The sequence below is a fragment of the Streptomyces sp. WG7 genome, from assembly GCF_049975785.1.
Classification (GTDB): Bacteria; Actinomycetota; Actinomycetes; order Streptomycetales; family Streptomycetaceae; genus Streptomyces.
The window spans coordinates 1-57,671 of record NZ_JBNGGE010000004.1; the positions used below are offsets into that span (position 1 = coordinate 1).

Genomic DNA, 57,671 nt, shown 5'->3' on the forward strand with positions numbered 1-57,671 from the left:
CTGGGCCGTGCCGCGGGCCGCGGGGGCTCCCCGCTTGCTGCACCCGGGTAACCTGGTCCGTTTCCGAAACACCGGGGTGCCCCCGCTGCGCGGCCCGCCGGGGGGGGGGGGGGCCCCCGCCCCCCCCCCCCCACGTCGCGTTCCGCACACCGGTCGGCCAGAATCCGCCGGACGCCTCTGGGTAGGGTGGGTGAGAAGTCCCCTGTGGATCGAACCAGGATCGAACTAGGAGCGGAATTGAGCGAGCCGGCGTCCACCACCCTGCAACTGGAGATCGCCCGGGAACTGGAGGTCGCGGAGACCTTCGACGCCGAGCGGGAGATCGAACGCCGGGTGGCCTTCCTGGCCGAGCGGCTGACCTCCACCGGTCTGCGCTCCCTCGTACTCGGTATCAGCGGCGGTGTCGACTCCACCACCGCGGGCCGGCTGTGCCAGCTCGCCGTCGAGCGGGCGCGGGCCGAGGGGCACGAGGTGGCCTTCTACGCGATGCGGCTGCCGCACGGTGTCCAGGCCGACGAGCACGACGCTCAGCTCGCGCTCTCCTTCATCAAGGCCGACCACGTGCTGACCGTGGACATCAAGCCCGCGAGCGACGCCGCCCTCGATGCGCTGATCGCCGCCGGTGTGACCTTCCGCGACGCCCGCCACCAGGACTTCGTGCAGGGCAACGTCAAGGCCAGGCAGCGCATGATCGCCCAGTACGCCGTGGCCGGTGCACACGACGGCCTGGTCGTCGGCACCGACCACGCGGCGGAGGCGGTCTCCGGCTTCTTCACCAAGTTCGGCGACGGTGCCGCCGACCTGGTCCCGTTGACCGGTCTCACCAAGCGCCGCGTGCGCGCCGTCGCCGACGCGCTGGGCGCGCCCGCCGAGCTGGTGCGGAAGGTTCCGACGGCCGACCTGGAGACCCTCGATCCCGGCAAGGCCGACGAGGACGCCCTCGGGGTCACGTACGACGAGATCGACGACTTCCTGGAGGGCAAGCCGGTGAAGGACCAGGCCTTCGAGAAGATCGTCACCCGTTACCGGCTGACCGACCACAAGCGCCGGCTGCCCATCGGTCCGTGAGGTGCGGCCCCGGGTCGTCGTCCCTGATGGGCGAACCCGGGGTGCCGGACGTTGCGGCCGGCGCCCGCGCTGCGGACCACGCCGCCGGCGCGGGCCTGGTCGGCTGGTGGGGATCAGGGGCTTGCCCGAGCCGGCGAGCTCGGTGGCGCATGCTGCCTCGGCGCCGTGGTGGTCACCGCCTGCCGCGGCGGCCACGGCGTCCGCGCGCCGTGGCCGGGTCGGTGAGGATCCGGGCATCGTCCAGGAAGCCCACCACCGGCTGGACGCCGCAGTCGGCGCGGTCCGCAGCGGCAGCGGCCGTTCGGCCGAACCGGACGACGTGGTCAGTTGGGCCGGGGCCGGAGCGGGAAGCGCACATCAGTCAGCTGCTCCGACACCTCCCACAGGCGGCGACCGGTCTCGGCGTCCGCCGCCGCGGGTGACAGCTGCACCCGTGCCGGTCCGCCGCGCAGCTCCGCCAGGCCGTCCGGCCCGATGAACTCACCGCCCTCCGCGTCCGGGGCGGTCGCCGCGTACAGCTGCGGCAGCGCACCCCGGTCCGGGGACTGGGCAAGCGGTATGAGGACGCGGCCGAACAGCATCTTCACCATGCCGGTCGGCACACTCGTCTGCAGGTTGGTGGCGGTGTAGCCGGGATGGGCGAGCAGGCTGCGCACCGGGCTGCCTGCCTCGGTCAGCCGCCGGTGCAGTTCCCGTCCGAAGACGGCGTTGGCGAACTTCGACTGGTTGTAGAAGACCATGGGTGAGTAGTCGCGCTCGCCGGTGAGGTCGTCGAAGAAGAGCCGTCCCTGCCGGTGGTTGGTCGAAGTCGTCGTGACGACGCGAGGATCGTCACCGTGCGCCAGCAGGTCGAGCAGCAGTCCGGTCAGCGCGAAGTGGCCGAGGTGGTTGCAAGCGAACTGCAGCTCGTGACCCTGCGCGCTCAGGCGTCGTGGCGGAGCCATGATGCCGGCGTTGTTGAAGAGCACGTCGAGCCGCCGATGATCGGTGCGCACCTGGCGGGCGAAGGCCCGGACCGAGTCGAGATCCGCCAGGTCGAGCCGCCGCACCTCGAGACCGGCATCCGGATGCCCGGAGGTGATCTCCGCGACCGCCCCTTCTCCTCGTCCCGGACCGCGAGGATCACGTGTCCGCCCCGCCGGACGAGCGCCCGGGTGGTCGCCAGGCCGAGGCCGCTGTTGGCTCCGGTGACGACGAACACCCGCTCGGTCTGGTCCGGAATGCGCTCGGCAGTCCAACGCTGCTGCTGTGTCATGCGGCATACGCTGCCGTGAGTGTCACTCGGTGTCAAGGCGTTCTCTTGGTGTCACGCGAGGCATGGAGTTACCATGGTGCGGTGACTCCTCCTCCCGAAGCCAGCCTGGCCCAGCGCAAGCGTCAACTCGTCTCGGACGAACTGACCGAAGCGGCCCTGCAGTTGCTGGCGACGAAGGGGTTCGACGCGGTCACCATCGACGAGATCGCCACCGCCGCCGGGGTGTCCAAGCGGACGTTCTTCCGGTATTTCGCGTCCAAGGAGGACGTGGTCGTCCAGTTCCTGACCGGCATGGGCACCGGCATACGCACGGAGCTGGCGGCCCGCCCCGGCGGGGAACCGCCCTCGGAGGCGTTGCGGAACGCCGTCTCGGCCCCCATCGCCGCCTGCGCCGGCCACTCCGACAGGGCACTGCGAGTGGTTCAGCTCATTCTGCGCACCCCTGCCCTGCACGCCCGCTTCCTGGAGCGTCAGGGGCAGTGGCGCGACGATCTGACGGCGGAGATCGCGCACCGCACGGCGCTCTCCCCCGACGTCGACCTGTATCCGCAGCTGGCCGCCGGAATGGCACTGACCGCCTTCAACACCGTCCTCCAGCGCTGGAGCGACAGCGACAGTGCCGAGGACCCCCTTGAACTGACCGACCGGGCCTTCGCCCTGATCGCCCCCGCCCTGGACGGCACCGGCTGACGGCGAGCAACCGGGCGGACGGACGGGCGCACATTGTGTGCGACTTGTCGCTTATCACCTTAATCTGACGGCTGAGGGGCCCGGACAGTCGACGGCCGGTTCAGCCGGCGGAAGGTGAGCTTCCATGGCTGAGCGGCTCAAGAGGTCCGGCTCGGTCGGTGAACTGTCGGCCGAGTTCGCCGGCACGATGGTCCTCATCCTCTTCGGCTGCGGCGTGGTGGCCCAGGTGGCCGCGGGCGGGGCCCTCACCGATCCGGAGGGCGGCCTCGGGGACCACGACAGCATCTCCTGGGCGTGGGGGCTCGGTGTCACGCTGGGCGCCTACGTGGCGGGACGGCTGAGCGGTGCCCACCTCAATCCGGCGGTGACCGTCGCCCTCGCCGCGTTCAAGGGGTTTCCGTGGCGCAAAGTGGTTCCCTACGCGCTGGCCCAGACAGCGGGTGCCTTCGTGGCGGCTCTCCTGGTCCGCTGGAACTACACCGAAGCGCTGGCGAAGGCCGACCCCGGCCACACCATCAAGACGCAGTTCGTGTTCTCCACGCTCCCCGCCAACGGGAACACCGCCCTCCCGGTCCATGAGTGGGGGGCCTTCCGCGACCAGGTCATCGGCACCGCCATCCTCCTGCTGCTGATCCTGGCCCTCACGGACATGCTGAACTCGCCGCCGGGCGCGAACCTGGCCCCCTTCGTCATCGGCCTGGTCGTGGTCGCGATCGGCATGGCCTTCGGCACCAACGCGGGCTACGCCATCAACCCGGCCCGTGACTTCGGCCCCCGGCTGGCCAGTTTCCTCACCGGGTACGGCGGAGCATGGCGGGATCAGTACGGGAACCTTTACTTCTGGGTGCCGATCCTCGGCCCGCTGATCGGTGGCGTGCTCGGCGCGGGTCTGTACAAGGTTTTCATCGGCCGGTTCCTGCCCGCGGCGGAACCGGAGCCCACGGGGCGCGTACCGGCGCCCGAGGACTGACACCGGCCGGAGAGGCGGCACAGCATGGCGGACTTCATCGGCGCGGTGGACCAGGGAACCACCAGCACCCGATTCATGATCTTCGACCACGGCGGCAACGAGGTGGCGAAACACCAGCTGGAACACGCCCAGATCCTCCCCCGCTCCGGGTGGGTGGAGCACGACCCGGTGGAGATCTGGGAGCGCGCCAACTCGGTGATGCAGAACGCCCTGCGTTTCAGCGGGCTGTCGGCGACCGACCTGGCGGCGATCGGCATCACCAACCAGCGGGAGACCACCGTGGTCTGGGACCCGCGCAACGGCCGCCCCTACTACAACGCCATCGTGTGGCAGGACACCCGCACCGACGCCATCGCGGCGAACCTCGCACGTTCGGGCCGGGGCGACGTCATCCGCCGCAGGACCGGGCTGCCGCCGGCGACCTACTTCTCCGCCGGCAAGATCCAGTGGATCCTGGAGAACGTCGACGGCGTCCGCGAAGCGGCGGAAGGCGGGCACGCCCTCTTCGGCAACACGGACGCCTGGATCCTGTGGAACCTGACCGGCGGTCCCGACGGCGGCATCCACGCCACCGACGTGACCAACGCGAGCCGCACGATGCTGATGGACCTGGAGACGCTCGACTGGGACGACGAACTGCTGGGCTTCTTCGGCATCCCCCGGGCGATGCTCCCCACCATCAACCCCTCGTCGCACGCGGAGGCGTACGGTGTGGCCCGGACCTCCCGGCCGCTGCGCGCCGCCATCCCCATCGGCGGGGTGCTCGGCGACCAGCAGGCGGCCACCGTCGGACAGGTCTGCTTCGCGCCCGGCGAGGCCAAGAACACCTACGGCACCGGCAACTTCCTGCTGCTCAACACCGGCACGGAACCGGTCCGCTCGCAGCACGGCCTTCTCACCACCGTGGCCTACCGGTTCGGCGACAGCCCGGCGGTCTACGCACTGGAGGGCTCCATCGCGGTGACGGGGTCCGCCGTGCAGTGGCTGCGCGACCAGATGAAAATCATCAAGTCCGCTGCCGAGAGCGAGGACCTCGCCCGTACCGTCGAGGACAGCGGCGGCGTGTACTTCGTCCCCGCCTTCTCGGGCCTGTTCGCCCCCTACTGGCGCTCGGACGCCCGGGGAGCGATCGTCGGCCTCGCCCGGTACAACGACAACGCTCATCTGGCACGGGCGACCCTGGAGGCCATCTGCTACCAGAGCCGCGACGTCGTCGAAGCCATGGAACAGGACTCCGGGGTGCACCTCGACGAGCTCAAGGTCGACGGGGGCGTGACCGCCAACGACCTCTGCATGCAGATCCAGGCCGATGTCCTCGGCGTACCGGTCAGCCGTCCCCTCGTCGCGGAGACCACCGCGCTCGGCGCGGCCTACGCGGCGGGACTGGCCACGGGGTTCTGGCGGGACACCGAAGAACTGCGCGCTCACTGGCACGAGTCCAGGCGCTGGGAACCCCAGTGGACGGAGGACCGGCGCGCACAGGGGTACGCCGGGTGGAAGGCGGCGGTGGAGCGCACGCTCGGCTGGATCGAGGTGCCGTGAACCGGCACCCGCCCGTGCCGGAAGGAGCCGGACGAGGAGGGCAACCGGCGTCGCCATAAGGTGATCCCCATGTCTGCCAGATTGAGTTCCGCGAGGACCCGCGCCGCGCTCCGCACCTCCGCGCGTACCTCTGCCGAGTTGTTGCTGATCCTTGTCATGCTTGCAGTGGCCCTGTGGGTCCTCGGACGCATGTGGTCGGTCGTGTGGCCGCTGATAGTCGGTCTGCTCCTGACCACGCTGACCTGGCCCGCCGCCCGTTTCCTGCGGCGGCACGGGTGGCGTCCCGCCCTGGCCGCGGCGGTGGTGACCGTGGGGTTCCTCCTGGCCGTCACGGGCATCGTGGCGCTGATCGCGGTGCCGATGTCCTCCGAGACCGACGAGTTGACGGCCGGCGTGGTCGAAGGCATCGACCGGCTGCGCGACTGGGCCGCGGGGCCGCCGCTGAACATCGACGACGGCCAGATCACCGGTGCGCTCGACTCCGCGATGGCGCGCGTCCAGGACAGCATCGGCAGCGTGGTCAACACGGTGGCCACCGGCCTGAGTACCGTGGTCAACGGTCTGATCACCGCGGTGCTGGGCGTCTTCCTGATGTTCTTCTTCCTCAAGGACGGGCCGCGGTTCCTGCCGTGGCTGGCCCGCCAGCTGCCCGGCCGGCTCGCCGCCGACGTCCCGGCCGTCGCCCTGCGCAGCTGGGAGACCCTGGGCTCGTTCGTCCGCTCGCAGGCACTCGTGGGTCTGCTCGACGCCGTCTTCATCGGCCTCGGACTGTGGATCCTGGACGTGCCGCTCGTACTGCCTCTGGCGGTGCTGACGTTCGTCTCCGCGTTCGTGCCCATCGTGGGTGCCCTGTTCGCGGGCTTCGTCGCGGTGCTCATCGCTCTGGTGTCGAACGGCCTGACGGACGCGCTGATCGTGCTGGCGATCATCGTCGTGGTGCAGCAGTTGGAGGGCAACGTGTTCCAGCCCATCATCCAGAGCCGCGGGCTCGGTCTGCACGCGGCGGTGATCCTGCTGGCGGTGACCCTGGGCGGCAGCCTGGCCGGAATCGTGGGCAGTCTGCTCGCCGTACCGGTCGCCGCGATCATCGCGGTGATCTGGAACTACGTACGCGAGCAGCTCGTCGAGCCTCTGGAGGAGCCCGCCGCGGCCGACGCCTGAGCGGCGGGCCGGTCCGCGCCACCGGACGGCGCCGTCCTCGTGCCGCGTGCTTTCCGGTAGGCGGTCGGGGTGAGCCCCACGTCTCTGCGGAAGATGGCCCGGAAGTTGGCGGACGTGCCGAACCCGGTCTCCGTGGCGATCCTCTCGACCGACCAGTCGGAGGTCTCGAGGAGCCGGCGCGCACGGAGGGTTCTCTGCAGGACGACCCACTGCATGGGAGGTAGCCCGGTCTCACCCACGAAACGCCGGACGAAGGTCCTCCGGGACAGCAGGCTGTGGTCCGCCATCCGTTGGACGGTGATCGGCGACCCCAGGTTCTCGACCGCCCATTCCCGGGTCGCGCGCAGACTGTCGCGGCCGGGGGCGGGCAGGTCCGTGTACTGCGGCTCGTCCGCACCGCGGACGGAGGAGAAGACGACGTCCTTCGCCACGCCGTCCGCGGCGGTAGTCCCGAAATCCGCTTGTACGACATGGAGGCACGCGTCGATTCCCGCGCCCGCGCCCGCGGACGTGAGAATCGACCCGTCCTCGACGAACAGCCGATTCTCCACGACCTCGACTTCTGGATACGCCACTCGGAGTTCGTCCGTGTGCCGCCAATGTGTCGTAGCGGCCTTTCCGTTGAGTATTCCGCCGGCCGCGAGCGCGAACACGCCGGTGCAGACGGCGACGACACGGGCCCCCCGCTCCACTGCCGCCCGCAGCACCGCGAGGAATTCCTCCGGGACCGGGCGGAGGGGGCTCTCGTAGCCCGGGACAACGACGATACCGGCGCCCTCGGCCTCGGTCAGCGAGTGAGTCGGCCGGACCTCCGCGGTCGCCTCGCGGTCTCCGCACACGAGTACTCGATAACCCGGGTGCCGGCCGAACACGTGCGCCGCGATGCTGACGTCCAGCGCATACGCTCGCGGTACCGCGAGGATGGCGACGACTGTCCGCTCACCGGTGGATCGCACTGACGACTCCTCGCTCCCGTGCTTCCCGTCCAGCTTACGAGCACGGCCCTCCGACCCGTTACCGGGTCCTGGCACGATCCTTGCCGTGCGTGGCACAACCGACTCTGTTTCGCCCGGCCTGTTCCTCATACGGTTTCGGCAGTATCAATTTCTGCCCCGTATTCGGTGATAGGAGTGCCATGAGCGACGCACGTCAGGTCGAGAGTTTCGGAGTCCCCTGGGAAAGGGATTACGGATACGTTCAGGCGGTCCGACACGGCGACACGATTTACCTCTCCGGTCAGGTGGCACACGACGGGACGGATCTCGTCGCCCCCGCTCCGGTCGACGACGCCGGGCTGGTCACCGACTTCTCCCGCACGGGCGAACAGTTGCGCCAGTGCTACGCCAACGCCGCGGTGCTGCTGGGGCGTTTCGGCGCGTCGATGAACGACGTCGTCGAAGAGGTCATCTACGCGGTCGATGTCGACGCGGCCGACGCCGCGGCAGGGCCGGTGCGCAAGGAGGCCTACGGCAGACCTGACCCTCAGGTGGCCAGCACGATGATCGGCACCCCACGGCTGGCCTTCCGTGAGCTGCTCGTCGAGGTCAGGTTCGTGGCCCGGGTCTGAGTACCGCTCCGCGGCTGTCGGGGGAAATCGGTCGTAGCCGGGCGGCCGCCGCTGCTAGCTTGCGGCCGTGGATCTCTTCTCCGGCTCCTGGACGGCGTTGCGCGCCGCGGTCGCCGAAGTCCCCGACGAGGACTTCGCGCGGCCGTCCGGCTGCACCGGCTGGCTCGTACGCGACCTGGTGTGCCACCTGATCATCGACGCCCAGGACGTCCTGATCACCCTCGCCACCCCCGCCGCCGCGGAACCGACCCGGGACGCGGTGACCTACTGGAACGTCGTCGAAGCCCCGACCGGCGACGACCCGCTCGACGCGCTGACCGTCCGTCTGGCCGCCGCGTACGAGGAGCCGTGGCTGCTGAGGTTCCATCTCGACGACGTGGGTTCCGCCGCAGGTCGCGCCGCCGGACTCGCGGACCCCGTGGGCCGGGTCGGCACCCGCGGCGAGGTGCTCACCGCGGGCGACTACCTCTCCGCCTACGTCCTGGAATGGACGCTGCACCACCTCGACCTCATCGCCCACCTGCCGGACATGGCGCAGCCGCCCGCCGAAGGGCTCGCCCGGTCGCGCGAGCTGCTGGAGAAGATCGTCGGGGCGACGTTCCCCCCGTCGTTCACCGACGAGGACGCGCTGCTGATCGGCACCGGCCGGCGTGCGCCGACCGAGGCGGAGAAGGCCGCGCTGGGTGAGCCGGCCACGAGGGTCCCGGTCACACTCGGCTGACCGGGCACACCGCTTCCCGGGGCGCCGGCGCCCCGGAGTCGGCCCATCGGATGACAGGTGCCCCGTACGATCCGGGAGCCGGACGGACCCCTGGACGCCCCGTCGCCCGCAGCAGTCCGCGGGAGGGGCCGAACGGCCCACGGCCGGGCCCGGGCGGCCTCTGGTGCCCTGCCTCGCACGGCGGCACGCTCGTACCGACCCGACAGCCCCCGTGTGCAGCCGAGGGGAACGGCGAGAGGCGGATCCCGCGGCCGAGGCAGCGGTGTTCCCGTACCGTGCGGTTCGTCAGCCGGCTGCTCGCGGTGCGAGAACGAAAGGAGCCGGAGCGATGACCTCTTCCACCACCCTGGCCGCGGCCCTCCCCACCGACCACCGTGAACGACTCATGAGGATCGCCCGCGAGGTCTGCGTCGCGGAAGGCACCCGTCTCTTCGAGGAGGGGCGGCGCGCCGACCGGTTCTGGATCGTGCGGACCGGCACCGTCCACCTCGATCTGCACGTCCCCGGCCGCCGGGCCGCCGTGATCGAGGCACTGGGCCACGGCGAACCGGTCGGCTGCTCCTGGCACTTCCCGCCCTACCTGTGGCAGCTGGGCGCCGAGGCCGTGACCCCGGTGCGGGCCTGGGAGTTCGACGCGGACACCATGCGGGAGATGTGCGTGCGCGACCCCGAGTTCGGCCGGGCGGTCGCCGTCTGGGTCGGCAGGGTGGTGGCCCACCGGCTGCGAGCGGCCCGGGTCCGGCTGCTCGACCTGTACGCGCCCTACGGCAGCGGCAGCCGGGTCTGAAGCTGAGGACGGCGACGCTCCGCGGTGGCGGGTGGACCCGGGAACGGCCGGCCCTCGGTGTCACCCGTCGTGAGGCACCGGCGCCCGCCACACCAGCGTGGTGCCGCCGTCCGCGGGGCGGGTGAGCCGCAGTTCGCCGCCCAGTTGACCGGCCCGTTCCGCCATGTTGCGCAGCCCGCTGCGGCGGCCCTCCGGCGGGATGCCGACACCGTTGTCGCTCACGGTCAGCCGTACTTCACCACCGTCCGTTTCGAGGGCCACGGCGACCCGGTCGGCACGCGCGTGCCGGGCGACGTTGGTCAGCGCCTCGGACAGCACGGCCACCACGTGCTCGGCGATCCGGCCGGGCACCTCGGTGTCCAGCAGGCCCTCCATCCGGAGGCTGGGCGCGAAGCCCAGCACCGGGGCCGCCTCACCGACGACCCGCACGGCACGGCTCCGCAGTCCGGCACCGGCGGTGCCGGCGCGTGCACGCAGACCGAAGATCGTGGATCTGATGATCTTGATGGTCTCGTCCAGGTCGTCCACCGCCCGCAGCACCCGCTCCGACGCGGCGCGGTGCTCGATCAGGCGGCCGGCGCTCTGCAGCGTCATACCGGTGGCGAACAGCCGCTGGATCGCGAGGTCGTGCAGATCCCGGGCTATCCGGTCCCGGTCCTGGAGCACGGCGATCTGCTCGGCGTCTCGGCGGCGCTCCGCGAGTTCCATCGCGAGCGCCGCCTGTGCGGCGAAGCCCTGCAGGGGCCCGGTCTCCTTCTCGGAGAACACCGCGCGGCCCGCCCGCCGCACCAGCAGCACCACACCGCGCACGCCTTCACCGGCGCCGAAGGGCACGGCCACCGCGGGTCCGAGTCCGGTGAACCTCGGCGCGTCGGCCGACACCCGGTCGTCCCGGGTCACGTCCGGGCTGCGCACGGGCGCGGCGGTGGAGAAGGCCAGACCGGTGAGGCTGTCGTCGATGGGCAGCACGAGCCCGCGGTGTTCCTCCGCTCCCTGCCCGGTGGCCAGCTCCACCACCAGCGAGCCGGTGCCCTCCATGGGCATGGCCAGTACGGCCAGGGCCGCGCCGGTGATCTCCCTGGCCCGTTCCGCGATCAGGCCGAGGGCTTCACCGCGCTCGCTGCCGGACATCAGGCTGTGGGTGATCTCCGCGTTGGCCTGCAACCAGCGCTCCCGCAGCCGCGACTGCTCGTACAGGCGGGCGTTGTCGATCGCGACACCGGCGGCGACCGCCAGGGTCGACAGGACCGACTCGTCCTCCTCGTCGAACTGCGCCCCGCCCCGCTTCTCGGTCAGGTACAGATTTCCGAAGACCTGGTCCCGGACCCGGATGGGAACGCCGAGGAAGGTGTTCATCGGCGGGTGGTGCGGCGGGAAACCGTACGACGACGTGTGCTCGGAGAGGTCGGCCAGCCGCAACGGCTCGGGGCGGCGGATGAGTTCGCCGAGGATGCCGTGCCCTTCCGGGAAGGGGCCGATGCGGGCGATCTGCTCCTCGTCGACACCCACCGTGTGGAAGGCCGACAGCCGCTTGCCGTCCGGGCCGATCACGCCGAGGGCGGCGTAGCGCGCGTCGACGAGGGCCGCCGCGGCCTCCACGATGCTGTGCAGCACGTGCTCGAGGTCCAGCTCCCTGCCCACCGAGAGCACCGCCTCCAGGAGGCTGTGCACCCGGTCGCGCGTGCCCCTGGCCGCGTCCAGCCGGGCCTGGAGTTCCTCCAGCAGCTCGTCCAGTCTCAGCTGCGGCAGCCGTACCCGGGCTTCCGCCTGGTCAGGGCTCTCCACCGGTGATCCTCCAGGTCGTTGCGACGTGCCGGCAGCCGGCCGTCCCGGTCGCGCACCACGGTAACGGCCCCTGCTCGGGCAGGGCGCGGGAGGGCGCTGCCCGGAGGTTCAGTGTCCCCTCCGCCGGAGCCGGTCCTGCGCCTGGGTGGCGATCACCGCGGCCTGGACGCGTCGTTCCACTCCGAGTTTGGCCAGCAGCCGGGAGATGTGGTTCTTGACCGTCTTCTCGGCGAGGTAGAGCCGCGAGCCTATCTGACGGTTGGTCAGCCCCTCGCCGATCAGGGCGAGGATCTCCCGCTCGCGGTCGGTCAGTCCCGGCAGGGCGTCCGGCGCCTCCTCCCCGGCCTGCTCGCCGCGCAGCCGGGCCATCAGCCTGGCCGCGGCGCTCGGGTCGAGCAGGGACTGGCCGGCGGCGACCGTGCGCACGGCGGTCACGAGGTCCGAGCCCTGGATCTGCTTGAGCACGTAACCGGCCGCACCGGCCATGACCGAGTCGAGCAGGGCCTCCTCGTCGTCGAACGAGGTCAGCATCAGACAGGCCAGTTCCGGCATGCGCGACCGCAGTTCCCGGCACACGCCCACTCCGTCGCCGTCGGGCAGCCGCACGTCGAGCACCGCCACCCGGGGGCGCAGGGCGGGAACGCGGACGAGGGCCTGCTCGACCGTGCCGGCCTCGCCCACCACCGTGATGTCCGGTTCGTCGTCGAGCAGGTCGCGCACCCCTCGCCGCACCACCTCGTGGTCGTCCAGCAGGAAGACCCGGATCGGGTCCCCGGAGCCGGGCCGCTCGGTGTCCGCCATCGAATACTCCTCGTCCGCGTCGGCGCTGTCCTCGGCGAGCCGCTTCCCCCTCGGGACGGCGGCTCCTCCTGTGGAGATCCTTCTGTGTCCTGGGCCGAAGGGCCAGGGCCGGTCGGCCCTGTCTGCCCGCGCCGGGACGGTTCCGGGCCGGGCGAAGGCGGAGTTCTGGGGCCGAACGGCCCTAGCACACGGCTCGCCGCCGACGCTCCAATGAGCTGACCGACCTGCGACCGCCCGACCGCTCCCGAGCCTAGAAGTCCTCGAAGTCCTCGAAACCCGGGGCCCGGGATCCCGAGCGGAGACAAGACCATGAGTGATGATCCCGCACGAAAGCATGCCATGACGTTCGACGACGTCCGCTCCAGCCCGGTGGGACCTCGCCGGAGCACCGAACTCGGCGGCGAGGAGGCCCTGGCGCTGCTCGGCAGCGTTTCCCTGGGACGGATCGTCTTCACCCGGCACGCCCTGCCGACGATCCGCCCGGTCAACCATGTTCTGGACGACGGCGACATCATCATCCGCACCCACGAGGGCGCGGCCCTGACCTCCCGTACGCAGAAGGCCGGCGCTCCCGGTGTCGTGGTCGCCTACGAAGCGGACGTGATCGACCCGGACACACACCTCGGGTGGAGTGTGGTGGTGACCGGCTATGCCCGACTGGTGACCGACCCGGTGGACCTGACGCGATATCAGTCCATGCTGCGTCCGTGGGTGGAGCAGGCGATGGACTACGCGGTCCGTGTCGTTCCCGATCTGATCACCGGGGTCCGGCTCACCGAGGCGCAGCCGTCCGCCGGGGTGTGACCCCGCACGGCGCATCCGTCGGTGTCCGGGGCATGCCTCTCCCCGGGGCGGCAGGGCCGAGGGGAGACACCCCGGGGGGACCTTGAGCCCCGGGCCGGCGCGGTCCCATGGGGACCAACGGCCCTGTTCGCCCGGCCGTTGGTCCCCGCTGCGCCGTGGACGGCGGATCCACGCCGAAACGCGGGCCACCTGCTGGTACACAGAGATCCGCCGCCGCATCCAGTGCCGCGGTCCCCGACTCCTCCACCCCTTCCGGGAGGTTCCATGCTGTCCGCAGAGTCCGCGTCCGTGGTGCGTGCCACGCTGCCCGCCGTCACCGGAGCGCTCGACGAGATCACCGCGCGTTTCTACGGCACGATGTTCCACGACCGGCCGGAACTGCTCGACGGGCTGTTCAACCGGGGCAATCAGGCGAACGGTGCCCAACGACGGGCGCTGGCCGGCTCGATCGCCGCGTTCGCCGGCGCGCTGCTCGACGCCCCGGACACGCGTCCGGACGCCCTGCTGGAACGCATCGCCCACAAGCACGTGTCCGTCGGTGTCACCGACGACCAGTACACGATCGTGCACAAGTACCTGTTCGGCGCGATAGCCGACGTCCTGGGCGACGCCGTCACCCCGGCGGTGGCCGCCGCCTGGGACGAGGTGTACTGGCTGATGGCCGGTGCGCTGATCGGCCAGGAGGCTCGTCTCTACCACGAGGCGGGGCTGTCGGCCGGCCGGATCTGGCGGCAGTGGAAGGTCGTCGAGCGCCGGACCGAGACCCCGGACGCGGTGTCCTTCGTGATCCGCCCGGCCGACGGCGCACCCGCGCCCCGCGCCCGGGCCGGTCAGTACGTGAGCGTGCGCGTGCTGATGGCCGACGGTGTGCACCAGGTACGCCAGTACAGCCTGTCCTCGGACCCCGGCGGCGAGTTGCGCCGGATCACCGTGAAACGGGTCGCCGGCGCGGGCGGCGCCCCGGGCGGTGAGGTCTCCAACCTGCTGTACGACGACGTCTGCCGGGGCGACGAGCTGACCCTGTCGGCGCCGGCCGGCGACATCGTCCTCGACGGCGCCGACGGGGCCGACCCGGTCGTGCTGGTCTCGGCGGGCATCGGCTGCACTCCCCTGACCGGGATGGCGGCCCACCTCGCGGCCCTCGGATCGACCCGCCCCGTGCTGGTCCTGCACGCCGACCGGTCCCCCGCCGACCACGCCCTGCGCGCCGAGACGCGCGAGCTCGTGGAGCGTCTGCCGGACGCCAGGGCCGTGTTCTGGTACGAACGCCCCGGTCCGCAGGAGCCGGAGGCCCGCAGTGGTCCGATGGACCTCTCCGGCATCGAACTGCCGGACGGCGCCGCGGTGTTCCTGTGCGGACCACTGCCCTTCATGCGGGCGGTACGCGGTCAGCTGCTCGCCGCCGGCGTCCCGGCACGCCGCATCCGGTACGAGGTCTTCGGCCCCGACCTGTGGCTGGCGGACACGGCAGGCTGAGGGGGTCGTCCCGCCCTGCGGGCAGCGGGCCCGCAGGGCGGGACGACCGGGCCGGGACGACCAGGCCGGTCACCGGCCGGGGGTGGTCACCGAACGGGGCTGGTCACCAGGCACCCACCGTCCCGGCCACCGGGTTCCTCACGCGGCCGACCCCGGGCAAGGGCGCCGCACGCCCGTGCCCGTGCGGTCGGGAGCATCGGGCGGCTCAGTCGGCGGGGGCGGCCGGGGCCCCGCCCGTGACGGTCCGGCGCAGGCCGGTGGCGGTGTAGGCCAGCGCCGCCGCCGCGACCACGCCGAGGAGTACGAGGCCGAGCGCGTACGAGCCGTAGGTGCCGTAGAGGGAGCCCATGACGAGCGGCGGCACGAAGCCCCCGAGGCCGCCCGCGGCGCCCACGACACCGGTGACCGAGCCGACCTTGTTCGCCGGGGTCAGCAGGGCCACCAGGGCGAACACGGCGCCGCTGCCCGCGCCCAGGGCGGCGGCCAACGACAGGAACGCGATGGTGCCGGTCGGTGTCAGCGCCGGTGTCGACGACTGGACGAGCGCCGCGGCCAGCACCACGGCCAGCGTGCCGGCCACCACCCGCACCGGCCCGACCCGGTCGGAGAGCCAGCCGCCGAACGGCCGCATCGCCACCGCGAGCAGGACGAACCCGGCCATGCGGTTCGCCGCGTCGGCCTGGGCGAGCCCGTAACCGGTCTTCAGGTAGGTGGGCAGGTAGACGGAGAAGGCGACGTAACCGCCGAAGGCCACCGCGTACAGCGCACAGGCCTGCCAGGTCGTGCCGAGGCGCATGGTGGCGGCCGTCCGGCGGGCCGGCGGCCCGGCCGGCGGGGTGCGTCCGGGGGCGTCCCTCAGCAGCAGCGCGGCCACGAACGCGTAGACCGCCAGTACGGCCGCGGTGATCAGGAAGGGGTTCGCCATGCCGTGCGCGTCCACCAGTTTCACCGTGGTCAGGGCGCTGATCGCGGTGCCGCCCATGCCCATGCCGAAGATTCCGACGGCGAGGCCGCGCCGCTCGGGCGGGAACCACGCGTTGACGAAGGGCACACCGACGGCGAAGGAGGTGCCGCCGACGCCGAGGAAGAACCCTCCGACCAGCAGCGCGGCCAGTGAGGAGTGGCCCGCCAGGCCCAGGTGGAGCACCGGCACGACGGTGGCGACCGACACGAGCGGGAACATGACCCGCCCGCCGAACCGGTCCGTGAGCGCGCCGACGGGGATCCGGCCCAGCGAGCCGACCACGACGGGCACCGCCACCAGCAGGGACTGCTCGAACGACGTCAGGCCGAGGCTTTCCTCGAAGCGGGGGCCGAGCGGGCTCAGCAGCGCCCACGCCCAGAAGTTCACGGCGAAGCCGACCGTGGCCAGGCCCAGCATCAGCCATGCCCGGCCGGGTACCGCAGCGCCCGCCGGCGCCGGGGGTGAACTGTCCCTGTGCTCGCTCAACTGCTGGACCATGCTTCCGTCCTCTTCCCTTCACGGTGTCCTGCGCACCGGAACGCACGGCGACCACGGAGCCTGTCGTCCGTGTGCCGGATCCTCGTGATCACTGTTCCGCCGTCCGGTGTCCCGGCGGCATGGGCCGGGGGTCCCCGCCCCCGGCCGGAGGGCCCCGGGGGACGGGGCCGGGGGTCCCTCCCCCCCGGGATCCGCTCACGAAGCCGGCCGGTGCCGGCCGTTCGTGGGACGGACCGACGGGTGGCGGGCCGCGGCGCGGGGTGTGCGCCCGCCCTCCGGCCCGTATCCGAACCGGATGAGCAACTGCGGGCAGTGGCGCCCGCGTTCTCCGCTCATCGCCGCTCGCAGGTCCGGCCACTCCATCGCCTGGTGCAGCATCGAGGTGCGCACCCCGTGCGCGGTCGCGGTCAGCAGCATCCGCTGGAGGGCCTGTCCCGCCCGCAGCCAGTCCCGCCGCCGGTCGTGCGAGGTCCACAACAGGCCCACCTGGACATGGCGTTCGAACCGCATGGCCGGCCGGCCCAGCGCGGGCAGAGGCGCCGCGAAGTCCCGCACCGGCACGTGCCCGGAGCTGTCACGGGGCCCCAGGGCGGTCACCGGGATGCCGTAGGGGGCGTCCGCCCCCGGTGCGGTGAGCCAGGCACGGGACTCGGCCGTACGCCCGGAGTCGGCGGCGTTGCGGGCCTCGGCGGCCTCGGTCAGACGCAGCAGCCTTCGGGTCGCGACGATGTCGGGGACGTCCAGGTGCGCCCCCTCGGCCCGGACCGCGCCGACCATGTCCGCCACGACGGGATCCGGCACCGGGCGGCCGGTGAAGGGCATCCTGCTGGTGTGCCGGCGTTCGACGGCTTCGTACAGGCCGTCCAGCCGGTCCGGGGCGCCGCCGGGCGGCTGCTCGGACAGCCGTACGGTGGCCAGCAGGCTCGGATCGTCCCCCGGCGGCAGCAGGCTGACGACGGGGGTCCAGCCCATGTGGGCGGCGGCCACCCGGAGGTTGAGGACGGCAGCGCCCACCGACAGGTGCTGCGCGCGCCCCTGCGGGTCGGCCGCCGTCAGCCACCGTTCACGATCGGCGCGTACTTCGACGGACCGGCTGTCCGTATCCAGGCCGAACCGCCAGGGCTGTGTGTTGTGCATGGACGGTGCCGCCACGGCCGCGGCGAGCAGGGCCTGCACGGCTGTGGCGTCGACTTCCCGGGTCTGCATGGGGGCTCCTTCGCGAAACGCTCCGCACTCGCCTCGACCCTCCGCCGCCCGGAGGCCCGGGGGGAGGGTTGAACGGCCCCCGGCGGCAGGCCGTGCGGCCCCGGCCCCCGTGGGTCCCGGGGCCACGCGTCGTGTGCCGCCGCCCGGCCGGAACACGCGTGCGGCCCGGCGCGCCCCGGTCGCCGCCGGACGGCGGACCGCGGACGGCGGACGGGGGATGCGGCGGCCGGCAGCCGTGGGACGCGTCGCGCCGATGGGCGTCACTCGGCCGATCACCGTCGGCCTGCGTCCCGGGGCCGGCCCGGGCCCGCGCCGGCCGGCCCCCGCTCGCAGGGCCGTTGGTCCCTGTTCCAGCCGTGTGAACGGGGTCGAACGCCCACCTGCCGGGGGCCGCCGGACCCCGGTGTGCGAGACCCGCCGCGGCATAGCGTTCCGAGCCATGGAGAACGATCGCGACGGGCGACGCCGGCAGCCGGGCGTCGTGGAGAGCTGGCCACTGGCCGCCCGCAGGCTGCTGACGCGCCGGGAGGTGTCGGCCGACGGCCGCGCCGTGTTCGGCGAGGGCGACGGACGGTGGGAGGGTTTCTACCGCGACCGCTGGTCGCACGACAGGGTGGTGCGCTCCACGCACGGCGTGAACTGCACCGGGTCCTGTTCGTGGATGGTGTACGTCAAGGACGGCATCATCACCTGGGAGCACCAGGCTACGGACTACCCGTCGATCGGCGCCGACTGTCCCGAGTACGAGCCTCGCGGATGCCCGCGCGGGGCGTCGTTCTCCTGGTACACCTACTCCCCCAGCCGGGTCCGCCACCCGTACGTCCGGGGCGCGCTGCTGACGATGTGGCGCGAGGCACGGCGCCGTCTGGGCGATCCGGTGGCGGCCTGGGCGGAGATCACCGGTGATCCGGCGAAGGCCCGGGCGTACAAGCGGGCCCGCGGCAAGGGCGGTCTGGTGCGCGCGGACTGGGACGAGGTGAACGAGCTGGTGGCCGCCGCGCACGTGCACACCGTCAAGGTCTACGGTCCCGACCGGGTGGCGGGATTCTCGCCCATCCCGGCGATGTCGATGGCGTCCTTCGCGGCCGGCTCCCGCTTCCTGTCGTTGATCGGCGGCACGCTGCTGTCGTTCTACGACTGGTACGCGGATCTTCCGGTCGCCTCCCCGCAGGTCTTCGGCGACCAGACGGACGTGCCGGAGGCGGCGGACTGGTGGAACGCGGGCTATCTGGTGATGTGGGGCTCCAACATCCCGGTGACCCGCACACCGGACGCGCACTTCCTCACCGAGACCCGTTACAACGGCACCAAGGTCGTCGCGGTCTCCCCCGACTACGCGGACAACGTCAAGTTCGCCGACGAGTGGCTGTCACCGCACCCGGGCACCGACGGGGCGCTGGCGATGGCCATGGGGCACGTGATCCTGCGGGAGTTCCTCGTCGACCGCGAGGTGCCGTACTTCCGGGACTACCTGCGCACCTACACGGACGCACCGTTCCTGGTGACCCTGCGCGAGAGCGGGCACGGGCTCGTCCCGGGCGGTTTCCTGACCGCGGCCGACCTGGGCGGCGAGGAGGAGGGCGAGGAGCACGCGCGGTTCAAGACGGTGCTGCTGGACCGGGCCACCGGTGAGGCGGTGGTCCCCGGCGGCTCGCTCGGCTTCCGGTGGTCGGAGTCCGGGCGGGGCCGCTGGAACCTGGACCTCGGGGACGTGGAACCCGAGTTGACCCTGCTCGACACGGCCGAGGACACGGTGGAGGTGGCACTGCCCCGCTTCGACGAGGGCGCCACCGAGGGCGGCTCGGTCATGGTGCGCGGGGTCCCGGTGCGACGGATCGGCGGGCGCGTCGTCACCACGGTCTTCGATCTCATGCTGGCGCAGTACGGGGTGCACAGGCCGGGTCTGCCGGGCAGCTGGCCCGCCTCGTACGAGGACGCGGGCCAGCCGTACACCCCGGCCTGGCAGGAGACCGTCACCTCCGTGCCCGCCGGGCAGGCGGCCCGTATCGCCCGCGAGTTCGCCCGCAACGCCGAGCGCACCGGCGGTCGTTCGATGATCGCGATGGGCGCGGGCACCAACCACTGGTTCCACTCGGACACCATCTACCGGGCCTTCCTGGCGCTGACCACGATGACCGGTTGCCAGGGTGTCAACGGCGGTGGCTGGGCGCACTACGTCGGCCAGGAGAAGGTCCGCCCGCTGACCGGCTTCCAGCACCTGGCGTTCGCGTTCGACTGGCAGCGGCCCACCCGTCACATGGCGGGCACCTCGTACTGGTATCTCAACACCGACCAGTGGCGTTACGAGGCCTTCGGGCCCGAGGAGCTGGCCTCCCCGCTCGGTGAGGGCCGGTTCAGGGGCAAGGCGTTCGCGGACTGCCTGGCACAGGCCGTGCGGCTCGGCTGGACGCCGGGCCACCCCGGCTTCGGCCGCAACCCGCTGGACCTGGCCGACGAGGCCGCCGCCGCGGGCCGCCCGGTCGCCGAGCACGTCGTGGACGAGCTGAGGTCCGGGCGGCTGCGCTTCGCCGTGGAGGACCCGGACGATCCCGCCAACTTCCCCCGGGTGCTGACCGTGTGGCGGGCGAACCTGCTGGGCTCCTCCGGCAAGGGCAACGAGTACTTCCTGCGTCATCTCCTGGGCACGGACGCGGCCGTCCGCTCGGACGAGACCCCGCCGGGGGAACGCCCCGAGGAGGTGGTGTGGCACGAGGAGGCTCCGGAGGGCAAGCTCGATCTGCTGGTCACCATGGACTTCCGGATGACCTCCACCGGTCTGCTGGCCGACGTGGTCCTGCCGGCGGCGACCTGGTACGAGAAGGACGACCTGTCCAGTACGGACATGCACCCCTTCGTACACGCCTTCACCCCGGCCATCGCCCCGCCCTGGCAGTCGCGCACCGACTACGACACCTTCCTGGGCATCGCCGACCGGTTCAGCGAGCTGGCGGCGGAGCACCTGGGCACCCGCACCGACGTGCTGGCGGTGCCGTTGCAGCACGACACGCCGGACGAACTCGCCCAGCCGGGCGGTGTGGTACGGGACTGGAGGGCCGGCGAGTGCGAGCCGGTGCCGGGCCGGACCATGCCGAAACTGGTCGTCGTCGAGCGGGACTTCGCGGCCGTCGCACAGAAGATGCGCGCCGTCGGCCCCCTCCTGGACACCCTCGGCACGACCACCAAGGGCGTGACCGTCCACCCGGACCGGGAGATCGAGGACCTGCGGCACCGCTGCGGCACCGTCCGCGACGGAGTCGGCGCCGGCCGCCCTTCGCTGGCCACCGCCACCCACATGTGCGAGGCGATCCTCGCACTGTCCGGCACCACCAACGGACGCCTGGCCACCGAGGGCTTCCGGGAGCTGGAGCGGCGGACCGGCAGCGGGGGCCTGGTGGAGCTGGCCGCCGAACGAGAGGCGGAGCGGATCACCTTCGCCGACACCCGGACCCAGCCGCGCGCCGTGATGACGTCGTACGAGTGGTCGGGCTCGGAGACCGGTGGCCGACGCTACTCGCCGTTCGTCATCAACGTCGAGCACAAGAAGCCCTGGCACACCCTCACCGGCCGCCAGCACTTCTTCGTCGAGCACGACTGGCTGGCCGAGCTGGGCGAGCAACTGCCCGTCTATCGGCCACCGTTGAACGCCATACGGCACTACGGCGACGAGCACCTCCACGAGCCGGGCCGCGCCGAGGTCACGGTGCGCTACCTGACCCCGCACTCCAAGTGGTCCGTCCACTCCGAGTACCAGGACAACGCGTACATGCTGGCGCTGTCCCGCGGCGGACCGGTGATCTGGATGTCCACCGCGGACGCCGGGAGGATCGGCGTCACGGACAACGAGTGGATCGAGGCGTACAACCGCAACGGCGTCGTGGCCGCCCGGGCCGTCGTCACCCACCGGATGCCCGAGGGCACGGTGTACATGTACCACGCCAAGGACCGCACGGTGAACGTGCCGAAGACCGAGGTCAGCGGCGCACGCGGGGGCGTGCACAACGCACTGACCCGCCTGCTGGTCAAGCCCACGCACCTGGCGGGCGGGCACGCCCAGCTCACCTACGCCTTCAACTACTACGGGCCCACCGGCAACCAGCGTGACGAGGTCACCGTGATCCGCCGCCGAAGCCAGCAAGTGGAGTACTGACATGCGCGTCATGGCCCAGATCGCCATGGTGATGAACCTCGACAAGTGCATCGGGTGTCACACCTGTTCGGTGACCTGCAAGCAGACCTGGACCAACCGCACCGGCGTCGAGTACGCCTGGTTCAACAACGTCGAGACCAAACCGGGCATCGGCTACCCGCGCCGGTACGAGGACCAGGACCGGTGGAAGGGCGGCTGGACACTGGACCGCAGGGGCCGGCTGGTACTGCGTTCCGGTGGCCGGGTCCGGCGGCTGCTGTCGTTGTTCTCCAACCCGGACCTGCCGGTCATCGAGGACTACTACGAGCCGGTGACCTACGACTACGACAACCTGGTGAGCGCGCCCGCCGGACCGGACCTGCCGGTCGCCCGCCCACGGTCGGTCCTCACCGGCAGGCCGGCCGCCGTCACGTGGGGTGCCAACTGGGAGGACGGTCTGGGCGGTGCGCCCGAGCACGCGGGCGGTGACCCCAACCTGAGCGGCGCGTGGGCGCAGAAGGTCCGGTTCGAGTTCGAGCAGACCTTCCTGTTCCACCTCCCCAGGCTCTGCGAGCACTGCCTCAATCCGGCCTGCGTGTCGGCCTGTCCGTCCGGCGCGATGTACAAGAGGGTCGAGGACGGCATCGTCCTGGTCGACCAGGACCGCTGCCGCGGCTGGCGGATGTGCGTGACGGCGTGCCCGTACAAGAAGGTGTACGTCAACCACGCCACCGGCAAGGCGGAGAAGTGCACGTTCTGCTTCCCGCGCGTCGAGGCGGGACAGCCCACGGTCTGCTCGGAGACGTGCGTCGGCCGGCTGCGCTACCTGGGACTGCTGCTGTACGACGCCGACCGGGTGGGGGACGCGGCGGCGACCCCGGACGAGCAGGACCTGCTGGACGCCCAGCGCGGTGTCTTCCTCGACCCGCGCGATCCGGAGGTGATCGCGGCGGCGCGGGAGTCCGGCGTTCCCGAGGACTGGCTGGAGGCGGCCCGGCACTCGCCGGTGTACGACCTGGTCGCGCGCTACAAGGTGGCGCTGCCGCTGCATCCGGAGTACCGCACCCTCCCGATGGTCTGGTACGTCCCGCCGCTCTCCCCGGTCCTCGACGCCGTCACCGTCGCCGGCGGCGACCAGGACGACCCGGACCACGTGTTCGCGGCCGTCACCCGGCTGCGCATTCCTCTCGAATACCTGGCGAGCCTGTTCACCGCCGGGGACACGGACGTGGTGGGCGGGGTGCTGATGAAGCTCACGGCGCTGCGCTCGTACATGCGTGCGGTGACGCTCGGCGACGAGGGCGGCGTCGCGGCCCTGAGTGCGGTCCGGCTGACCGTCTCCGAGGCCGAGGACCTGCACCGGCTGCTCGCCGTGGCGAAGTACGACGACCGCTACGTCGTGCCGGCCGCCCACAAGGAGGACGCGGCCGCGCTGAGCGCCCTGGAGAGCCGCTGCCCCGTGGAGTCCGCCGGCGGACCGGCCGACGGCAGGGTCGCGCTCGGCATGCCCGCCCTGCGCCGTACGTCGTCGGAAGGACGCGCATGAGCCCGCTGCCCGCCACCGTTCCCGCCATCGTCCGCACCCGCGTCCGCGCGGCGGTGCGGCGCCGCGCGCCGATGTCCCCCGAGGAGGCGGAGCGGCGTGCTCTCCTGCTCCGTCTGCTCTCGCTGTTGACCCAGTACCCGGACGGCGAACTGACGGCGGAGTGGCCGCGGCTGACGTCCGTCGTCGCCGCCCTGCCTGCGTCGCACGCCGCTTCCGAACTGGGCGCCTTCATGGGCTGGTTCGGCGCCCAGGAGCCCGAGGCGCTGGCCCGCCACTACGTCGAGGTGTTCGACCTGCGCCGCAGGAGCAGCCTCTACCTCACCTACTACCTGCACGGCGACACCCGGCGTCGCGGCATGGCCCTGCTCACCCTGGCCCGGCGCTTCCGGGCGGCCGGCTGGGACGCCGACGGCGGGGAACTCCCCGACCACCTCCCGGTCGTCCTGGAGTTCGCCGCGCTCGCCGGACCCGGAGCGGGCGAGGCACCCCTGCGCCGGCACCGGCGTGGTCTGGCACTGATCCACCACGCACTCACCGAGGCGGACTCACCGTACCGGCACCTGCTGTCGGCGCTGCTGAGCCTGCTGCCGCCGGCTTCCGCGGCGGACCGGGCGGCCGTCGCCGAACTGGCGGCGCAGGGGCCTCCGGACGAGGAGGTGGGGCTCGATCCCTACGGCGCTCCCGCCAGCCACGGGGCTCACGAAGCTCATGAGGCGTACGGCAAGGGCGAGTTCGCTCCGCCCGCCACCTTCGTGCCGCCGACGCCCGCCGCACCGACCCGGCTCCCGCCCGCCGCGGCCGGACCGCACCAGGAAGGCCGTCCATGAACGCCGCAACCTCTTCCTCGGCCGCCTCGTCCGCGGGCGGCACCGGCCTCCTCCTCTGGGTCGCCGTCCCGTACATCTGTCTCGCCGTGTTCGTGGTCGGCCACGTGTGGCGCTACCGGCAGGACCAGTTCGGCTGGACGTCACGCACCAGTCAACTGCTGGAGCACCGCCTGCTGCGCTGGGGCGGCCCGCTGTTCCACCTGGGCGCGTTCATGGTGATCGCGGGGCACGTGGTGGGGCTGGCCGTACCCGCCTCCTGGACCGCGGCCGTGGGCATCGACGAGCACGTCTACCACACGACGGCTGTGTGGGCCGGTTCGGTGGCGGGTGTCGCCATGGTCGCGGGGCTCGGCATGCTGTGTGCCCGGCGGCTGCTGGCCCGGCGGATCCGGCTGGGCACCGACCGCAGCGACAAGGTGCTGTTCCCGCTGCTGTCCCTGACCGTGCTGCTGGGCATCTCCGTCACCGCCGCGCACAACGTCTTCGGCGGCGGTTACGACTACCGCGGCTCCGTCTCGGTCTGGTTCCGGGGCCTGTTCGCGCTCCGCCCGCGGCCGGAGGCGATCGCCGACGCCCCGCTGCTGTTCCAGCTGCACGCCCTGAGCGCCTGTCTGCTCTTCGCCGCCTGGCCCTTCACCCGGCTGGTGCACGTCTGGAGCGCACCGATCGGTTACCTGGTCCGGCCCTACCTGGTCTACCGGCGGCGGAGCTCCGCCCCGACGCCGGCACCGGTTCGGCGGCCCCGTGCCTCAGGCGCGTCCCGGCACTCCGAGTGAGTGCCCTGGCCGGCCGGGTCAGCCCGGCCGGCCCGGCATCCGGCGTCGGAGAGGGCGGGCAGCCGCTCGGGGAGACGCGACGGCGGGAGCGAGCGGCTCGTCACACCCGCGCTCGTGGCTTCGGACAGCGCCCGGCCCGCTTCCGCGACCCCGCGACCCGGCCCGCTTCCGCGACCCGGGCCCACCGGTCCCGGGCCGCCGGCCAAGACCGTCCTCGGGGTGAGACCGCCGGCATCGCGAGGCCGTCGCGACCGTGCTCAGCGGGACGGGTGCAGCGGGGGCGCCGGCCACTCCCTTCTCCCGGCCGCTCAGCACGGCGTCCAGGGTCTCGGGCCCACGCGCATCGACTCCGCCTACTCCGGCTCCGCCAGGCGCTGCCAGGCCAGGTCCGGGGTGACCTGCTCGACCCGGCTCACCACCCACCAGATGTTGCCGAACGGGTCCCGGATCCTGCCGCCGCGGTCTCCCCACGCGCTGTCGGCGACCTCGGTGATCACCTCTGCCCCGTGTTGGACCGCGGACGCCATGGCCTCGTCCGCGTCCGGGACGTAGATCCGTAGCAGCGAGGGCATCGCCGGCCAGTCGGGCCGTCGGTCGAAGGCCGGCACCACCGTGTCGCCGACCCGGATCCCCCCGAGGCCCTCTGACGCGTCCTCTCGACGGTTCCCCGTGTTGCGGTGCCCCCTGCGGCCTAGGTTCCGAGCAGGCCGGAGCCTGTCCCGGAAGGGCGGTGCGTCGCGCGAGGGCGTGGGGACGTCCTCCCCACCCGCCGTACGGCACCGACCGGTCGCGCGCACGGACGATCGATCTCCGTCCCTGGTTGTACGGCAAACAACGCATTGTCCAGGGACGGGAGTTGGGCTTGGATCGGGCACGTGCCCGGTGGGGGCCGGGACGGATGAATCAGGGGGGATTCATGCGCGGAAAGTTCAGATCCATGCTGTTCGCGGTCACCGCCGCGGCGTGCGCCACGGCGCTCCTGGCACCCACGGGCGCTCTGGCGTCACCGAACGGGCAGGACGTGGCGGGGGGCCCGTCCCTTCAGCGTGTCACCGAGGGAGCCAACGGCCCCTCCGGGGACGCCTCCGTCAGCGCGAACGGCCGGTACGTCGTCTTCGGCTCGTCCGCGGACAACCTGGTGCCGGACGACACCAACGCTCTTCCGGACGTCTTCCTGTACGACCTGCGAACCCGCCGCACCACGCGGGTCAGCCTCACCGCGGACGGTGCCCAGGCGGCGTACGGCGGCAGTGCGCCGGTGATCAGCGCCACCGGCCGGTACGTCGTCTTCCGGTCCCGCGGCCTCGTCCAGGGACAGGACCAGGAACAGTACGGGTACTTCCGTCGCGACCTGAGGACCGGGGCGACCGACTGGGTCGGCGGTCCCGACGACCTCTACCCGGGGGACAGCAGCACGCTGACGGGTGCCTCCGTCAGCGCGGACGGACGCCACGTCTCGTTCACCGCGCGGCAGGCCCGGACCGGTCGTCCGGGCCACCGTACCGCCGTGCGGGACCTCCGCACCGGCGAGTCGACGGTACTGGAGTCCCCCTGGGCGAGCGAAGCACACCTCAGTGACGACGGCCGCCGGCTCGTCTACTGGGAGAGCGTCCCCGCTCCCGTCCAGCATCCGCCGAGCCGGGTCTTCCTGCTCGACCTGCGAAGCGGCGAGTCCCGGCGGCTGGACGTGGCGGTGGACGGCTCCACCACCACGGCGCGTTCGGGGTACCCGGCGATCAGCGGCAACGGACGGGTCGCCGCGTTCTCCTCGTGGGCGACCGACCTGGTGCCCGGACAGGACCCCAACGGCGCGAACCACGACGTGTTCGTCACCGACCTGCGCACGGGGGCGATCCGGCGGCTCGACGCGCCCTCCCCGCAGGGCTGGAGCACCGCCCCGTCCGTGAGCCGCGACGGCCGGTACGTCGTCTTCGGCTTCACACCGTCCGGCACCACCTGGGGCACGACCCACCTGTACCGGACCGACCTGCGCACGGGGCGCACCACCGCGGTCGGTCACACCCCGGACGGGACGCCCGCGGCCGCGACCACGGGTGAGCGGCCGCTCGACGCCCACGGCCGCACCGTCGTCTTCTCGTCCGCCGACAGCGGCCTGGCGCCCGGTACTCCCAGCCCGGGTGGCGACGTGTACGTCCGGACGATGCGCTGATCCTCGCGGCGTCACCGCGCCGATGCTCTGGTCCGGGCCGCCTCAGGACGGCGGTCCGGGCCCGTCCGTCCACGATTCGAAGGGGAACCGCATCCATGCGAACCGGACTGCGATCTGCGGCCGTGGCCGCCGCGGCCGCCTGTGTCGCCGTACTGCTGTCGCCCGCGGCAGCACAGGCGGCACCGCACGACGCGCACCACGAACGGCCGGGGAAGAAGCCGAAGGCCCCGCACAGCCTCCGCCTCACCCAGGGCGCCGACGGGGAGTCGGAAGCACCGTCGCTCAGCGCCGACGGCCGCTACGCGCTCTTCACGTCGTCGGCGTCCAACCTGGTCCCCGGCGACACCAACGGCGCACCGGACGTCTTCGTACGGGATCTGAGAACCAACCGCACGCAGCGTGTCAGCACCGACGCCGCCGGAGGCCAGTCCGCGCGCGGCGCGACCGCGGGGGCGATCAGTGCGAGCGGCAGGTACGCGGTCTTCGTCTCCGCCTCGACGGACCTGATACCGGGCGAGGTCCACGACATGCCGTCGGTCTACTGGCGGGACCTGCGCAGCGGGGAGGTGAGGTACGTCGGCAACGACCTGGGGGGTTCCCTGCGCTGGGCCCTGCACGCGTCCGTCAGTGCCGACGGCCGGTACGTCGCGTTCGCCGTGAGCGAGATGGTTCCCCGGCCGGGCGCGGGGGTGGCCGTACGGGACATGCGCACCGGGGAGCTGACGAAGGAGCCGCTCTGCCTGCACCGGGACCACACCCCGCTGCTGAGCGACGACGGCGGCGTCCTGGTGTACACATGCGGCAGCTACTGGCCGTACGGCAACCCGGCTTCCGACGTCATGGTGGCGGACCCGCTGACCGGCACCCGCCGGTCGCTGCACACGACGCCCGAAGGGACGCGCGGCAACGGCAGGGCGACCCAGGCCGGTGTCAGCGGCGACGGCCGCTACGCGTCCTTCACCTCGACGGCCACCGACCTCGGCCCCGAGGACACCAACGGTGCCGGTTCCAACGTGTACGTCCGCGACCTGCGCACCGACGCCCTGCGCATCGTCGAGGCACCCGACCCCACCCTCTCGACCGCCGACGGGGCGCTCAGCCGCGACGGCCGGCACCTGCTCTTCCGGGCGTTCACGACCGCGTCGGATCCGGGCACCTGGTACCTGCGCGACCTGCGCAACGGCCGCACCAAGGTGGCGATCACGGACGCCGACGGTGCGCCGGCCAAGGTGGACACCGGGGACCGGCCGCTCGACGCCCGGGCTCGGACGGTGGCCTTCTCCTCGGCGGCGGACAACCTGGCCCCCGGACCGCGCAGCCCCGAGGCGGACGCCTATGTACGCCGTCTGCGCTGACCGGGCGGACACAGGCCGCCACCGCCGCCCGGCAGGGCGCGCGGGACGTGGAGGCCGCCCGGGCGGTGCACGCTAGCCGTGGTGACGGGGCTCCGCCCCAGGTTGCCTGCCGCGTAGGCCCGCCTCCCCGGCGGGCCCACGGCCACGCCGGTGGGACGCGCGGACGGCTTTGCGGGTTCGGCAACGGACATGGCGGGCTCGGCGAGGAACGACGCAGGGTGTACCCATGACTGAACCGAGGAGTTCCGAGGAGCCGTACGCCGGTGCACGGGAAGGAGACGTCGCGGCTACCCCTGTGGCCCGCGGCAGCGCGGGGCCTTCGGGGGGCGTCTTCGGTCCGGCGGGTGAGGCCGAGGTCTGCGCGCGGGTCCTGGGCGAACGCCGTCACGGCCTCGACCCGCGGCATACCCGCTGAGGTGTCCCGGCCGCTGTTGCCGCGCCAACCGGCGTCCAGCGGCCGTTCGGAGGCGATCCGTAACAGACATGTTACGTTGCATCACGTTCTGATCACTCTCGCTGGGAGGGCATCATGTCCGCCGTCGTCGGCCCGTACGAGATCCTGGACGACCGCTTCCGCACCGGACGCTGTGTGAACGGTGACAGCAGGCTGGAGGTCCTGCACGACGGCTGCCGCTGGACCGAGGGCCCGCTCTACCTCCCCGCCTGGCGCCAGGTGATCTGGAGCGACATCCCCAATGACCGCATCATGCGCTGGGACGAGGCCACCGGCGCGGTCGGCGTCTTCCGGACCCCGGCCGGCAACAGCAACGGCAACACCCTCGACCGGCAGGGCCGCCTGGTCACCTGCGAACAGGGCAACCGCCGCGTCACCCGCACCGAACCCGACGGGACCGTGACCGTCCTCGCCGACCGCTACGACGGCAAGCGGCTCAACAGTCCGAACGACTCCGTCGTACATTCCGACGGCACCATCTGGTTCTCCGACCCGGACTTCGGCATCCTCAGCGACTACGAGGGGCATCGCGCCCAGTCCGAGATCGGCGCGTGCAACGTGTACCGGATCGACCCGGCCTCGGGGGACGTCCGGCTCGCCGCCGACGGCTTCGACGGACCCAACGGCGTCGTCCTGTCCCCCGACGAGAAGCGGCTGTACGTTTCCGACTCCCGGGCCGCCCGGATCCACGCCTTCGACATCCGCGAGGACGGCACGCTGTCCGACGGGAAGGTCTTCGCCGAGGGCCGGGGGGACGTGCACTTCGACAACATCCGCTTCGACGACGAGGGCCGCCTGTGGGCCGCCGCGCTGGACGACGGTGTCCACTGCTACGACCCCGACGGCACCCTCATCGGCCGGCTGCGCGTGCCCGAGCCCGTCTCCAACATCGCTTTCGGGGGCCCGAAGAACAACCGCCTGTTCATCACGGCGACCACCTCCCTGTACTCACTGGTGATGTCGGTGACGGGCGCGCCGCGTCTTTAGGCAGTCTTTAGGCCAAGACCGGGAAGTTAGGGTCTGTCGGCGCTGGTCAGGGTGATGGTGGTGGTTACGGTCGTCTTGTGTCCGACGCTGCCTTTGGTTTTGTTGTAGGCGTAGGGCGACAGGGTGCGTTTGACGCACCGTGGGCTGGTGCGAGAATGGCGCTGTGCGGGCGCGAGGTTGCGTGCTTTCAGCAGGACTTCCGTCAGGAGGGTCGGCCCTGTGGTGTTGGCGGTGATCAGCGTGAGCCGGATGGTGTGCAGGGCTGTGGTCAAGGACAGCCGGTCGGGGTCGATCCCGGCGGTGGTGGCCGCCTGGGTCATGGCGGTGCGGGCAGCCTGGTAGACGGTCAGCAGAGCGAGCAGTTCCTGTTCAACCCCCTCGACGGTGCGTGAGCGCAGGACGCGGTCGGCTCCGCGCAGGGTGACCTTCAGCCCGTAGTAGGCGGTCTCAATCTCCCAGCGCTGCTGGTAGAGGGCAGCCAGCTCGGCGGCCGGGTGCTCGTGCGGGTCGAGCAGTGTGGTGACCAGGCGGGCCGTGCTGGTGCGGAAGGTGCCGTCCGCGGCGGTCCGGGTGACCCGGTAGCTGATCACACGCAGCGTGAGGGCGGTCAGGGGTGGTTCGGGTATCGGACCGCGGCGTCCGTGGCGCATCCACCGGGTGAGCCGGTCACCGGAGCGCCGGTCGGTGACCAGGGTGAGGTGGGTGCCGTCCGGCAACGGGCGGATGATGGGCAGCAGACGTCTTGCCTGCACCCGCCACAGCACATCGGCGCCGGTGGCAGCGGCGTCCCGCAGGGCCTCGAAGCCGTCGTAGCCGCGGTCGGCAAGCAGCAGCATGCCGGGCTGCAGCGAGGGCAGCAGGGCACGGGCCTGTGGCCACTCGGTGTACTGCTGCGGCCCGAACACCGCATTGACCAGGGCACGGGTCCCGCACTCCACCAGGGCGGTCAGCCGCACCTGGGGATAGCCGGCCGGACGTGTGGTGCGGGCCGCATGCCGCCGGAAGTGAGCCACGTTGGCTTCGCTGTCGGCCACCTCCAGACACGTGCCGTCCCAGGCGACCAGCCGCAGGCCCCGCCAGAACACTCCCGGTGTTGCCGGTGTGCCCACCGCGCCGCGAAGCCGCTCGAACAGCAACGCCAGCGGCTCGGCCCCCAGCCGCTTTCGCGCCTGCCGCAGGGCCGCCGCCGACGGATCGGCCAGCACCGATCCGGGCCACCTGGCCGTCAACGCCGCCCACACCCGGCGATATCCACACTCCGGGAACAGCATCATGGCCAGCACGAAGTAGACCACCACCCGCGCCGGCAGCAGCCGCACCCGCCGCTCACTCCGGCCCGCCGCCCGTACCACCTCGTCCACCAGCGACGGCGGCACCCACCGCGTCAGCACCCCTAAATGACCGGGCAACCACACCCACGACCGGTCCCGAACCACCTCTGCGGTGGCACACTGAACAGACAACGGAGCCCCCTCGGACCGTGACCTCGACACTCACAGTCCGCGCCGGGCTCCGTTCCCATGTCAACCCACCCGACCAGCCACAACAGCCCTAACTTCCCGGTCTTGGTCTTTAGGCCCACTGCCGTCCGGCCGCCTGCGCCGCCTTGACCGACGACCGCGGCCGGTGAGGTACCGCCCACGACGGCGGCCGCGTCACCGCTGCCGTGCGCGGTACAGGTCGCGCAGCAGGGCGATCTCGGCCCCGTGGTGCAGTACTTCCTGGTTGACCCACCAGACGATGTCGATGAACGGGCTCTGGGCGTCGCTGCCGTGGGGATACGTGCACCGGCCGACGGTGTCCAGCGCGGCGTCGTCGGTCTCCAGCAGCGCTTCCCGCCAGGCGGAGGCGCCCGTGCCGAAGGCCGCGACCGCTTCCGCCGCGCCGCCGCTGACGACGTAGTCGTCACGGGTGAGGGTGTGGGTGCCGGCCGTGTGGTCCGCCCGCAGGAAGAGCATCTCGCTGAGGTGGGTCAGCCGCCACGCGAGGGTCGTGAAGGGCGGCGGTGAGGGATGCGGGTACGGCGCGGCGTCCCTGCCCCAGTCGCCGGCGCCGGTCAGAAGGGTCGCGCGCGGCCCCGGCCGGTGCGCCCGCCGCCGGACCGACCAGCAGTCCGGCACCGGCTCCCAGAAGTACTCCTCGTCCGTCAGGGGACTCACCCCGGTCTCCGCCCCGTCCCCGCTGTCCATGACCGGCCCGGTGATACGGCCGGTGAGGCGCTCGCACGCCCATGCGAACTCTTCCAGCAACGGAGCCAGACGAGACGGTGCCATCGGACACTCCTGTCACGAACGAGACGAGCCCCCGGAGGGACGACGGCCTTGCCGACCGGTCAGCCTGGCACAATCGCCGGCGTTCCGCGCCCCGTTTTCCGCCGGGCCTCCGTCGCCGCACCCGGAGGAGTCGCGACAGGTGACCGGAAGTGCGCAGGAATGACCGGGGCGGCCACGGAAAAGTGAACCGGTGTGCAGGAAAAGGCCGTTGCGACGTAGGTTGTGGTGAAGCACCCATGCCTCGGCTGAAAGACGGACGTACCCATGAGCGACCCCGCGACGACATCCGGCCCCGCAGCGCACCACAAGATCGACACTTCGGTGCCGCATTCCGCCCGGATCTGGAACTACTGGCTGGGCGGGAAGGACAACTACCCCGTCGACGAGGCGGCCGGCGACGCGTACACCGCCGTCTTCCCCGGCATCGTCACCATCGCCCGCAGCAGCCGTGCCTTCCTGCGCCGCACCATCACGTACCTGGTCGCCGAGGCGGGTGTCCGGCAGTTCCTCGACATCGGGACGGGTCTGCCGACCGCCGACAACACCCATGAGGTCGCCCAGCGCATCGCCCCCGAAACCCGGATCGTCTACGTCGACAACGATCCGATGGTCCTCGCCCACGCCCGCGCGCTGCTCTACTCGACTCCCGAGGGGGCGACCGCCTACATCGACTCCGACGTACTCGACCCCGACAGTGTCCTGACGGCCGCGGCGAAGACGCTGGACTTCGACCGGCCCGTCGCCCTGGTCCTCAGCAACATCCTGGGCCACGTGGCGGACTACGACCGGGCGCGTTCCCTCGTCACCCGTCTGATGGGCGCACTGCCGTCCGGCAGCTACCTCTCCGTCAACGACGGCTCGCGAGGCATCGATCCGGAATTCGACCGGGCCCAGGACGCCTACAACGAGAGCGGTGCCGCTCCGTACGTCCTGCGCACCGTCGATCAGATCACGGCGTTCTTCGACGGCCTGGAGCTCGTGGACCCCGGTGTCGTCCCGGTCACCCGCTGGCGTCCGGAGGCCGGTTCCGCGGCTCCGGAGCTCATCGGCGAACACGGCGGCCTGGCCCGCAAGCCGTGACGCGCTGACCGCGGACGCCATCGCCGCGACCGGAACGGCACAGGGCTCTCCACTGAACGACAGAGGGCTCACCGCCACAGGCGCGGCGTCCGCGGGGTACCACAGCGGATCCGGGGGATCCGCTCCGTGGTCGATGCCGACAGGCCCGGGCGGGTGAGCCGCCGTCACCGGAACGCCCGTCACCGGAGTCCGGCAAGGAGCGGTTTCCATGTCCGAGTGGCCGTTGCCCGAGACGTCCCCCGGTGTTCCGGGGCCGTCCGCCGGAACCGGCTGGGCGGAGCGGACCGGCCACCGCTGGTCCTGCTGCACGGCACGCCGTTCTCCTCGTACGTCTGGCGTGCGGTGGTCCGTTCGCCGGCACGTGACCATCAGGTGGTCGTCTGGGACATGCCCGGCTACGGGACATCGGAGAAGTCCGCGGGCCAGGATGTGTCCCTGGCCGCCCAGGGCCGGGTATTCACCGAGTTGCTGGACCACTGGGGCCTGGAGGATTCCTCTCGTGGTCGCCCACGACTTCGGCGGCGCCGTCGCTCTGCGGGCCCGTCTCCTGCACGGCGCCGGCTACCGGGCCCTCGCCCTGGTGGATCCCGTCGCACTGGCGCCATGGGGATCGCCGTTCTTCCGGCTGGCCCGCTTACACGCGGAGGTCTTCGAGGGACTGCCGCCGGCGCTCCATCGGGCTCTGGTCCGTGAGTACGTGGGTTCCGCCAGCAGCCCGGGGCCGCATCCCGCGGTGCTGGACCGGCTCGTCGAACCCTGGCTCGGCGAGTCGGGGCAGCCGGCCTTCTACCGGCAGATCGCCCAGGCCGACCAGCGCCACACCGACGAGCTCCAGGACCGGTACTCCGGCATCGGTGTCCCGCCACTGATCTGCTGGGGCGAGGACGATGCGTGGATTCCCGCGGCGAAGGGACGCGAACTCGCCGCCGCCGTCCCCGGCGCCCAGTGGGAGCCGATCGCTCACGCGGGCCATCTCGTCCAGGAGGACCCGCCCTCCGAACTCACGGCCGCCCTGCTCGCCTTCCTGCGGCGCCTTCCCCGAGGGAGGGCCGCGCGACGCGCGGGGCACGCACAGGACACCGGCGCGGTGCCCGGGAACCGATCGGCGCCCGGGCACCGCGCCCTGTCCGGCGGTCTCCCGGTCAGGCGGGGGTGATGTTCTCCGCCTGCGGGCCCTTCTGGCCCTGGGTGATGTCGAAGGTGACGGCCTGGCCTTCCTGCAGCTCGCGGTAGCCGGTGGCGTTGATGTTGGAGTAGTGCGCGAAGACGTCGGGGCCGCCGCCGTCCTGCGCGATGAAGCCGAAGCCCTTTTCAGAGTTGAACCACTTGACGGTTCCGCTGGCCATGCCTTTGCCTTTCAGCCGATATCGGATCCGCACCGTGCGAACCCGGAGGTGGTCGTCCTGGTCCTCCGGTATTGCACAGCAAACCGCCCGCACTCCGGCGCGGGCGGTCTGGGCGAACCACGACATCTGCTGCTGACGCTACACGGCATGTCCGAGCCTCACCAGTGAGTAAGCGGTGTGAGCGGCAACGATGTTGCGCTCCAAAGCCCGTGACGGCGTGCGAGTCGGAGTCCTGCGAGGCCCTCCGGCAGGTGCTCGGCCGCCGCCGTGGACCCCGGCACTCCCGGCACTTCGACGATCTTCGCGGCGCGGACCCGTCACCGGAGCGTCGTCACACCCCGGGCATCAGCCGGTCCCGGCCTCGCCGCACGAGGTGACGGGGAGCGTCCCGCGCGGGCTCCACGGCGTCCCGCCGGTACCGGACGTACGTCCGCCTGGGCCATACGGGGGAGACGGCGAGGCGGCCGCACCACCCGGTTGTGCGCGTGGTCTAGCAATGAGTAGTCCACACACGGAGTCGGAGATCGATATGACCGTCAGGAAAGCGCTGGCCCCGGTGATCGGCGCTGTCATGTGCGCCGCCGTGCTGGGAACCGGCTGCGACCGGCAGCAGCCGGGCGCCTCCCCCCAGGACTCACAGACGTCCGGCCGGCCCGCGTCACGACCGGCGACCCCCCACCCCGCTCCCCCACGCTCCTTTCCCCGCCCCCTTCCCGGGCTGGGACCGGCGATGCGGGCCCGGGTCCCCGACGCCTCCCGGCAGGCCCTGGTGGTCTCGGGCGCGACGGAGAACTCGTCCGAGGCACGGGCGGTGCTGTACGAGCAGTACCCCGCACAGGGCTGGCGCGCGGTCGCCGGCCCCTGGCCCGCCCACAACGGCGTGCGCGGCTGGACCGACGACCACGAGGCGGGCGACCTGCACACGCCGACCGGCGTCTTCCGCCTCAGTGACGCCGGGGGCCGGCTGCCCGACCCGGGGACCCGGCTCCCCTACGACCACGACCCGGAGTTCGCCGTGTCGGGCACCGGGCATCTCGGCGAACCGCTGGAGGGATCCTTCGACTACGTGATCGCCATCGACTACAACCGGGTGCCCGGCACCACCCCGCTGGACAAGACCCGCCCGCTGGGTGAGGACAAGGGCGGCGGTGTCTGGATCCACGTGGACCACGACGGACCGACCAACGCCTGCGTGTCCCTGAGCGAGGAACACATGCGCGCGTTGCTCACCGCCCTGGACCCGGACAAGGAGCCGGTCGTCGTCATGGGGCCGGAGCCGTTCCTGGCGCAGTAGCACGCCCCCCGGGCGTCCACCCGCCCCTGGACGCCCGGTGCGAGACGACACCGGACCACTGCGTCCGCCGGTCCGGACCGGGCGTACCGGTTCCTGTCACGCGGGCTTGACTGGGCGGGTCGCGCTCGGCCTACTGGAGACGCAACTGGGCGTATTCGGAGGACTGGTCCGGTGTTGGCCCGAATGTCAGCCCCCGGCCGGAACGCAGGTCAGGAGTCCGACAGTGCGGCTTCGATGGGCAGCGGCGGCGTTCGTACTGACATGGGCACTGCTGTATCTCATCGCCCCTCGGCCACCGGGGCCTTCGGAGCCGGTGCCGGACCGTGACCCGGCGGCGGTATCGGCGTCGATGACGGTGGCGGTGGCGTTCGAAACGGCCGTCGAACCGTGCCCGCGCGAAGAGGATCCGTCACCGCGCCAGGTCGCCGCCCGGTCGCCGAGGGGCACGGGATCGGTCGGTGCCGACGACGTGGCCGCCCGCGCCGGGGCGTGGACACGCTCGGCGCGGCAGGACGGCACGGACTCTCGCCCGCCGGGGCCGGCAGGCGGCCGGGGAGTACCCGGGGCCGCCCGAAACGGGGCCGAACTGCAGGCGTTGCGCTGCTGAGCCACGGCAGTACCCGACGAGGCCTGCGCCGCGCGGCCCGAGTACTGCCCGCCGAAACGCGGTCTCCAGCAGGCCTTCGTGTGTCCGGAGTTCCGACGACGCAGGAGGCAGGCGAATGTCCGAGAAGCACATAGACGTGGTCCGGCCGGGAGAACTCGGCGCGGACGACCGGAAGATGTGGCGGGAGATCAGGGCCGCGTCCGCGACGCCGGCGAATCCGTTCATGGACCCGGCGTTCACCGCGGCCGTCGGGCTGGTCAGGCCGGGGGCCAGAGTCGCGGTGCTGCGGGAGGACGGATCACCGGTCGGATACTTCCCGCACGAACGGGGCCTCGCGGGGCGCGGGCGGGCCATCGGGCTCGGGGTGTCGGACAGTCAGGGCATGGCGCTGCGCGTGGGCGTCCGCCCGGACGCCCACGCCCTGCTGCGGGCCTGCGCCCTGTCGTCCTGGGAGTTCGACAGCCTCGAGGCCGGCCAGGGCCTGTTCCTGCCCCACGCGACCGAGGAACTCGCTTCCCCGGTCGTCGACCTCGGTGACGGATACGAGCGGTATGCGCAGGACCTGCGCCGGAACTCGCCGGGCTTCCTCAAACAGACCCTCGCCAAGGAGCGGAAACTCGCCCGCCAGGTCGGCGAGGTGCACTTCGTGTACGACGACCCGGATCCCGGGGCGTTGCGGACACTGATGCGCTGGAAATCCGCCCAGTACCGGCGGACGGGCCGGCGGGACCGGTTCGCGCAGGCGTGGATCACCCGGCTGGTGGAACTGCTCGCCCGGAGCGACGATCCCGAGTGCCGGGGAGTGCTGTCCGTGCTCTACGCCGCCGGCCGGCCGGTGGCCGCCCACTTCGGGCTGCGCTCGCCCACCGTCCTGTCCTGGTGGTTCCCGGCGTACGACCGCGCGTACGGCAGGTACTCCCCCGGGCTTCTGCTGCTGTTGCGGATGCTGGACGCGGCTGCCGCCGACGGGATCGAGCTGGTCGACCTGGGCAGCGGGCCGGCGCGCTACAAGGAGTCGTTCAAGACGCGTGACCTGCGGGTCAACGCGGGCGCCGTGGTACGCCCGGGCCCCGGCGGCGCCCTCTACCGGTTGGGACGGGAGCCGGTGCGAGCCGCCCGCCGGTTCGTACGCGACCGGCCGGGCCTGGCCCGCGCCGCCGCCCGGACGCTGGAGGAACTGGGACGCCTGCGCGAGCGCTGACACCACGCAGGGCGGACACGGCGTCGCGGCGCTCCCGCCACGGCCCACGGTCGCGCACCGTGTGCCGTGGCGGACCTGTGCCGTACACCGGTGCTCAGCCGACGGGCGGCATGTCGGTGGGCGTCGAGTCGAGGCCGGGCCTGCGCGCACGCCAGGCACCCCTGGTGAAGTCGGGGATCTCGACCGGTCGGCCGCCCCTGGCCAGCGAGGTGGCGCTCAGGGGAACGGGCGCGCACCAGGCGGCCGAGTCGTAGACGTCGATGTCCGGCACCAGTCCCGCCCGCATCAGCTGGACGGTGCGCCACTGCAGGATGTAGTCCATCCCGCCGTGGCCGCCGTTGTTCGCGGCGTCGTCGCCGACCTTCTGCCACAGCCAGTGGTCGTACTCCTTGCGGTAGCCCTCGAAGTCGCGCCAGGTGTGGCCGCCGTGGTCCGGTTCGACGTAGATCCGCGCGCCGGTCGGGGAGGGTCCCGCGTAGTCCTCGACGATGCCGCGGCTGCCGGCGAGGGTGTTGATCCGGCTGTACGGCCGGGGCGAACTCACGTCGTGCTCCGCCCGGATCGTCCTGCCCTTCGCCGTTTCGATCACGCAGGTGACCAGGTCACCGTTGATGTAGGTCTCTTTCCAGCTGGGGTGGTCCCGCGGTACGAAGCGTGCCCGGTAGTCGGCCAGCCCCTTGGGGGCCGTGGCGGTGGCGCGCAGCGTGGTCATGCGGTCGCCGCGGTTGACGTCCATGGCCGCCGTGATCGGCGCCAGACCGTGCATGGGGTAGAAGGAGGCGGTGCTGCGGGTGTGCCACAGGCGCCGCCAGGAGTCGGTGTAGTAGGTGTCGGAGAAGAGGAGTTCGCGCAGGTCGTGGAGGTAGCCGCCGTGGCCGTTGGTGAGGTCCCCGAACAGGCCGTCGTGCGCCGCCCTGAGCATGGCCAGCTCGTTGCGGCCGTAGTTGCAGTTCTCGGACAGGAGCAGGTGCCTGCGGGTGCGCTCCGAGGTCTCGACCAGGTCCCACAGCTGACGCAGCTCCGTCGCGACGGGGAGTTCCACCACGGCGTGCCTGCCGCTGAGCAGCGCCGCCCTGCCGTGCTCGTAGTGGAACTCCCACGGCGTGGCCACGTACACCAGGTCGATGTCGTCCCGCGCGAGCATCCGGGCGTAGGAGTCGGCCGAGCCGCCGTACTCCGCGGGGCGTGGTCTGCCCTTGCCCTCCAGGCGGTCGGCGGCGCGTTTCGCCCGGTCGGCGCGGATGTCGCAGACGGCGGTCACGGTGCAGCCGGGGACGGCCGCCCAGCCGGTGATCATGCCGCTGCCCCGGTTGCCGAGGCCGATGACGCCGACGCGGACGGTTCGGTGGGCGTCGAACGGGACGCCGATCATCGACTTCTGGCCGGGCCTGCGGCGGGGCGTCTGCTCGGCCGCCGAGGCGGACGGGGCCGAGGCGGTCATCCCGGCCGCGAGCGCTCCGGTGGCGACGGCGCCGCCCAGGAGCAGTCGGCGTGAGACAGCGGGCGTTTCGGACATGACGGCAACACTCCTCGTGGGTGGTCGGCATCACGGTCGGGGCACTGTCGGGCGTTGTCGAGCACGGTGGAGCGCGGTCGAGCTGTCGAACACGTTCGGGGCATGACTCTGCGGGCTCGGCCGTTACATGTCAATACGTGCTCGATACAAAGCCGTTCCGAGCACTTCCACGCACCGAAGGGGCGTTCCGTTCCGTCCTGCACCACTCCGCGGGCCGAGAGCGTGAGGGGGTCCGCCGACGGGTCGACCGCGTCGGCACGTCAAGGACCAGGTGCGCACGCCACGTCGGGCCGCCGCGAAGGCCGCCGGGTACCGCGCTGCCGGTACGGGCTCCGTGGACGAGGCGCCCACGTGTCCCGCCCCCTGGCGGGGACGGTCAGAACAGCCGCTCCTGCGCGGGTGAGGGCCGTCCCCGCCGGTTGCGGCGGGGGGTGCTCGGTGCGGGTGCCGTCTCCCCGAACAGCGGTGCCGTGCCGTACTCGTCCGGCTCGGCCGGGACGGTGGTGGGCCCGGTGCCCACGTTGAGGACCAGCGGGGCGTCCCGGTCGAAATCGCCCGGTGTCATCGCCACCCACTCACGGTCCTGCCGCTCATCCACGCACCGACACCTCTCTCGCGCCGCCCGCCGCGACCACGCGACGCTACCAGCCCCGCGGCAGCCCGGTGATCACGGCTCCCGCCCGGCTCGCTTCCATCGTTCCCGGACATCCGGCAACCGACGCGTCATGGCTGGTTGTTCGCGTTGTTCCAGTTGTTCGAGGAAAGGCAGTCGCCTTGGTTCGAGGAAGAACAGTCGCCGATCAGTCACGCCCGTCCTCGTCTCGGTGAGGCGAGCACCCTGGAGTCGGGCGTGGGCCGGGTGTCCGCGCGCCCGGTGTGTGGTCCGGGCCGCGGAACGGCCCGCGTACCGGCGCGGTGGTCACGATCGGCTCATGGTCCTGTGCCGGGCGAGGCCGGTGGCCGGCGGGGCGGCGCAGACCGGTGCGGCCCCGCGTACGGGGGAGAACGCGGGGCCGCACCGGCAAACTATCGGAGTAATCCCCCGCCTGCCAGACCTGGCCGCCCCTGAGCCGCCCGAGGGCCTCACCCGGCCGGTGGACATCACGGCGATTCGGCCGGGGCGCACACGCATGGCGCGCTGCGAGGCCCGTCGTGCGGGGCACACACTGGTGACATGGGCTATCTCGATCCGTCGGCGGCGGTGTCACGGCGATTCGCGCAGGCACCGGTGAGCGTGGCGTCGGCTCGGCGGTTCGTGCGGGCCGCGCTGGACGACGTCGCCTCGGACCTGGTGGACACCGCCGAGCTTCTGGTCAGCGAGCTGGTCACCAACGCGGTGCTGCACGCGCGTACCGAGGCCGAGGTGGCGGTGGCACGCCACGAGGGCCGGGTGCGCGTACGGGTCGGTGACCGTCGGCCGAGCCGCGCACTGGTACCGCAGTACTGCTCGCCGTACGCCGGTACGGGACAGGGGCTGGCGCTGGTGGAGCAGCTGGCCTCGCGGTACGGCGTCGACACCGACGACGACCGCAAGACCGTGTGGTTCGAGCTGTGGCCCGACGGTCCGCCACCGCCGTCGTCCGGGTGGGAGACCGGCGTACCGCCGTGCGCCTCCGATCAGACGGTGACGCTCGTCGACGTGCCGGGTGCCCTGCACTCGGCGTGCCGGCAGCACCGGCACGCGGTGCTGCGCGAACTGACCCTCGCCGCGTCGGCCGGGGGTCTCCCCGGGGTGTCCCCCGAGGACCTCACGGTCGCCAACGACATCAACAGCATGATCAGTGCCTGCGCGACGGCCGCTCTTGAGGAGCCGCTCCCCGAGTCCGATCTCCGCTCTCTGTTCCTGCCGCTGCCGGCCGACGCCGCACCCGCGGTACGAGCCCTGCGCCGGGTGCTCGACCTGGCCGAGGAGGCGGCCCGGGAGGAACGGCTGCTCACGCTGCCGGCGCTGCCGCGCGGCCGCGCCTTCCACGACTGGCTCTTCGACCAGATCGTGGGGCAGCTGACCGGGGCCCACCCCACCGCGTGGACCGTGATGCCCCGCGAACCCGAGGTCAGCTCCACCGAGGTCGTGCCGTGGGACGCCGGTCAGGTGCGCAGCAGCAGGGTCCCGACCATCGCCGCCGACGACGGGAACCGGATCATCGCGGCGAACGGACCGGCAGCGGACCTGTTGGGCTGGGGACCGGACGACCTCGTCGGGCGCAGGCTGACCACGCTCATCCCCGAGCACCTGCGGCGACGGCACACCGCGGCGTTCACCTCGATGCTGCTCACCGGTCGCACCCGCATCGTGGGCCGCTCCGTGCCGCTTCCGGCGCTGCGCCGTGACGGCGGCATGGTACCGGTCAGGCTGTACATCCAGACGCAGGAGACGGCCGACGGCCGCACCGTCTTCGTCGCCCAGCTCACTCCCCGGGCGACCACGCCCCTCGAGGTGCCGACGAATCCCGGCAGGAACCGGCCGGCGGCGGCCCGGGAGCCCCGCGCAGGCCGGGCGCCGGCCGCCCCGGAACCCGACAGGAGGGCGAGCGGTGCCGAACGCGGCATGTCGGCGCTGAACAGGCTCTCCCTCCTGGCCGACCTGGGTGCCGAGCTCAGCAACACCCTGGACCTGGACGAGGGGCTGCGGTGCGCCGGCCGGCTTCTGACGCGGCGGCTGGCCGACTGGTGCGTGGTGGACCTGTTCACCGAACACGCCCAGGTGGACCGGGTCTGTGTCGTCCACCGGGACCCCCGTGGCCTGCGCCCCGCGGCGTACGAGGGCAGGCTCCCGGCGGTCTCCGAGCAGTCGCGCGGCCCGCTGGCCCGTGTGCTGCGCGGCGCGGGTCCTCTGCTGCTCACCGACGCTCCGGCGCCGGGCCAGGCCGAGAGCGCGCTGGACCGGAACTACCTCGAACTGTTCCGTGGGCTCGGGGCGGGCAGCGCCGTCGTCGCTCCGCTGCGGGCCCGCCGCAAGATCTTCGGCGCCCTGACCCTGACGCGCGAGACGGGGGGCCGGCCGTTCACCGAAGAGGACCTGGCCCTGGTCGACGACCTGGTCCACAGCCTGGCGCTCGGGGTGGACAACGCCCGCCTGTACCAGGAGACGCGTTCCATCGCCGAACGGCTTCAGCGTTCCCTGCTGCCGGTGCTGCCGGACGTCGCGGGTCTGCAACTGGCTGCCCGCTACGCCGCTTCCTCCACCACCGCGCAGGTGGGCGGGGACTGGTACGACAGCTTCGTCCTGCCCAAGGGGGACACCGCCGTGGTCATCGGTGACGTCACGGGACACAATCTCGACGCGGCCATCGCCATGAGCCAGCTGCGCAGCATGCTCCGTGGCATCGCCGTCGACCGCGAGGAGCCGCCCGCGGAGGTCCTGCACCGCCTGGACCTGGCGAACCACAGTCTTCACCGGGAGGCCACCGCCACCTGCCTCTACGGCCTGGTCAAGGGCCCCGCGCACGGCCCCTGGGAGCTGAGGCACTCCTCCGCCGGTCATCTGCCGCCCCTGCTGACCACCCGGGAGGGCGAGACCCGCTACCTCGACGACGGCTCGGGCCTGCTCCTCGGCATGGATCCCGACGTGCCCCGGCCCACGGCCGGCCACGCGCTGCCGGCCCACTCGACACTGCTGCTGTACACCGACGGTCTCATCGAGCGCCGCGACGAACCCCTCGACGACGCCTTCGACCGGCTGCGCCGGCACGCGGCCGATCTGGCCGGCGAGCCCCTCGACACGTTCTGCGACGAGGTGCTGATCGGCCTGGGGGCCGACAGCGCCGACGACATCGCCGTCCTCGCCGTCCGGCCCACCCCACCGTCGTGATCCCTGGCGTCCACGTCCCGCCGAGGACGCCAGGGGTCAGCCCCGGCGGTTCGCCGCCAGCAGCTGGGCGATCTGTTCGTGGAGTCCGCGCGGTACCCGGACGGCCCAACGCTCGACTGCCTCGGCGCTCAGCTCCCGACTCCACGTCCAGCTGCGGCGAGCGGCCGTGCGCACCTCGTCCTCCCGGGCGGCGGCGGTGGTGGAGGTGTAGCGGTCGACGTCGGCGGCGGGCAGGTCCCTTTCCAGTGCCCGGCTGGGGGTCAGCCAGTGTGCGGTGCTGTCGCGCAGGAGCCGGCAGAGCTTCAGCTGGTGCGGCGCGACGACGGCGTGCAGCAGGTTGTGGGCGCGGGCCACTTCGCCGCGGGCCAGGACGTGGGCCAGCATCAGGGTCCAGTTGGCCAGTTCGTCGGTGAGCTGCTGCGCGGTGCCAGCGGGCTCGGGCGGGCGGAACGTGGCCAGGCGCCGGGCGGCCCGGGTGAGGCGGCCGGTGCGGTCCAGCAGGACGGCGGCTTCGGGGCGGGGAAGGTGCACCATGCCCTCCCAGGCCGGGACCTCGTCGATGCCGGGTCCGGCGGGCGTGATGTGGAACTCGCCGCGCATCAGGTCGTCGAAGACGACGGCGAGGATGCCGTACATGTTGGTGTACGCCAGCTGGAGCGGGGCGAGCTGTTCGAGGAACGCCCGGGCGTCGAAGTCGTCGAGGTACTCGTCCTCGACGTAGAGGTAGGCCTCGATGTCGGAGTGCGCGTCGGCTTCACCGACCGTCCAGGATCCGTAGAGGAGGACACCTTCGAGACGGGGTTCGTCCTGGGCGAGCTGCCGCAGGCGGGCGATGCGGTCGTCCAGGGCGGGGCAGGCGGAGTGAACGGACATGGGCTGACTGTCTCCTGAGTGAGCGCGCGGGGCACGACGGATCGACGCCCGGCGTCTGCCGGGCGGATGACTGCGGACCGTGCGGTCGGTTCAGGAAACGCCCATGGGGGGATTGTAGGCCATGCCGGTGGATGACGGGGCGACGATCGGGAGTCGGGGATCGGGCGTCCCATGAGGTCTCCGTCCGGCCACAAGGTCTCCGTCCGACCGGTGGTGCGGACGCCGGGAGTGGAGGCGCCGTAACCGGGCCGACCGCCGGGAGGGGGCCTTTGTGCGGGCACCCTGGGCCGTCGGACGCCGCCGGTCTGCCCGTTCGGGCACCCCCTTCTGCCTCGGGGGCTCCTGACGTCGATGGAACGGGGCGTTACCTTCCCTTCGTGAGCACCAGGTCCCGGCGAGTGCCCGGGTGAACGACGAACGGCTGACCGTGGCGGAAGCGACCGAAGACACGGACGAGCGACAGCCGGGACAAACAGAACAGCGGGATCAGCCGGAGCAGCCAGAGCCGCCGGGCCAACCGGAGCAGGCCGGGAAGCGCAGGCGCCGCGGCCCGGGTCCTTTCACACTGCTTGTGCTACCGGCCCTGGTGACCGTCACCGGCGTGGCCACGTTCCTCGCGCTGACGGGCGGCATGCCGTCCCCGTGGCCCGAGGAATCCGACGGAAACCAGGCCACGACCGTCGACATCGACCCCTCCTACATTCCCTGGCTGCGCAAGGCGGCCTCGGCCTGCACGATCCTCGAGCCGTCGGTGCTCGCCGCCCAGATCGACCAGCTCTCCGGCTGGAGCGACGACACGGACGAGCTCTCCGGCCAGAAGGGCATCGCCGCCTTCACCGACACCGAGTGGCGCACGTGGGGCAAGGACGACGACGGCAACGGGCACTCCTCGCCCCGCGATCCGGCGGACGCGATCATGGCGCTCGGCCGGCAGGACTGCTCCCTGGCCGAGAAGGTGACGGCACTGCGCACGGAGGGCCGGGTCAACGGGGATCTCGTGGATCTGACCCTCGCCGCGTACTCGTCGGGAACGGACGCCGTGACGGAGGCGGGGCGCATACCTGCGACGGCCGAGACCTACCTGGCCGAGGTCAAGGCCCTGCTCCCGCGGTACGAGGCGCTCGACCGGGCCGACTCGGGCGGCGGCGCGGGCGGTGCGGCCGGCGCCCTCCTGGCGGCTCCGGTGAGCCCACTCACCATCACCTCGCCCTACGGATCGCGCGAGCACCCGCTGACCGGGGTGACCAAGCTGCACACCGGCGTGGACTTCGCCGCGCCCCAGGGCGCACAGGTCGCCGCCGCCCGCCAGGGCCGCGTCGTGTTCGCCGCGCCGACCAACGCGTACGGCAACCGCATAGTGATCGACCACGGGACCATCCAGGGCAAACGACTGGAGACGACCTACAGTCACCTGTCGTCCCTGGAGGCCGCCGTGGGACAGGAGGTGGAGGCCGGCACGCCGATCGGACGGGTCGGCTCCACCGGTCTGTCCACCGGCCCCCACCTGCACTTCGAAGTGGTGCTCGACGGGTACTACACCGATCCCCGTCCCTGGCTCGTCGCCGGCGGCTAGGACCTGCGGCCGCGTGTCCGCCTCTGTGGGTCGTACGGCCGGACGGCCACGGCGTCACCGACCGCCCGCTGCGCAGACTCGTCGGCGCAGCGGGCGGTCGCCGCGTGCCGGCCCGGCGACCGGTAGGGGCCTAACGCCGCTTCCACGGTGCTCGCCGGGCTCCCTGACAGGCGGTCTCCCCGTCGGCCGCACTGCGGCTCTTCTCCCGTCGTGGCATTACGCACCGCGCTTCGCGTTTGATCCGCCCGATCGCGTCGAGGGACACAACATGACCCAGTCGAAGCGCGAGACAGAGCGAAAGTACGAACCGTCCTCCTCCGGCGCCGACGGGCTGCCGGACCTCACCGGCGTCGGTCCCGTCACCTCGGTCACCGCGGCCGGGCCCGAGGTACTGGACGCGGTGTACCACGACACCGCGGATCTGCGGCTGGCCGGCACGTCGGCCACCCTGCGCCGCCGGACGGGCGGCTCGGACGCCGGGTGGCATTTGAAGCTGCCGCTCGCCGGGGACAGCCGGGAGGAGGTGTGGGCCGCGCTGTCGGACGACGTGCCGGAGGCGCTGCGCGAGCTCGTCCTGTCCCGCACGCGGGGCGCGGAGCTGCGTCCCGTCGTACGCATCCGGTCGGTCCGCTCGGTGCGGCACCTCCGTGACACCGAGGGCAGGGTGCTCGCCGTGCTGAGCCTCGACGAGGTGCGCGCCGACTCGCTGCTGGCGGGTGGTGGCCGTGCCGAGTGGAGCGAGCTGGAGGTCGAGCTCGCCGACGGGGCCCACGCCGGGCTGCTGGACACGGTGGAGCGGAAGCTGCGCAAGAAGGGGATCACCCGGTCGGACAGCCCCTCCAAGCTCGTCCGGGCGCTGCGGGACACCGGCGCGTCGAGGGAGGCGGGGCACTCCCGCCAGGCCCCCGGCGAGGTGGTGCCCGGGTCTCCGGGCGCGTACGTACTGGCGTACCTGCGCGAGCAGGCAGGCATCCTGGTGACGTTGGATCCGGCGGTCCGCCGGGGACAGCCCGACGGGGTGCACAAGATGCGGGTCACATGCCGGCGCCTGCGCAGCTGCCTGCGCTCGTACCGGTCGGTTCTCGACCGGCGGATCACCGATCCCCTTCGCGCCGAACTCCGGTGGCTGGCGGGAGAACTGGGGGTCGAGCGGGACCAGGAGGTGCTGCGCGACCGGATCGGCGGCGCGGTCGTCGAGTTGCCCGACGACCTGGTGCTCGGCCCGGTCGCCGCCCGGCTGCGGGTGTGGGGCGTGTCCCACGGCGACGAGAGCCGGACGCGTACGCGGGAGGCCCTGGCCTCGGCCCGCTATCTGCGTCTCCTGGACGCGCTGGACGAGCTGGTCCGTCAGCCGCCGCTGCGCGCCGGGGCGGCGGGCAAAACGGCGCGTGTCATGGCCAAGGCGGTCCTGAAGGAGTACGACCGTCTCACCGGGCGCATGGGCCACGCGCTGGAGCAGCCTCCCGAGCAGTCCCGGGACGCGGCGCTGCACCAGGCGCGCAAGGCGGCCAAGAAGGTCCGCTACGCGGCCGAGGTGGCCCGTCCGGCGCTCGGCAAGCCCGTCGCCCGTCTCGGCAAGCGTGCCAAGGCGGTGCAGAAGGTGCTCGGTGGGCACCAGGACGCCGTCGTCGCCCAGGACACCCTGCGGGAACTGGCGGTGGCGGCCCACAGCGCGGGGGAGACCGCGTTCACATGGGGTCTGCTCCACGGTCAGGAACGGGCGGCAGCCCGCGCACGGCGGGAGGAGCTCCCGTCGGTGTGGCGGGCGGCGTCGGATCCCGCCCTCCGGGCGGCCCTGCGTCACTGAGCCGTGCCGCGGCCCGCGCCGGTGCGCGGGCCGGTGCGCGGGCCGGTGCGCGGGCCGGGTTCAGTCCGTCCGGCCGGGGTGGGTCCCAGGCCCGTCGCCGTGCCCGGCCAGCGGTGTCGGCGAGAGGTCGACGGGCTCCTCACCGGCTTCGAGCAGGGTGTCGGCCGCGCCCACGATCAGCGGGTCGGGGCTGCCCACGGCGTCGTCGTCCTTCGCCGGATAGTCGCAGCGGTCCAGCAGGCTGCGCATGGCCTCCAGCCGGCCCCGGCGCTTGTCGTTGTTCTTGACCACCGTCCAGGGTGCGTGCGGCGTGTCGGTGGCACGGAACATGTCGACCTTGGCCGCGGTGTAGTCGTCCCAGCGGTCCAGTGACGAGAGGTCCGTCGGCGAGAGCTTCCAGCGGCGGACCGGGTCGACCTGGCGGATCGCGAATCGGGTGCGCTGCTCGGCCCGGGAGACGGAGAACCAGAACTTCACCAGCAGGATGCCGTCGTCGGTGAGCAGGCGCTCGAACAGCGGCGCCTGCTGCAGGAACTGGCGGTACTCGGGCTCCGTGCAGAAGCCCATCACCCGTTCCACGCCCGCCCTGTTGTACCAGGAGCGGTCGAAGAAGACGATCTCGCCGCGGGCGGGCAGGTGGGCCACGTAACGCTGGAAGTACCACTGCCCCGCCTCCCGCTCGGTCGGTTTGTCCAGGGCGACCACGCGGGCGCCGCGGGGGTTGAGGCGTTCGGTGAAGCGCTGGATGGTGCCGCCCTTGCCGGCCGCGTCGCGGCCCTCGCACAGGACGACGATCCGCTGCCCCGTCTCCTTGGCCCAGCGCTGCATCTTGAGCAGCTCGATCTGCAGGACCCGCTTCTGCCTCTCGTACTCGGACCTGCGCACCTTGCGGTCGTAGGGGTGGTTCTCCCGCCAGGTGTCGATGGAACTCCCCTCCGCGTTGAGCAGGATGGGCTTCTCCGGCCTTCGTTCATCGACGCGCAGGCCCTCGAGCAGATTCTCCTCGGCGGCCTCGTCACCGGTGCCGTGCGTCCTCGTCATCCGCGCCTCCTCACCCTCGGGTTCCGACCGCCCCGGCCCGTCCGTGTGGTCACGCCGCATGCGGCCTGGCCCGCACGGGCCGCACGGGGCGCGCGGGGCGCACGGGTCCGGCCGGGGTCCGGACGGCCGTGACCCGGTAGATGGTCCGGGCGGGGTCGGTCAGCGGGTCGCCCAGTGCGATCCGGCCGGCGGCGTACAGCTTGTCGCACTCGGCGGTGGGCAGCGCCGCGTAGCAGCCGCCCCTGCCCGTGGCGGAGTCCAGCGGCCGCCAGTAGCTGTATCTGCGCCGCCCGCCCGCGCGCACGGTGACGAACACGGGGGTACGCGTGTCGGCGACGATCCGCAGGACGTCGGCCTCGGCCAGGCTGAGCGGGGCGCACGGGCGGGGTCCGCGACGGCCGGTCGCACGGGTTTCGGCGGTCTGCGCGTGGACGACGGTAAGCGGCATCGGTGGTGGCCTTTCGGGACAGGGGACTCGAGACCGCCTACCCGCTCCGGCCGGTGTTGATCTCGCTTGCCCACATTCTTGTGCATGGCACTGACAATGCCGCTCCCGCACCGCCGGAACAGGGCAGGTCAGTCCTGGGGTACGCCGACGCGCCGCAAGGGGTGGGGGTTGAGCCGGGCGAAGCCCTCCTGACGTTCGTAGGGGAAGTAGGGGTACGGAGCCGTTGTGGCGCTCGCGGCGTCGAGCCTCGCCACCTGGTCGTCGGTCAGGGTCCACCCGACGGCGCCGAGGTTCTGCCGCAGCTGCTCCTCGTTGCGGGCACCGATGATGACCGAGGAGACGGTCGGGCGCCGCAGCAGCCAGTTGATGGCGATCTGGGGCACGGTCCGGCCCGTCTCCCCGGCGATGGCGTCCAGGGTGTCGACCACCCGGAACAGGAGCTCGTCCGCCACGGGCGGGCCGTAGTCGGCCGTGGCGTGCAGCCGGCTGCCGGCCGGGAGCGGCCGGCCGCGGCGGATCCGGCCGGTGAGCCGCCCCCAGCCGAGCGGACTCCAGACGACGGCTCCGACGCCCTGGTCGAGGGCCAGCGGCATGAGTTCCCACTCGTAGTCGCGGCCGACGAGGGAGTAGTAGACCTGGTGTGCCGCGTAACGCCGTTGTCCGTGGGCGTCCGCGTCGGCCAGGGACTTCATCAGCTGCCAGCCGCTGAAGTTCGAGACGCCGGTGTGGCGGAGTTTCCCGGCGCGTACGAGGTCGTCGAGCGTGGAGAGCACCTCCTGGACCGGGGTTTTGGCGTCGAAGGCGTGCAGCTGGAAGAGGTCGATGTAGTCCGTGCCCAGCCGGCGCAGGGCCTGGTCGACCGCCGTGATCAGACGCGCCCGCGAGGTGCCCGCGTCCGCCGGGCCGTCGCCCATCGGCAGCCCGGTCTTGGTGGAGATGATCACCTGGTCGCGCCGCCCCTTCACGGCGGCGCCGAGCACCTCCTCCGACGCCCCGCCGGAGTAGACGTCGGCGGTGTCGAACATGTTCACCCCCGCCTCCAGGCAGATGTCGACGAGTCGGCGCGCCTCCGCCTCGTCCGTGCTGCCCCAGGCGCCGAAGAGTTCTCCCCGCCCGCCGAAGGTACCCGCGCCGAAGCTCAGTGCCGGGACCATGAGCCCGGATGCTCCCAGTCTCCTGTATTCCACAACCGCATCCCTTCGTCCGACGTCCCGTCGCGTCGCGTGGTGTGCGTCGCGCACGAGGCGGCAACCACTAACGGGACATGCATCCCGTTAACATGGGGAGAAAATAGCAGAACCAGAGCCACTAATGGAACCGGAGTGCCGTTATGACAACCGAAAGCGTGGGTCCGGGCACCGTCCGCCCGGGTGGACGCACCGCCCGGGTGCGGTCCGCCGTTCTCCGGGCCGCCGGCGACGCCCTGGCGGAGCACGGCCTGGCGGGCCTCGACCTCGCGGACGTGGCCCGCCGCGCCGAGGTCGGCAGGACCACGGTCTACCGACGCTGGGGGACTCCGGCCAACCTGGTCGCCGACCTGCTCATGGACATGGCCGAGCAATCGCTGCCCCGCACGGAGACGGGCACCCTCCTCGGTGATCTGCGCGCGAACGCCCGGCTCGTGCAGCGCACACTGGCCGACCCGCGCCAGGGCGCGCTCTTCAGGGCGGTGATCGCTGCCGCGACCTGCGACGCCCAGGCGGCCGCCGCACTGCGCCGCTTCTACGACGTCCGCGTCTCGGAGTGGGAGCCCTGCGCCCGGCAGGCCGTCGAACGCGGCGAACTGCCCGAGGGCACCGACACCCGCGAGGTGATCCGCGCGGTCTCCGCGCCCCTCTACTACCGCCTGCTCACCACCGGCGAGCCGCTCGACGAGGCCACGGCGGACCGCGCCGCCGCAGCCGCGGTGGCGGCGGCACGGGCGGGAGTCTTCTCCTCGGCGTGACCCCCTCGTCCGGTACCTCGCCCCGGCGACACCACCCACGGCGGCCCCGTGGGCCACGCGGCCCACGAGGCCGCCGACGCGGCGATAGCGGGGACGGAGGCCGCGCCGCCCAGGGCGTGCAGGCCCGCGCTCGCCGGACACCCGGAATCCGCCATTGCCACCGGGGCGTACGGCAGGCGGTCCGGCGCGGGGGAATCGCGGGCGCTCCCCCGCACTGTCGTGCACGAACACCGGCCACCAGTGGATATGACGGCGCCGTCACAAGCCCTTCACCGAACGCACACTTCCGGCCGAGTTCCGCTCCGCGTGTTCCTGGCGGTGCAGACGGTGCGCCCGGGCCGTGCCTAATGTCCCGGGCCATGCGATCCACACGAACGAGACGCTTCGGCCTCGCCACGATCATCGCCCTCGCCCTCGCCCTGTTCGGCCTGGCGCCCTCCGCGAGCGCCGCCGACCCCGCCCCGGCCGAGCTGACGTTCACCACCGACGCGGCGACCACCCAGCCGGGCGGCACGGTGAACCTGTCGATGACGATCAAGAACAACAAGACCTACGACATCTGGTTCGTGTACCAGACGATCGACCCGACCTGGCTGACCACCCAGCGGCCCGATCTCAAATACGGCTTCACCGGGTGCAGCCTGGCGTCCGAGGCCGGCGCCGTCCCGTGCGCCGGGACCGGCCCCGCCGACCTCGGCACCAACTACGGCGCCACCATCCCGCCCGGCCAGAGCCGCACCGTCACCCTGACCCTGCAGGTCGCCGCCGACTCCGGCTGCAACGGCAACATCGGTTTCTACTCGTACTTCTACGCCGAGTTCAGCGACAGCACGAGCGTCAACGGCGGCCCGGTCTACACGCCGGAGACCCGGGTCCTGTGCGCCTGACCGTGCGCCCGGCCGCACGCTGAACCCACCCGCACCCCGAACCCGTCGAACGCCGACGGCGCGAGCAACATCACGGTTGACTTGATCTCGCTCCACCCCCGGTCAGCGCACTGGTCGAGACCATTGACACACACGCCCTACGGAGTCCGGGGTTCCGGGCCCGCCGCCTTCCGGCTCGCAGCAGTACACGGGCCTGCCGAGACGGTCCGCCGCGCACGGTCCGGCGTTCACCGGCCCCGCACGGCCCCACTCGTTCCGGGTAAATAGACACATACGCTTTTCCGTCAAGTTCCGCAGCAGGCACACAAAAGCTCCACACGAGCCTCACTATGTGACGCGACGGAAGCGTCGACGACCGGCGTCTCAGGGGGGCGACGGCGTGGTCATGGGGTGGGGCGTGCTCCGCAGGAGCGGGTGCACCCCTGCCCGGGGGAGGGAATCACACCGCATGAAGCGGACCATTCGCACTACGGCACTCGCAGTGAGCGCGCTGCTCGCGTCGATCGGGCTGCCGGCCGGTCCGGCCCACGCCGACGCCCCGACACCGCGCGTCGACCTGCGCGTGCTGGTCGTGAGCGACGGAGGGCCGGCCACCGACGCCATCGCCGCCGAACTGGAGACCGCGGGCACGCCGTACACGGAGGTCGACCTCCAGGACGCCGGCCGGCCCGTGATCGACGCCGGGTTCCTGGCGGACACCGTGGACGGACGACCGCGCGCCAAGTTCCAGGCCGTCGTCCTGCCCAACGACAACCCGTTCCCGGCGAACTCCGCCGAGATGGCGGCGCTCGCGTCCTACGAGCAGACGTACGCGATTCCGCAGGTCGACGCGTACACCTACGCGCGCCCCGAGGTCGGGCTGCAGTACGCGGTCGGCACCGGGTACGCCGGCAGCGTCGACGGTGTCCGCGCGGAGGTGACGCAGGCCGGGCTGGCCGGCCCCTTCGGCTACCTGGACGGGGCGGTTCCGTTCGAGGACAACTCCCCCACCGTGGGCGAGTCCTACGCCTATCTCTCGACACCTGCACCGGGCGCCGACTTCGTCCCGTACGTCCAGGCCCCGATACCCGGGCGGGCGACGAAGGGCACCCTGGTGGGCGAGTACCGGCACGACGGACGGCGGGAACTCGTCGTCACCTTCGTCTACAACCAGCACCAGCAGCAGTTCCGGCTGCTCGCCCGGGGCATCGTGGAGTGGATGACCGGCGGGGTCCATCTCGGCGCCGGCCGCAACTACTTCGCCGTGCACGTCGACGACGTCTTCGCGGCCGACGACCGCTGGGACACCGAGCTCAACTGCACGCCCGGCGACGTCGACTGCCCGCCCGGCGAGGGCACACCGAACCCCATCCGGATGGTCCCGGCCGACGTCGAGCACGCCACCGCCTGGCAGGACAGCCGGGACTTCACGCTCGACCTGGCCTACAACGGCTCCGGCAGCGTCGACCACCGCCAGGACAACAACGGCGCCGACCCGCTCACCGACAAGCTGATCGCCGACCGGGACCGGTTCCGCTGGATCAACCACACCTACACGCACGCCTTCCTGGGCTGCCGGCAGGACACCAGCGTCGTCCCGTGGAAGTGCGCGACCGACCCCGACGGCAGCACCCAGTGGATGAGCCGGAACGAGATCGCCGACGAGATCGCCACCAACCGCGTCTGGGGCGAGAGCGCCGGACTGCCGCTGGAGAACGACGAGTTGGTGACCGGCGAGCACTCGGGCCTGAAGGTGACCCCGCAGCAGCCCGAGGACAACCCGAACCTGGGCCCCGCCCTCGCCGACAACGGCATCGCCTGGCTCGCCTCGGACAACTCCCGCGACCCCGTCCAGCGGCAGGTCGGCACCGCCACGACCGTCTCCCGCTACCCGATGAACGTCTTCTACAACGCCGGACGGGCGGCCGAGCAGGTCGACGAGTACAACTGGATCTACACCGGCCGCGCCCAGGGCGGCAGCGGCATCTGCGAGGACAACCCCGCCACCTCCACCTGCCTGTCCGCCCCGCTGGACACCGCCACCGGCTACGCCGAGCACATCGTGCCGCTGGAGACACGGATCGCGCTCGGGCACGTCCTGTCCAACGATCCCAAACCGCACTTCATCCACCAGTCGAACCTCGCCGAGGACCGCATCGCCTACCCCGTCCTCGACGGCGTCCTGGGCGGCTACCAGGACCTGTTCGCAGACAGCACCCCCGTGGTGAACCTCCGCATGGAGGACATCGGCGTCGAGATGCAGCGCCGCGCCGCCTGGCGGAGCGCGGTCGACGCCGGCCGGGTCACCGCCTACCGCGTCGGTGACACCGTGACCGTTCAGGCACCGAACGGCGTGGCCGTGACGGCGACGATGCCCGCGGGCACCCTGCGCGGGGACAGCGGCTTCGGCGACGCCTACGCCGGCACGCTCTCCGGCTGGACCCCGACGGCCGACGGGGCGCTCTCCCTGACCCTGCCGTCCTCGGCCGCGGTCACCGACGCCCCGGCCACCCTTCCCGGCGGCACGACCGCCACCACGCCCACCGCGCCACCCACCCGCGTGCCGGCCGGCGTGACCGAGCCGGTGCCGTACGGCGCGCAGCGCTGAGCGCCGCACCACCACCGAAGGCCCGAACACACCCCACCTCGGCCGTGGAGCACATCCATGCACGTTCACCACGGCGCGCGACGCTCCGGCGCGTCGCGCGTCACCCTGCTCACCGAAGGCACCTACCCGCACAGTCACGGCGGCGTGAGCGTCTGGTGCGACCAACTCGTCACCGGCATGCCCGACCTCGACTTCGACGTCACGGCCGTCACCGGCACCGGGCGCGAACCGCTGGTCTGGGACATCCCCGCGCACGTCTCCCGCGTCGTCTCCGTCCCCATGTGGGGGCCCGCTCCGCAGGGGCGCGCGCCTCGCGGACGGGAGCGCGACCGGCTCGCCGACGCCTACGAACGGTTCGTGTCCGCGCTGCTCGACCCGCGCGCCGAGGACGGTTTCGGCCCCGCCCTGTACCGGCTGGCGCGGGCCGCCGCCGACGGGCGGCTCAGTCCGTTCCTGCGCGGGGACTGGGCGATCGGCGTCCTGACGGCGGTCTGGAACCGGCCGGGCCTGGCCGTGCGCGAGGCCCGGCCCACCCTGCACGACGCGGTGACCGCGACCGCGCTGCTGGAGCACGCCCTGCGCCCGCTGGCCGCGCCGTACCCGGAAGAGGGCGTGGCGCACGCGGTCAGCGGCGGTGTCGCGGTCCTGCCCGGCCTGGCCGGACTGGAGCGGCACGGTGTGCCGTTGCTGCTCACGGAACACGGCGTCTACCTGCGCGAGCGCTACCTCGGCTACCGCACCGCCCCCTACCGCTGGCCGGTGAAGGCCCTCCTGCTGGGCTTCTTCCGGCTGCTGGCCGAGGAGACCTACCGCCGGGCCGCCCTGATCACACCGGGCAACCGCTACAACCGGCTGTGGGAGGAACAGGGCGGTGCCGCACCGGAGTCCATACGCACGGTCTACAACGGCGTGGACCCGGCCGCGTTCCCGCCCGCCGGACCGGAGCCCGAACAGCCCGTGCTCAGCTGGGCCGGACGGGTCGACCCGATCAAGGACCTGGAGACCCTGATCCGCGCCTTCTCCCTCGTACGGGCCGAAGTGCCCGCCGCGCGGCTGCGGCTGTTCGGCGGCACCCCGCGCGGCGGCGAGGCCTACCGGGAGCGCTGCGAGGCGCTGGCGGCCCAGCTCGGGCACGGTGACGCGGTCACCTTCGAGGGCCGGGTGGAGGACATCAAGGACGCCTACGCCGCCGGGAACGTCGTGATGCTCTCCAGCATCAGCGAGGGCTTCCCCTTCACCCTGATCGAGGCCATGTCGTGCGGCCGGGCGACCGTCTCCACGGATGTGGGCGGCGTCCGGGAGGCCGTCGGCGACACCGGTCTCGTGGTGCCGCCGCGCGATCCGGCCGCCATGGCCGCCGCGGCCCTGGAGCTGCTGCGCGACGGCGAGCGGCGCCGGTCGATGGGCGAGGCGGCCCGGCTGAGGGTGATCGAGCAGTTCACGCTCCGCCAGACCATCGACACCTTCCGGTCCATCTACCTGGAGCTGTCGGCGTTCGGCGGTACGGCCGCGCACCCGGTGGCCGTCGCAGAAGAGGACGCGTTCGCGACGGCGATCGGCACGCCGGTGAGGAGCGCGACCGGATGAGCGGACCCATGGCCCTGGAACCGGGTGGCGCGGAGCAGGACACGCTGGCGCTGCGCCTCGCCGACGACCGCACACTCGCCCTGCGCGCGGCCGACCAGCACACGCTCGCCCTGGTCCGCCCCGGCCGCGACGACCGGCGCGACGCGGTCGACCGGCTGGCCGCCGAGCTGGCCGACCGCATCGCGCCCGCGGTCCACCCCTACGAGGTGGCCGCGCTGCTGGAGTCCGAGGGGATGACCGGCGAGGTGATCCGGGAACGGTACGGGCACTCCGACCTGTTCTCCCTCGCCACGGCGCTGTACGAGCGCATACCGCGTACCTTCCCCGATCCCCCGCGCCCCGCCGACCCCTGGCGGCCCGACCACGTGCGGTGCGCGCTGCGGGGCGCGTTGTTCGCACTGCCGGGTCTCGCCTACGCGCTCGCCGGGCGCCTGCTGACCGAGGGCGGCGCGGTGCGGGCGCTGGTGGTGGCGGGGCTCCTGTCCTGGGCCTGGAACCAGGCGCTGGGCCACCGGGCCTACCTGCGGCTGGCGACGGGACGGCGGGAGGCCGGCCGCACTCTCCTCAAGGGGGCGCCGCTGGGCGCCGTGGCGGCGGCGGGGGCCGGGGCGGTCCTCGCCGGGTCGGGTGCCACGGCGCTGGCCGTGACTGCTCAGTCGGGGTATCTCGCGGCGGCCGGTGTGCTGCTCGTACTGGGCCGGGAGCGGCTGCTGCTGGCCGCGCTCGCGCCGGTGATCGCGGGTGCGGCGGCGCTGCCGTGGTGGGAGCCCGGGGCAGTGGCACGGGCCGGGCTGCCGCTGCTGTCGCTGCTCGGCGCCGTGGTCGCGGCCGGCTGGGCACTGCGCGGCACCCTCGCGTCCGCGCCCGTACCGGACGCCGCCCGCCCGCGGCTGCCGCGCTCGCTGCCGTACGGTCTGTTCGGTCTGGCCGGCGGCACGCTGGTGTTCCTGGCGGGCCGTCACCAGCCGTGGGCGGTAATCGTGCTGACCCTGAGCATGGGTCCGGCCGAGTGGCTGCTGTACCGCTACCGCGGTCTGTCGGTGGCGGCGCTGCGGGCCACCGGCACCCCGGCCGCCTTCCGGCTGCGGTCGGCGGCCGTGCTCACCGGCTGCCTGCTGGCCTACCTCGGTCCGCTGCTGCCGGCGGCGCTGCTCGTCGACGCCGAGCCCGTCACGCTGCTGCTGCTCGCGACGGTGCTGTGGACCTCCCTGCTGCTCCAGGCCTTCGGGGTGGCCTGGCCGCCGGCCGCGCTGTGTCTCGCGGCGGCCGGCGGCGCCGGGTCGGTCACCCTGGCAGGGCTGCCACCGGGCCCGGCGACCGCCCTGTCGTCGTGCTGCGGTGCCGCCGCGCTCTGTCTCACCGTATGCGTGCTGTGGCTGCTGGGCCGGCCTGCCGCCCATGGGTGATCCCGCGGCGGAACCGTCGTACCGACGGGGGCCCGGACGGGCCTCGCCTACATCGTCGGCCCACCGACCCACCGACCATCGACCATCGACCATCGACCATCGACCATCGACCATCGACCATCGACCGGAAGGATCCCGCGTGACCGCCACACCGCTCGCCGCCGTCACCGGAGCCGAGGGATTCATCGGCTCCCACCTCACCGAGGCGCTCGTCGCCTCCGGCCACCGGGTGAGGGCCATGGCGCAGTACAACTCCTTCTCCTCCTACGGCTGGCTGGAGACCCTCTCCCCCGACGTCCTCGACCAGGTCGAGATCGTCCTCGGCGACGTCCGCGACCCCGGTTCGGTCCGCCACCTCGTCGAGGGAGCCGACTGCGTCTACCACCTGGCCGCCCTCATCGCCATCCCGTACTCCTACCGGGCACCGCACAGCTATGTCGACACCAACGTCACCGGCACGCTGAACGTCCTGGAGGCGGTCCGCGCCCAGGGCACGCCCCGGCTGGTGCACACCTCCACCAGCGAGACGTACGGCACCGCGCAGACCGTGCCGATCACCGAGGACCACCCCATCAACACGCAGTCGCCGTACGCCGCGTCCAAGGCGGGCGGGGACCGGCTGGCGGACAGCTACCACGCCAGTTTCGACACCCCGGTGGTGACACTGCGGCCCTTCAACACCTACGGCCCCCGGCAGTCGATGCGGGCCGTGATCCCCACCGTCATCGGCCAGGTCGCGGCCGGCGAACGCACCATCACCCTCGGGGACCTGCGCCCCACCCGGGACTTCACCTTCGTCAAGGACACCGCGCAGGCGTTCCTCGCGGTCGGCACCGCGCCCGCCGAGCGGGTC

The 57,671-nt window shown here is 72.4% G+C and carries 45 protein-coding genes and 2 pseudogenes (1 of these 47 running past the window's edge); 30 read left to right on the top strand and 17 right to left on the bottom strand.

From position 1 onward, the window contains the following. The first annotated feature begins 237 nt into the window (after positions 1-237). On the top strand, positions 238-1,068 hold the full coding sequence (gene nadE, locus ACP4J0_RS05935; RefSeq protein WP_426597535.1) for an ammonia-dependent NAD(+) synthetase: 831 nt from the start codon (positions 238-240) through the stop codon (positions 1,066-1,068). Positions 1,069-1,391: 323 nt separating this feature from the next. On the opposite strand, the pseudogene ACP4J0_RS05940 reads toward nadE, so the two are convergent. Next, positions 1,392-2,323 (bottom strand): annotated as a pseudogene (locus tag ACP4J0_RS05940) (oxidoreductase). An 81-nt stretch (positions 2,324-2,404) separates the two neighbouring features. Between ACP4J0_RS05940 and ACP4J0_RS05945 the strand changes: the two are divergent. The 4 genes from ACP4J0_RS05945 to ACP4J0_RS05960 all read left to right on the top strand — a co-directional run bounded on the left by ACP4J0_RS05945 (position 2,405) and on the right by ACP4J0_RS05960 (position 6,686). Then, positions 2,405-3,013 carry a TetR family transcriptional regulator gene (locus ACP4J0_RS05945; RefSeq protein ID WP_426597536.1) on the top strand — a complete coding sequence of 203 codons (609 nt, stop codon included), beginning with the start codon at positions 2,405-2,407 and terminating at the stop codon, positions 3,011-3,013. A 124-nt stretch (positions 3,014-3,137) separates the two neighbouring features. After that, positions 3,138-3,983 (top strand): MIP/aquaporin family protein, encoded by an 846-nt coding sequence (locus ACP4J0_RS05950; protein WP_426597537.1) that lies wholly within the window; start codon positions 3,138-3,140, stop codon positions 3,981-3,983. A 24-nt stretch (positions 3,984-4,007) separates the two neighbouring features. Next, complete coding sequence (gene glpK / locus ACP4J0_RS05955) at positions 4,008-5,525, top strand: glycerol kinase GlpK (RefSeq protein WP_426597538.1); 1,518 nt, start codon at positions 4,008-4,010, stop codon at positions 5,523-5,525. Between the two features lie 69 nt (positions 5,526-5,594). Beyond that, a complete protein-coding gene (locus ACP4J0_RS05960) occupies positions 5,595-6,686 on the top strand; it encodes an AI-2E family transporter (RefSeq protein WP_426597539.1) in 1,092 nt (363 codons plus the stop codon). On the opposite strand, the gene ACP4J0_RS05965 is transcribed toward ACP4J0_RS05960, so the two are convergent. Continuing rightward, on the bottom strand, positions 6,629-7,642 hold the full coding sequence (locus ACP4J0_RS05965) for a GlxA family transcriptional regulator (RefSeq protein WP_426597540.1): 1,014 nt from the start codon (positions 7,640-7,642) through the stop codon (positions 6,629-6,631). The genes ACP4J0_RS05960 and ACP4J0_RS05965 overlap by 58 nt on opposite strands. Before the next feature lie 179 nt (positions 7,643-7,821). Here ACP4J0_RS05965 and ACP4J0_RS05970 point away from each other — a divergent pair, with 179 nt between their 5' ends. From ACP4J0_RS05970 to ACP4J0_RS05980, 3 genes are all read left to right on the top strand, one after another. Then, on the top strand, positions 7,822-8,253 hold the full coding sequence (locus tag ACP4J0_RS05970; protein ID WP_426597541.1) for a Rid family hydrolase: 432 nt from the start codon (positions 7,822-7,824) through the stop codon (positions 8,251-8,253). A 67-nt stretch (positions 8,254-8,320) separates the two neighbouring features. Next, positions 8,321-8,974 (top strand): maleylpyruvate isomerase N-terminal domain-containing protein, encoded by a 654-nt coding sequence (locus ACP4J0_RS05975; RefSeq protein WP_426597542.1) that lies wholly within the window; start codon positions 8,321-8,323, stop codon positions 8,972-8,974. Positions 8,975-9,302: 328 nt separating this feature from the next. Next, positions 9,303-9,761 carry a Crp/Fnr family transcriptional regulator gene (locus ACP4J0_RS05980; protein ID WP_426597543.1) on the top strand — a complete coding sequence of 153 codons (459 nt, stop codon included), beginning with the start codon at positions 9,303-9,305 and terminating at the stop codon, positions 9,759-9,761. Between the two features lie 60 nt (positions 9,762-9,821). Here ACP4J0_RS05980 and ACP4J0_RS05985 read toward each other — a convergent pair whose 3' ends face one another. Next, on the bottom strand, positions 9,822-11,546 hold the full coding sequence (locus ACP4J0_RS05985) for a GAF domain-containing protein (protein ID WP_426597544.1): 1,725 nt from the start codon (positions 11,544-11,546) through the stop codon (positions 9,822-9,824). A 108-nt stretch (positions 11,547-11,654) separates the two neighbouring features. Further along, positions 11,655-12,347 (bottom strand): response regulator, encoded by a 693-nt coding sequence (locus ACP4J0_RS05990; RefSeq protein ID WP_426597545.1) that lies wholly within the window; start codon positions 12,345-12,347, stop codon positions 11,655-11,657. Between the two features lie 339 nt (positions 12,348-12,686). Between ACP4J0_RS05990 and ACP4J0_RS05995 the strand changes: the two genes are divergently transcribed. Beyond that, complete coding sequence (locus ACP4J0_RS05995; protein WP_426597546.1) at positions 12,687-13,151, top strand: pyridoxamine 5'-phosphate oxidase family protein; 465 nt, start codon at positions 12,687-12,689, stop codon at positions 13,149-13,151. 264 nt (positions 13,152-13,415) lie between these two features. Continuing rightward, the gene (locus tag ACP4J0_RS06000) at positions 13,416-14,627 is read left to right on the top strand and encodes a globin domain-containing protein (protein WP_426597547.1); all 1,212 of its coding nucleotides are present in this window, start codon (positions 13,416-13,418) and stop codon (positions 14,625-14,627) included. A gap of 205 nt (positions 14,628-14,832) precedes the next feature. Here ACP4J0_RS06000 and ACP4J0_RS06005 read toward each other — a convergent pair whose 3' ends face one another. Then, positions 14,833-16,089 carry an MFS transporter gene (locus ACP4J0_RS06005; protein ID WP_426597548.1) on the bottom strand — a complete coding sequence of 419 codons (1,257 nt, stop codon included), beginning with the start codon at positions 16,087-16,089 and terminating at the stop codon, positions 14,833-14,835. Between the two features lie 195 nt (positions 16,090-16,284). Then, positions 16,285-17,295, bottom strand: coding sequence for an Acg family FMN-binding oxidoreductase (locus ACP4J0_RS06010; RefSeq protein ID WP_426597549.1), 1,011 nt, complete (start codon positions 17,293-17,295; stop codon positions 16,285-16,287). A gap of 439 nt (positions 17,296-17,734) precedes the next feature. Between ACP4J0_RS06010 and ACP4J0_RS06015 the strand changes: the two genes are divergently transcribed. From ACP4J0_RS06015 to narI, 4 genes are read left to right on the top strand one after another with little or no spacing between them, the layout of a single operon-like run. Beyond that, positions 17,735-21,442 (top strand): nitrate reductase subunit alpha, encoded by a 3,708-nt coding sequence (locus ACP4J0_RS06015; RefSeq protein WP_426597550.1) that lies wholly within the window; start codon positions 17,735-17,737, stop codon positions 21,440-21,442. A 1-nt stretch (position 21,443) separates the two neighbouring features. After that, on the top strand, positions 21,444-22,967 hold the full coding sequence (gene narH / locus ACP4J0_RS06020) for a nitrate reductase subunit beta (protein WP_426597551.1): 1,524 nt from the start codon (positions 21,444-21,446) through the stop codon (positions 22,965-22,967). Then, positions 22,964-23,794, top strand: a complete 831-nt coding sequence (narJ, locus tag ACP4J0_RS06025) for a nitrate reductase molybdenum cofactor assembly chaperone (protein WP_426597552.1) — start codon at positions 22,964-22,966, stop codon at positions 23,792-23,794. The genes narH and narJ overlap by 4 nt, the downstream gene beginning before the upstream one ends. Then, the gene (gene narI / locus ACP4J0_RS06030; protein WP_426597553.1) at positions 23,791-24,570 is read left to right on the top strand and encodes a respiratory nitrate reductase subunit gamma; all 780 of its coding nucleotides are present in this window, start codon (positions 23,791-23,793) and stop codon (positions 24,568-24,570) included. The genes narJ and narI overlap by 4 nt, the downstream gene beginning before the upstream one ends. Positions 24,571-24,923: 353 nt before the next feature. Here the strand turns inward: narI and ACP4J0_RS06035 are convergent, their stop codons facing one another. After that, on the bottom strand, positions 24,924-25,445 hold the full coding sequence (locus tag ACP4J0_RS06035; protein WP_426597554.1) for a VOC family protein: 522 nt from the start codon (positions 25,443-25,445) through the stop codon (positions 24,924-24,926). Between the two features lie 41 nt (positions 25,446-25,486). On the opposite strand from ACP4J0_RS06035, the gene ACP4J0_RS06040 reads away from it, so the two are divergent. The 3 genes from ACP4J0_RS06040 (at position 25,487) to ACP4J0_RS06050 (ending at position 29,536) form a co-directional block, all read left to right on the top strand. Continuing rightward, entirely contained in the window at positions 25,487-26,740 is a 1,254-nt protein-coding gene (locus ACP4J0_RS06040; protein ID WP_426597555.1) for a TolB family protein, read from the top strand. Between the two features lie 95 nt (positions 26,741-26,835). Beyond that, the gene (locus ACP4J0_RS06045; protein ID WP_426597556.1) at positions 26,836-28,095 is read left to right on the top strand and encodes a hypothetical protein; all 1,260 of its coding nucleotides are present in this window, start codon (positions 26,836-26,838) and stop codon (positions 28,093-28,095) included. A gap of 529 nt (positions 28,096-28,624) precedes the next feature. Further along, entirely contained in the window at positions 28,625-29,536 is a 912-nt protein-coding gene (locus tag ACP4J0_RS06050; protein WP_426597557.1) for an SMP-30/gluconolactonase/LRE family protein, read from the top strand. Positions 29,537-29,562: 26 nt separating this feature from the next. Here the strand turns inward: ACP4J0_RS06050 and ACP4J0_RS06055 are convergent, their stop codons facing one another. Continuing rightward, positions 29,563-30,927 (bottom strand): IS4 family transposase, encoded by a 1,365-nt coding sequence (locus ACP4J0_RS06055; protein ID WP_426597558.1) that lies wholly within the window; start codon positions 30,925-30,927, stop codon positions 29,563-29,565. A 264-nt stretch (positions 30,928-31,191) separates the two neighbouring features. Next, the gene (locus tag ACP4J0_RS06060) at positions 31,192-31,809 is read right to left on the bottom strand and encodes a DinB family protein (RefSeq protein WP_426597559.1); all 618 of its coding nucleotides are present in this window, start codon (positions 31,807-31,809) and stop codon (positions 31,192-31,194) included. Positions 31,810-32,073: 264 nt separating this feature from the next. On the opposite strand from ACP4J0_RS06060, the gene ACP4J0_RS06065 reads away from it, so the two are divergent. Together ACP4J0_RS06065 and ACP4J0_RS06070 are read left to right on the top strand one after the other, a co-directional pair. Beyond that, positions 32,074-32,889: an SAM-dependent methyltransferase gene (locus ACP4J0_RS06065; RefSeq protein ID WP_426597560.1), complete on the top strand. Its 816-nt coding sequence runs from the start codon at positions 32,074-32,076 to the stop codon at positions 32,887-32,889. A gap of 208 nt (positions 32,890-33,097) precedes the next feature. Continuing rightward, positions 33,098-33,919 (top strand): annotated as a pseudogene (locus ACP4J0_RS06070) (alpha/beta fold hydrolase); the annotation flags it as partial. Positions 33,920-34,031: 112 nt separating this feature from the next. Here ACP4J0_RS06070 and ACP4J0_RS06075 read toward each other — a convergent pair. Then, a complete protein-coding gene (locus ACP4J0_RS06075; protein WP_019330262.1) occupies positions 34,032-34,235 on the bottom strand; it encodes a cold-shock protein in 204 nt (67 codons plus the stop codon). A gap of 529 nt (positions 34,236-34,764) precedes the next feature. Here ACP4J0_RS06075 and ACP4J0_RS06080 point away from each other — a divergent pair. After that, entirely contained in the window at positions 34,765-35,529 is a 765-nt protein-coding gene (locus ACP4J0_RS06080; protein ID WP_426597561.1) for a L,D-transpeptidase family protein, read from the top strand. Between the two features lie 722 nt (positions 35,530-36,251). Continuing rightward, a complete protein-coding gene (locus ACP4J0_RS06085; protein ID WP_426597562.1) occupies positions 36,252-37,337 on the top strand; it encodes a GNAT family N-acetyltransferase in 1,086 nt (361 codons plus the stop codon). A gap of 94 nt (positions 37,338-37,431) precedes the next feature. Here the strand turns inward: ACP4J0_RS06085 and ACP4J0_RS06090 are convergent, their stop codons facing one another. After that, on the bottom strand, positions 37,432-38,853 hold the full coding sequence (locus ACP4J0_RS06090; RefSeq protein WP_426597563.1) for a Gfo/Idh/MocA family protein: 1,422 nt from the start codon (positions 38,851-38,853) through the stop codon (positions 37,432-37,434). A 376-nt stretch (positions 38,854-39,229) separates the two neighbouring features. Further along, the gene (locus ACP4J0_RS06095) at positions 39,230-39,451 is read right to left on the bottom strand and encodes a hypothetical protein (RefSeq protein WP_426597564.1); all 222 of its coding nucleotides are present in this window, start codon (positions 39,449-39,451) and stop codon (positions 39,230-39,232) included. 576 nt (positions 39,452-40,027) lie between these two features. On the opposite strand from ACP4J0_RS06095, the gene ACP4J0_RS06100 reads away from it, so the two are divergent. Continuing rightward, positions 40,028-42,664: a SpoIIE family protein phosphatase gene (locus ACP4J0_RS06100; RefSeq protein WP_426597565.1), complete on the top strand. Its 2,637-nt coding sequence runs from the start codon at positions 40,028-40,030 to the stop codon at positions 42,662-42,664. Positions 42,665-42,700: 36 nt separating this feature from the next. On the opposite strand, the gene ACP4J0_RS06105 is transcribed toward ACP4J0_RS06100, so the two are convergent. Beyond that, entirely contained in the window at positions 42,701-43,537 is an 837-nt protein-coding gene (locus ACP4J0_RS06105; RefSeq protein WP_426597566.1) for a nucleotidyltransferase domain-containing protein, read from the bottom strand. A gap of 406 nt (positions 43,538-43,943) precedes the next feature. Here ACP4J0_RS06105 and ACP4J0_RS06110 point away from each other — a divergent pair, with 406 nt between their 5' ends. Both ACP4J0_RS06110 and ACP4J0_RS06115 read left to right on the top strand, forming a co-directional pair. Next, positions 43,944-45,110: a M23 family metallopeptidase gene (locus ACP4J0_RS06110; protein WP_426597567.1), complete on the top strand. Its 1,167-nt coding sequence runs from the start codon at positions 43,944-43,946 to the stop codon at positions 45,108-45,110. 268 nt (positions 45,111-45,378) lie between these two features. After that, complete coding sequence (locus ACP4J0_RS06115) at positions 45,379-46,917, top strand: CHAD domain-containing protein (protein WP_426597568.1); 1,539 nt, start codon at positions 45,379-45,381, stop codon at positions 46,915-46,917. A 60-nt stretch (positions 46,918-46,977) separates the two neighbouring features. Here ACP4J0_RS06115 and ppk2 read toward each other — a convergent pair whose 3' ends face one another. From ppk2 to ACP4J0_RS06130, 3 genes are all read right to left on the bottom strand, one after another. Continuing rightward, on the bottom strand, positions 46,978-47,958 hold the full coding sequence (gene ppk2 / locus ACP4J0_RS06120) for a polyphosphate kinase 2 (protein WP_426597569.1): 981 nt from the start codon (positions 47,956-47,958) through the stop codon (positions 46,978-46,980). Between the two features lie 49 nt (positions 47,959-48,007). Then, positions 48,008-48,406: a hypothetical protein gene (locus tag ACP4J0_RS06125; protein WP_426597570.1), complete on the bottom strand. Its 399-nt coding sequence runs from the start codon at positions 48,404-48,406 to the stop codon at positions 48,008-48,010. A 128-nt stretch (positions 48,407-48,534) separates the two neighbouring features. Then, on the bottom strand, positions 48,535-49,593 hold the full coding sequence (locus ACP4J0_RS06130) for an aldo/keto reductase (RefSeq protein ID WP_426597571.1): 1,059 nt from the start codon (positions 49,591-49,593) through the stop codon (positions 48,535-48,537). 143 nt (positions 49,594-49,736) lie between these two features. Between ACP4J0_RS06130 and ACP4J0_RS06135 the strand changes: the two genes are divergently transcribed. The 5 genes from ACP4J0_RS06135 to ACP4J0_RS06155 all read left to right on the top strand — a co-directional run bounded on the left by ACP4J0_RS06135 (position 49,737) and on the right by ACP4J0_RS06155 (position 56,818). Further along, positions 49,737-50,351, top strand: a complete 615-nt coding sequence (locus ACP4J0_RS06135; protein ID WP_426597572.1) for a TetR/AcrR family transcriptional regulator — start codon at positions 49,737-49,739, stop codon at positions 50,349-50,351. Between the two features lie 359 nt (positions 50,352-50,710). Continuing rightward, positions 50,711-51,238, top strand: coding sequence for a hypothetical protein (locus ACP4J0_RS06140; protein WP_426597573.1), 528 nt, complete (start codon positions 50,711-50,713; stop codon positions 51,236-51,238). Between the two features lie 448 nt (positions 51,239-51,686). Continuing rightward, positions 51,687-53,825 carry a hypothetical protein gene (locus ACP4J0_RS06145; protein ID WP_426597574.1) on the top strand — a complete coding sequence of 713 codons (2,139 nt, stop codon included), beginning with the start codon at positions 51,687-51,689 and terminating at the stop codon, positions 53,823-53,825. Between the two features lie 57 nt (positions 53,826-53,882). Beyond that, positions 53,883-55,412: a GT4 family glycosyltransferase PelF gene (pelF, locus tag ACP4J0_RS06150; RefSeq protein WP_426597575.1), complete on the top strand. Its 1,530-nt coding sequence runs from the start codon at positions 53,883-53,885 to the stop codon at positions 55,410-55,412. Beyond that, positions 55,409-56,818: a hypothetical protein gene (locus tag ACP4J0_RS06155; protein ID WP_426597576.1), complete on the top strand. Its 1,410-nt coding sequence runs from the start codon at positions 55,409-55,411 to the stop codon at positions 56,816-56,818. Before pelF ends, ACP4J0_RS06155 begins: the two co-directional genes overlap by 4 nt. A 47-nt stretch (positions 56,819-56,865) precedes the next feature. Here ACP4J0_RS06155 and ACP4J0_RS06160 read toward each other — a convergent pair whose 3' ends face one another. Beyond that, the gene (locus tag ACP4J0_RS06160; RefSeq protein ID WP_426597809.1) at positions 56,866-56,925 is read right to left on the bottom strand and encodes a hypothetical protein; all 60 of its coding nucleotides are present in this window, start codon (positions 56,923-56,925) and stop codon (positions 56,866-56,868) included. Positions 56,926-56,957: 32 nt separating this feature from the next. Here ACP4J0_RS06160 and ACP4J0_RS06165 point away from each other — a divergent pair, with 32 nt between their 5' ends. Further along, a protein-coding gene (locus ACP4J0_RS06165) for an SDR family NAD(P)-dependent oxidoreductase (protein WP_426597577.1) crosses the window boundary here: on the top strand, positions 56,958-57,671 show its 5' portion. The gene runs 288 nt beyond the window's last position; the window shows 714 of its 1,002 coding nt (coding positions 1-714); it begins with the start codon at positions 56,958-56,960; the stop codon falls past the right edge of the window.

What these genes read in the sequence shown, in the direction of transcription:
- ACP4J0_RS05970 (WP_426597541.1), top strand. Translation starts at nt 7,822, where the DNA reads ATGAGCGACGCACGTCAGGTCGAGAGTTTCGGAGTCCCCTGGGAAAGG.
- ACP4J0_RS06045 (WP_426597556.1), top strand. Translation starts at nt 26,836, where the DNA reads ATGCGAACCGGACTGCGATCTGCGGCCGTGGCCGCCGCGGCCGCCTGT.
- pelF (WP_426597575.1), top strand. Translation starts at nt 53,883, where the DNA reads ATGCACGTTCACCACGGCGCGCGACGCTCCGGCGCGTCGCGCGTCACC.
- narI (WP_426597553.1), top strand. Translation starts at nt 23,791, where the DNA reads ATGAACGCCGCAACCTCTTCCTCGGCCGCCTCGTCCGCGGGCGGCACC.
- ACP4J0_RS06125 (WP_426597570.1), bottom strand. Translation starts at nt 48,406, where the DNA reads ATGCCGCTTACCGTCGTCCACGCGCAGACCGCCGAAACCCGTGCGACC.
- ACP4J0_RS06135 (WP_426597572.1), top strand. Translation starts at nt 49,737, where the DNA reads ATGACAACCGAAAGCGTGGGTCCGGGCACCGTCCGCCCGGGTGGACGC.
- ACP4J0_RS06000 (WP_426597547.1), top strand. Translation starts at nt 13,416, where the DNA reads ATGCTGTCCGCAGAGTCCGCGTCCGTGGTGCGTGCCACGCTGCCCGCC.
- ACP4J0_RS06075 (WP_019330262.1), bottom strand. Translation starts at nt 34,235, where the DNA reads ATGGCCAGCGGAACCGTCAAGTGGTTCAACTCTGAAAAGGGCTTCGGC.
- ACP4J0_RS06040 (WP_426597555.1), top strand. Translation starts at nt 25,487, where the DNA reads ATGCGCGGAAAGTTCAGATCCATGCTGTTCGCGGTCACCGCCGCGGCG.
- ACP4J0_RS06060 (WP_426597559.1), bottom strand. Translation starts at nt 31,809, where the DNA reads ATGGCACCGTCTCGTCTGGCTCCGTTGCTGGAAGAGTTCGCATGGGCG.
- ACP4J0_RS05980 (WP_426597543.1), top strand. Translation starts at nt 9,303, where the DNA reads ATGACCTCTTCCACCACCCTGGCCGCGGCCCTCCCCACCGACCACCGT.
- ACP4J0_RS06115 (WP_426597568.1), top strand. Translation starts at nt 45,379, where the DNA reads ATGACCCAGTCGAAGCGCGAGACAGAGCGAAAGTACGAACCGTCCTCC.
- ACP4J0_RS06080 (WP_426597561.1), top strand. Translation starts at nt 34,765, where the DNA reads ATGACCGTCAGGAAAGCGCTGGCCCCGGTGATCGGCGCTGTCATGTGC.
- ACP4J0_RS06085 (WP_426597562.1), top strand. Translation starts at nt 36,252, where the DNA reads ATGTCCGAGAAGCACATAGACGTGGTCCGGCCGGGAGAACTCGGCGCG.
- ACP4J0_RS06090 (WP_426597563.1), bottom strand. Translation starts at nt 38,853, where the DNA reads ATGTCCGAAACGCCCGCTGTCTCACGCCGACTGCTCCTGGGCGGCGCC.
- ACP4J0_RS05960 (WP_426597539.1), top strand. Translation starts at nt 5,595, where the DNA reads ATGTCTGCCAGATTGAGTTCCGCGAGGACCCGCGCCGCGCTCCGCACC.
- ppk2 (WP_426597569.1), bottom strand. Translation starts at nt 47,958, where the DNA reads ATGACGAGGACGCACGGCACCGGTGACGAGGCCGCCGAGGAGAATCTG.
- narJ (WP_426597552.1), top strand. Translation starts at nt 22,964, where the DNA reads ATGAGCCCGCTGCCCGCCACCGTTCCCGCCATCGTCCGCACCCGCGTC.
- ACP4J0_RS06155 (WP_426597576.1), top strand. Translation starts at nt 55,409, where the DNA reads ATGAGCGGACCCATGGCCCTGGAACCGGGTGGCGCGGAGCAGGACACG.
- ACP4J0_RS06065 (WP_426597560.1), top strand. Translation starts at nt 32,074, where the DNA reads ATGAGCGACCCCGCGACGACATCCGGCCCCGCAGCGCACCACAAGATC.
- ACP4J0_RS06100 (WP_426597565.1), top strand. Translation starts at nt 40,028, where the DNA reads ATGGGCTATCTCGATCCGTCGGCGGCGGTGTCACGGCGATTCGCGCAG.
- ACP4J0_RS06015 (WP_426597550.1), top strand. Translation starts at nt 17,735, where the DNA reads ATGGAGAACGATCGCGACGGGCGACGCCGGCAGCCGGGCGTCGTGGAG.
- ACP4J0_RS06005 (WP_426597548.1), bottom strand. Translation starts at nt 16,089, where the DNA reads ATGGTCCAGCAGTTGAGCGAGCACAGGGACAGTTCACCCCCGGCGCCG.
- ACP4J0_RS05990 (WP_426597545.1), bottom strand. Translation starts at nt 12,347, where the DNA reads ATGGCGGACACCGAGCGGCCCGGCTCCGGGGACCCGATCCGGGTCTTC.
- ACP4J0_RS06145 (WP_426597574.1), top strand. Translation starts at nt 51,687, where the DNA reads ATGAAGCGGACCATTCGCACTACGGCACTCGCAGTGAGCGCGCTGCTC.
- ACP4J0_RS06140 (WP_426597573.1), top strand. Translation starts at nt 50,711, where the DNA reads ATGCGATCCACACGAACGAGACGCTTCGGCCTCGCCACGATCATCGCC.
- narH (WP_426597551.1), top strand. Translation starts at nt 21,444, where the DNA reads ATGCGCGTCATGGCCCAGATCGCCATGGTGATGAACCTCGACAAGTGC.
- ACP4J0_RS06050 (WP_426597557.1), top strand. Translation starts at nt 28,625, where the DNA reads ATGTCCGCCGTCGTCGGCCCGTACGAGATCCTGGACGACCGCTTCCGC.
- ACP4J0_RS06105 (WP_426597566.1), bottom strand. Translation starts at nt 43,537, where the DNA reads ATGTCCGTTCACTCCGCCTGCCCCGCCCTGGACGACCGCATCGCCCGC.
- ACP4J0_RS06010 (WP_426597549.1), bottom strand. Translation starts at nt 17,295, where the DNA reads ATGCAGACCCGGGAAGTCGACGCCACAGCCGTGCAGGCCCTGCTCGCC.
- ACP4J0_RS05995 (WP_426597546.1), top strand. Translation starts at nt 12,687, where the DNA reads ATGACGTTCGACGACGTCCGCTCCAGCCCGGTGGGACCTCGCCGGAGC.
- ACP4J0_RS05950 (WP_426597537.1), top strand. Translation starts at nt 3,138, where the DNA reads ATGGCTGAGCGGCTCAAGAGGTCCGGCTCGGTCGGTGAACTGTCGGCC.
- glpK (WP_426597538.1), top strand. Translation starts at nt 4,008, where the DNA reads ATGGCGGACTTCATCGGCGCGGTGGACCAGGGAACCACCAGCACCCGA.